Raw genomic sequence first — 57,671 nt, 5'->3', positions numbered from 1 at the left:
AGGCAAGAAACGCTAGTGCTATCAGCGGCCATCATTTGAGCCGCGTGATGATTCCATCCAGTAACCCATAGATCCACTCTTTGATGCGCTGGCCCCAGGGCCGCGCCGCCCAGGCCGCTGCATTCACCTCCTGACTGGCGGCGAAGTTACGTTTAAACAGCTCGCGTACTTCCGCCGCTAGCTGTGGGTCCATCGCTTCTTGGTTCGCTTCTAGGTTCCAGTGCAAATTCCAGTGGTCAAAGTTACACGAACCAATGCTTACCCACTCATCGGCAAGCACGAATTTGGCATGGATAAAGGTTGGCTGAAACTCATAAATACGCACGCCCGCTTTCAGCAACGAATGGTAGAAGCGTTGGCCGGCAAAGCGCACGCTGGGATGGTCATGCTTTGTCCCTGGCAGTAGCAGGCGCACGTCAATGCCCCGCCGGGCGGCCCGAACCAAGCGTCGACGAAGCGCGAAGGTCGGCACAAAATAGGGCGTACATAGCCACAGCTGTGTTTGTGCATGATTAACGCGCTCATGCAGTGAATGACGAATAGCTTGGTATCGATAGCCCCGCGCTGACATCGCCCGTCCTGGCATGCCGTCAGCATGGGCTCGAGGCTCACGCATTGCAGGCAGCGTGCCCGCGCTTTTATCGCCTTTCTCATTGCGGGTTAGCCGCGAGTTCCAAAGTCGCCGGAACAGCTGCTCCCAGTCAGCCACCACCGGCCCATCGATACGCAGCGCGATTTCATACCAGGCATTGAGAAACTCATCGACCGCACCAAAGCCACCGGTAAATGCAAGTTCGCCGTCAATAACGACTATTTTGCGGTGATCGCGGCTCAAGTTCAGCGCCAAGGAGTGGAAGCCTATCGGATTAAAAAAGCGCAGTTGAACACCGCCCTGCGTCAACCGTTGGCGATCATTGCTGGAGAGGCCCATCGAACCATACCCATCCAGCAGCAAACAGACGCTGACGCCGCGCTGGACAGCATCAAGAAGCACGTCACTCACTTGGTCAACAAGCTCCCCCGACTCCATTAAATAGAGTTCTACCAACACATAGTGGCGGGCGCTATATACTGCTTCAAACATAGCCGGCAGAAAGCGTGTGGCCTCCGGCAGCAGCGTAAATCGATTACCTTCTCGCCACGCGTTTTGCATGAATGCTCCTTGCTTTGCCACGGATAAGTAATCTGACGAACTACCGTGCTAATGACCGATGGACATACAGATCGTAGCGACTGGTTTTACCCTCAAGGGTGTGCTGCGGCGCTGGGCCATCGATAGGCAGTGCTTTACGGGGGCGCTTTACCACCACGCGATGAGTCGCCACATCTAGCGCTGCTTCAAGCAGGCGCGGAGCGTCGTCGTCATCGCCAGCTAACTCACGAAACAGGCGCATCTCTTTTTTCACCAGCGCCGATTTCTCACGATGGGGAAACATCGGATCCAGGTGTATCACTTGGGGTGAAAAGTGTGCACTCGCTACGAGTTCAGCCAGGGATTGAGCAGCATCGCCATAGCGCAGCGTCATGCGGGCAGCGATATCCGCCGTATCGCTATGCCTGGCGGCGCGTTTTAGGCCATCTTCCAGCAGCGCCGCAATCGCCGCTACTCGCTCAATTAACAACACCTGGGCGCCTAAACTAGCCAATACAAACGCATCGCGGCCTAGTCCTGCCGTTGCATCGATAATGCTGGGTGACACGCCCCTGGCTAAACCACAGGCCTTTGCCACTAGCTGGCCCCGCCCACCGCCAAAGCGACGCCGATGGGCCGCTTTGCCCGCCACAAAATCGACGCTGAGCGGCTTGCCGTAGCGTTTTTCATCACCGACCAGCGCTAATCCGTCCTCCCCCTGTACCAAACGCAGCCCGTCAGGTAGAGCAATGTTCTCAAGATCGCTCTTCACAAAGCTCATGCGGGCTTTTTCCAGGCAACGTCGTTGCGCAGATACACCGGCTGAACCAAGTGCGCGGCCTGCCCCAGCCCAGCGGCAAAATCACGCGCCGCCAGCCACGCCATCTCTTCGGCGCGGGGCTCTAAGTCATCCAAATGCTGGGGCATGCTTAGCTGTAAATCGACGGTGAAGCGCTCCCACAGCGTAAAGCCGCTGCCTACGCCCACCCAATCGGTTTCATCGCCGGGCAAGCGCAGTGCTTCTGGGGCCAGCACGGCCTCGGTGCTCATCGGCGTAATCGTGTCTTTCAGGCAGTGCCAGGTCGCGGCGTACACTTCGCCCATGCGGGCATCTAACGCCGTTACCACGTGGCGAAGGTGGTAACGGCGGTGAGCCTGAAGCGCCAGCGCTTCCAGCGTTGAGATACCCAATAGCGGGCAATCGAGGCCAAACGCTAGCCCTTGGGCAGCACCTGCGGCGATACGCAGCCCGGTAAACGAACCCGGCCCACGGCCAAACGCTACGGCATCAAGCTGGGAAGGCGTTACCTGCGCTTCGGCAAGCACTTCATCCACCATTGGCAGCAACCGGCGAGTATGGGCACGGGGCGTCATCTCAAAGCGCGCCAGGCAAGTAGCCCCCGTCTCGTCTTGGCGCAATAGGGCTGCAGAACACGCGCTAGAGGAGGCGTCCAGGGCAAGCAGATGTAACGGCATAGCAAGTGGCCACTCGAAAGAAAGATGGCAGCATTATACCTTTGTCACGCCATCACGACGATGGCCCGCCGAAGCGGGCCATCGTTGGCAGGTAATAACGATGCGATTAAACAATAGCGTTTATTAACTTAGCGCTTCTTTCACCTGACGGGTGATGTCGGTCACGCTGCCTACGCCTTCAATGCGGTGATATTGAGGAGCGCTCTGCGGATCCTGCGCGGCCCACTGCTGATAATAATTAACCAGCGGGGCGGTTTGATCGTGATAAACCGACAGACGATTGCGCACCGTGGACTCCTGGTCATCCTCACGCTGAATCAGCGTTTCGCCAGTGACATCATCTTTGCCCGGCTCTTTCGGCGGGTTGTGATCAACGTGATAGACCCGCCCCGAGGCCTGGTGAACACGGCGACCCGCCAAGCGGCTAACGATTTCTTCATCGGGCACGGCAATTTCCACCACGTGATCCAGCTTAACGCCGCCCTCTTTCATGGCATCGGCCTGGGGAATCGTGCGCGGGAAGCCATCGAACAGAAAGCCATTTTCACAGTCTGGCTGGCTGATACGCTCTTTGACCAGATCGATGATGATGTCGTCAGATACCAAGCCACCGCTGTTCATGATCTCTTTTACTTTCAAGCCCAGCTCAGTGCCATCTTTAATGGCCGTGCGCAGCATATCCCCGGTGGAAATCTGCGGAATCTTAAATTGCTCGCAAATAAACTGAGCTTGAGTCCCCTTGCCCGCGCCGGGGGCACCCAACAGGATTAAACGCATGGCTCTGCTCCTTGAAATTCTTAGTATGAAGAATGAGTATGAAAATGAGTATGGAAAATCTGTTAACCGACAATAACCGCGCCTCTCAGGCGACACAACTCCCCAAAAGCCTGAGAGACCCGCTTTTATTTCAATTTTTTTAAATTAAAACAGCCAAATGCCGTAAAACTACCACTTTGGTCGCCCTGCTAACCATTTAGCAAACACAAGCGGCGCCCCGAGGGGCGCCGCTTTTAAGACTCTATCGCTACCAATTACAGCAGTAAACGACGGATATCGGTCAACACATCTGCCAGGAAGGCGGTGAAGCGGGCTGCGTCAGCGCCATTGATGGCACGGTGATCATAAGAGAGTGACAGCGGCATCATTAAGCGCGGTTGGAAGGCACTGCCATCCCATACCGGCTTCATCTGCGCTTTAGACACACCCAAAATAGCCACTTCCGGCGCGTTGACGATTGGCGTGAACGCCGTGCCACCGATCGAGCCGAGGCTCGAAATAGTGAAACAGCCACCGGTCATCTCGTCACGCTTGAGCTTTTTGGTTTGTGCTTTCTTACCCAGATCCGCCATTTCCTTGGCAATCTCCACCAAGGATTTTTTATCGGCGTCGCGCACCACCGGCACCATCAGGCCATCGGGGGTGTCAACCGCGATACCGATATGGACGTAGTTCTTCCATACCAGCGTTTCGCCATCGCCCTTCAGGCTGACGTTGAACTGCGGAAACTTACGCAGCGCAAACGCACAGGCTTTGACCATAAACGGCAGCGGCGTCAGCTTGGCGCCTTGGGCTTCCACTTCGGCTTTCATCGCCTTACGGAAAGCTTCCAGCTCGGTAATGTCCGCTTCGTCGAATTGCGTGACGTGGGGAACATTGAGCCAGCTACGATGCAGGTTAGTCGCGCCCATTTTGAGCAGGCGACCCATCGGCTTCTCTTCCACTTCACCAAACTGGCTGAAGTCGACTTCCGGAATAGGCGGAATACCCGCACCACCGGAGGCCGCAGCTGTGCCGGGCTGCGCTTTGCCTTGATTTGCAATGGCTTGCTTCACGTAGGACTGTACGTCCTCTTTAAGCACACGATCTTTCGGGCCGCTCGGCTTTACCAGTTCCAGGTCGACGCCCAGCTCACGGGCCAGCATACGTACGGCGGGGCCAGCGTGAACCAATTTGCCGTCACGCGGCTTGTGGGCCGCCATCTGCGCTTCTGGGCTGGGGGTGCCCGCTGGCGACTCAGAAGGCTTGGCGCTAGCCTTGCTCTGCTGGGCCTTTTCGGGCGCCGTTTTCTCAGGGGCCGCCTTTTTCGGCGCGGCTTTTTTGCCACCGCCGCTGGCAGCCACTTCGATGTAGCCAATGACATCGCCTTCCGAGACGGTGTCGCCCTCTTTGACGGTTAGCTCAAGGAGCTTACCTTTGTAGGGGCTGGGCACATCCATAGAGGCCTTATCGGACTCTAAGGTGATCAGCGGGTCTTCTTCGTTGATCTCGTCACCGACCGCTACGCCGATTTCGATAATCGGTACGTCAGAGGCGCCAGAAATATCCGGTACGCGAATTTCTTTGCGCTCCGGTTCGCCACTAGCGGCTTCTTCCTGATCATCTTCTTCGGCGGGCTCTTCCGGTTCGCTGCGGGCTTGGCTAGCGGCTTGATCATCAGAAGCTTCTTCTGCGTCATCGCCGCCTTCGCCCGCAATCTCCATCTGGCCGATCACATCGCCTTCAGAAACTGTGTCGCCTTCTTTTACAGTGAAGCTGACGATTTTGCCGCTATGAGGGCTGGGCACGTCCATGGAGGCTTTATCAGACTCCAGGGTAATCAGCGTGTCTTCGGCTTCAACCTCATCGCCTTCACTCACCGCGACTTCGATGATTTCAACGTTATCCGAGCCACCCAAGTCGGGCACCTTGATATCAACGGTTTGCTTACCACCGGCTGATTTCTTGGCAGCAGGCTTCTCGGCCTGCGGCTTTTCTTCTTGGGGCTTTTGCTTTTCTTCTTTCGCTGGGGCTGCTTCTGGCTCAGCGTCTTCGCTACTGCTGTCGCCGCCGCCTTCCACTTCCAGCTCAACGATATCGTCACCTTCGGAGACGCTATCGCCTTCCTTGACCAGCACTTTAAGTACCTTGCCGCCTTTCGGGGCCGGTACATCCATGCTGGCTTTGTCAGATTCCAGAGTGATCAGGGTGTCTTCCGCTTCAATGACGTCGCCTTCTGACACCGCAATCTCGATGATTTCGACATCGGTATCGCCACCGATATCGGGAACTTTGATGATTTCGCTACTCAAGGTCGCGCTCCTTCCAAATCGGATCGAGCCGGTGAGCATTCGCCCACCGGGCAGCGGTTTAGCTAGTCAGCGGGTTAGGCTTATTAGCGTCAATGCCGTACTTCTTCAACGCTTCGCCGACAAGCTTGCGATCAATCTCACCGCGATCAGCCAGCGCACGCAGCGCGGCTACAGTGACGAAGTAGCGATCCACTTCGAAGAAGTAGCGAAGCTTCTCGCGGGTATCTGAACGGCCAAAGCCATCGGTACCCAGTACAGTGTAGTCACCCGGCACCCAGGCGCGCACTTGGTCCGCATACAGCTTCATATAATCAGTTGACGCGATCACCGGGCCATCGCGCCCTTCCAGGCACTTAGTCACGTGAGGCTTATTGGCCTCCGCATCTGGGCTTAGGAAGGCTTCACGGTCAAGCTGTAGCGCTTCACGACGCAGCTCGTTAAAGCTGGTCACGCTCCAGATGTCGGCGCCGATGCCCCAATCGTTCTCAAGCAGGGTGGCAGCTTCTTCGACTTCGCGCAGAATCGTGCCAGAACCCAGCAGTTGAACGCGGCCTTTGTCACCCTTGGTTTCGCGCAGCAGGTACATACCCTTGACGATATCGTCGGCCGGTACGTTCTCCAGTGCAGGATGCTCGTAGTTCTCGTTCATCACCGTCAGGTAGTAGAAGCAGTTCTCCTTATCGGTGAACATGCGCTTCAAGCCATCCTGCAGAATCACTGCCACTTCATGAGCGTAGGTGGGGTCATAGCTGCGGCAGTTGGGAATGGTGGAAGCCTGAATCAGGCTGTGACCATCCTGGTGCTGTAAACCTTCGCCGTTGAGCGTGGTGCGCCCCGCCGTGCCGCCGACCATAAAGCCGCGCGCCTGCAAATCGCCTGCTGCCCAGGCCAAATCGCCAATGCGCTGGAAGCCGAACATCGAGTAGTAGATGTAGAACGGCAGCAGCGTGACGTTGTTGTTGCTGTAAGAGGTCGCGGCAGCTATCCAGGCAGACATGGCGCCAGCTTCGGTAATACCCTCTTCAAGGATCTGACCTTTCTGATCCTCGCGGTAGAACATGATCTGGCCTTTATCCACCGGCTCGTACTTCTGGCCTTCCGAGGTGTAGATACCCAACTGACGGAACATACCTTCCATACCGAAGGTGCGTGCCTCGTCAGGGATAATCGGCACCACTTTTTTGCCAAGCGTCTTATCTTTCACCAGGCCATTCAGTACGCGCACGAACGCCATGGTGGTGGAGACTTCACGACCTTTCGAACCACCCATTTGCGAGGCAAAGGTTTTATCTTCGAGGCTGGGAATCTCCAGCGCCTCAAAGTCGCTCTGACGGCTGGGCAAGTAACCACCCAGGCGCTCGCGCTGCAGGTGCATGTACTTAAGCTCGGGAGAATCATCTTCCGGCTTGTAGTACGGCACTTCTTTGAGCTGCTCGTCGGTTAACGGAATACCGAAGCGATCGCGGAAGGTCTTGAGCGCTTCGTACTCCATGCTCTTGACCTGGTGCGCTTCGTTGGCCGCTTCACCATCGCCGCTACCCATGCCGTAACCTTTAACGGTATGGGCCAGAATAACCGTTGGCTTGCCGTTAGAGGTGTTAACCGCCTCGTGGTAGGCCGCATAAACCTTGAACGGATCGTGGCCACCGCGGTTGAGCTTCCAGATATCTTCGTCAGAGAGGTCTTTGACCATCGCTTCGGTTTCTGGGTATTTGCCAAAGAAGTGCTCACGAGTATAAGCACCGCCGTTGGCTTTGTAGTTCTGGTACTCGCCGTCGACCGCTTCGTCCATGCGCTTCTGAAGGATGCCTTTCTTGTCCTTCTCGAACAGCGGATCCCAGTGGCGGCCCCAGACGACCTTGATCACGTTCCAGCCAGCGCCACGGAAGACGCCTTCGAACTCGTCCATCACCCGCGAGTTACCGCGTACCGGGCCGTCAAGGCGCTGCAGGTTACAGTTGATGACGAAGATCAGATTGTCGAGGTTTTCACGGCCCGCCAGTGAAATGGCGCCCAAGGATTCCGGCTCGTCACACTCGCCGTCGCCCATGAAACACCAGATCTTACGGTCATACATATCTTTCAGCTCACGGTGATGCAGGTACTTCATCACGTGCGCTTGATAGATCGCTTGAATCGGGCCCAGGCCCATCGACACCGTGGGGAACTGCCAGTAGTCCGGCATCAACCACGGGTGCGGGTAGGAAGAGAGACCATCGCCATCGACTTCCTGACGGAACTTATCCATCTGCGCTTCGCTCAGGCGTCCTTCCAAATAGGAACGGGCGTAAATGCCTGGCGCCACATGCCCTTGGATATACACCAAGTCACCAGCAAAATCGCCTTGGGGCGCGCGAAAGAAGTGGTTAAAGCCTACATCGTACAACGTGGCAGACGACATGAAGCTGGCAATGTGCCCGCCCAGGCCCGGCTTGGCGCGGTTGTTACGAATCACCTGTGCGATGGCGTTATAACGGATCAAGGAGCGAATACGACGCTCCATGAACAGGTCGCCAGGCATCGGTGCTTCGCGGTGAACCGGGATCGTATTACGGTGCGGGGTTGTCACCGAGAAGGGCACCTTCATGCCGTCCCGGCGCAGGCGATCCGCCAGGCGGGTCATCAGGTAGCGGGCACGATCTTCGCCCTCACGATCCAATACCGACTCTAGGGAATCAATCCATTCCGTAGTTTCGATCGGATCGAGATCTTCTCTTGTCTCCAGACTCATAGAGGTCTCTCCGAATGACGATAAATGACAATTAGCCCCGCTACCCTAATGGGCCTGGGGCGGCGGTGTGGAAGTCCACCACGCGCCAACATTCAGCCGGTGAATAAACGCCGGATAGGGGTTTTAGCTCTACATTCAACAAGCTACGTACCGTTTTATGTAGTAAAGCTACACAAATGTCGTAAAAGTTAGCCTTTTGTATAGGGGAAGATACCGCAAAGTCGTCACGCTGCCAATTCTGTCGGGGCGGAAAAGCCTATCGAAAACAAACTATTGCACTGCAACATAAGCAAATTAAAGACCTCATTCTTCAGTATCAAATAAGCCAACAATTGTAATTAAACTACTGTTTTATTGCTTTGTTATTGAAGCACTTAGTTATTAAAACACCTAATCGCCCCCCTACTTCTCAGCCTGTGACGTTAACCGCTGCTGGAAATAAACCCAGTCAAATGCTGGGCCTGGATCTGTTTTGCGCAGCGGCGCGACATGGGCATGGCTGGTGATACGGCGGCTATTAAGCTGTGGATAGCGCGCGATTAGCCAAGTCGTTGCTTCTACCAAGGCGTTGTACTGGGCTTTGGTGTAGGGGGTAATGTCGTCCCCTTCAAGCTCAATGCCTACCGAGAAGTCGTTGAGCGCTGTTCGCCTTTTTAGCTGATATGCATCCCACCAGCAAGAGCGCCCGGCGTGCCATGCGCGCTGATCCGTATCAACAAATTGAACGCACTCTCCATCGCGACGTATTAGCAGGTGCGCAGAGACTCTCAGATGAGCTATTTCAGTGAAAAAGGGATGTTCATCTGCCACCAGCCGATTGGTAAACAGCGCCTCAATGGCATTACCGCTAAACACGCCTGGGGGCAGACTGATCGCATGCAGTAGCAGCAGCGAGACTTCGTCGCTTGGGCGAGCGTCGCAGTTGGGTGAGACCACGTGCCGAGCGCCTTCCCACCAGCCACTTAACGGTTGTTTCTCTTCCACGCGCACGCTCTCCTCTATATTAGCGCTCTCTTTCACTGCTCATTTTCACTATAATACTGGTCACACTTGACGACGTTCTGAGAACTCACTGCCATGCATTATCAATCCGCTCTTGCAGAAGAAATCCGCGCCAGCGCTGCTCGTCTGCTAGCCGAAGACGTGGGCCCAGGTGATATTACCGCGCAATTGATCCCTGAACACCAGTGGGCCAGCGCCGATGTGATTACCCGTGAAGCCGCGGTGCTGTGCGGTGCACCTTGGGTGGATGAGCTTTTTCGCCGCCTGGATAACCGAGTAAGCCTGAACTGGCACGCCGCTGATGGCGATAGACTTGAGGCTGGCCAGTGTTTTTTAACCCTGGAAGGCCCCGCCCGCATCCTGCTCACCGGCGAGCGTGCGGCGCTTAACGTGCTGCAAACGCTGTCTGCCACTGCGACCGCCACCCGTGCTTATGTCGACCTGATTGAAGGTACTGGCGTGCGCCTGCTCGATACCCGCAAAACGCTACCCGGCATGCGCTTGGCGCAAAAATATGCGGTCACCTGCGGTGGCGGCCATAACCACCGCATTGGTCTATGGGACGCGTTTTTGATCAAAGAGAACCACATTGCTGCCTGTGGGGGCATTCAAGCAGCCGTTGCACAAGCACGCAAGCTGGCCAGTGACCTCCCAGTGGAAGTGGAAGTAGAAACCTTTGAAGAGCTGGATCAGGCGTTGGCAGCGGGTGCCGATATTATTATGCTCGACAACTTCGCCATTGAAGACCTGCACGTTGCGGTAGAAATTAACGGCGGCAGAGCCACCCTGGAAGCATCAGGCAATGTGGACGACGCTACGCTACGGGCAATCGCCGATACCGGCGTTGACTGTATCTCTAGCGGTGCGCTAACCAAGGATATCGCCTCAATCGACCTATCGATGCGCATAACCCGCAGCTATAATGTGTAGCTAGACTTACGTTTCCACGGCGTTAAGTGCCTTGGAAAGTCGATACCGCTTGAGCGATTCACCACTGCGCTCCACCCACTGCTCGCCGTGGTTTTCCCAGCCGCGGCGCATTAGACGCTCGTAAAGCATCGAACTGGCCTCAATCTCCACCTTGCCTTTGCCCTGTTCGAGCAGCATACGCTCAGCGTGAACCAGTAGCGTGGTGCCAATGCCGCGACCAGCAAGAGAAGGCCAGACATAGAGCGTTTCAATCCGCCCGGCATCTAAATCTACTTCCAAAAACCCCACGCAGCGTCCATCACAGGTAGCAATTAACGTGGTATACAGCGCTTGCCGCACTGCCCAGGCACTGCCTTCACGGGGTAGCGCTTGCGCCCATGCCCGCCGCTCATCCAGCGTATAGTGGGTAGCAGCCCCTTGCATGACGGCGTGGTAAAACACTTCTGCCTGATCGGCGGCATCGCGTGCCAGTGCCGCGCGATACATAACCCGCGCACTCGTTGGCGCTTGCTGCTCATCGCTATTACTCATGCGTCACCTCTGCACTGTTCAGCTAACATTTGGTCAATGCCTATTCAAGCAAGACCTCTTCGATCACGCCGCTTTAGATCACACCCTATTGGGTCACGCTTAAGCCATCGGCTGCTTTATACTGTTTTATACTACGCCAATAAATCCTAGCAAAAGGCAGTGTGATGGACGATGCCCCTAACAGCGAGCACTTTACGCTATCGCCCATTGGCCACATGGTCAGCGACTACCCTGACAAATTCGGCATTCCGCGCCAACCAGGGCTCGCACCCGCGGCTAACGCCAAGCTTGTGCTCGCCGCCCCCTACAATGACCCTCTCGCCGTGCGTGGTTTAGAAGACTTCAGCCACCTGTGGTTAAGCTTTATATTTCATCAAAGCCCGCAACGCTGGTCGCCGCTGGTGAGGCCGCCACGGTTGGGCGGTAATAAAAAAGTGGGCGTTTTTGCCAGCCGTAGCACCCATCGCCCTAATCGTCTGGGGCTATCACTGGTAAGGCTAGTCGGTATCGACACTCAGCAAGGCGTCGTTTTGGCGTTACAGGGCTGCGACTTAGTGAGCGGCACGCCGGTGGTTGATATCAAACCCTACTTGCCCTGGGCTGAATCTCAGCCTGATGCAAAGGCTGGTTTTGCGCCGCAGACGCCGTCACTGTTGGCGGTGTCGTTTCACCCAGCGGCACTGGACACCCTCACCCAACGCTCAGACAGCGCCACGCTGCATGCATTAATTGAGCAAGTACTAAGCCAGGACCCACGGCCCGCCTATAAGCAAAAAGAGTTAGCGTCTAAACGACTTTACGGGGTACGCCTGCGCGATGTAGACGTTAAGTTTCGTCAGCGTCAACAAGGCGAAGCCACCACCTTAGAGGTGATGGCTATCGAACCTTACGACGAGCGATAAAACAATGATGACGTTTTAAGCGGGAAAGGTAATACCCAGGCGGCGACCAACTTCTTCATACGCCTCAATCACGCCGCCCAACCCCTGGCGGAAGCGATCCTTATCCAGCTTTTCACGGGTGTTAGCGTCCCAAAGGCGGCAACCATCCGGCGAGAACTCATCCCCTAATACCACCTCACCCTTGAAGACACCAAACTCAAGCTTGTAATCCACCAGCAGCATATCGCCCTCGGCAAACAGCGCTTTGAGGATATGGTTAACCTTGAAGGTCAATGCTTTCATTTTGGCGAGCTGCTCGGGCGTTGCCCAACCGAAGGTCTCCGCCAACGACTCGTTAATCATCGGGTCGCCCTTCTCGTCGTTCTTCAAGAACAGCTCGAAGGTAGGCGGTGTTAGTGCAATACCCTCTTCCACACCTAACCGTTTTACCAAACCACCGGCGGCGATATTGCGCACTACGCACTCCACCGGGATCATCTGCATTTTTTTGACCAGACTCTCCGTACTGGAGAGCTGTTTTTCAAAGTGAGTGGGAATGCCCGCTTCCTGCAGCCGCTCCATAATGAAGGCGTTAAAGATGTTATTGACCATTCCCTTACGGGCCAGCGACTCCACTTTTTTGCCATCGAAGGCGCTGGTGTCATCACGAAAGTTAAGCACCAACAAATCCGGATCGTCGGTGGTATACACAGATTTCGCCTTACCGGCGTAGAGTTCTTGGCGCTTTTCCATGGGGGCTCCGTAAGGGATCAAGGGTCAATAAATTAACGTAAATAACCGGAGACACGCTCAAGCAGCTCGCGCTGATCATCGGCGCTGAATGCCCGTTCGCTGGCGTTGATGGCACGCAGGATCGTCTTGTCGCCATCAGGCTGTAGGGCAAGGCGGATCTCTTGGGACATCTTGCGTACGTCCGCGCTGAATACCATTTGCAGCGGGTTACGATTGCGCTCGGTTTCGGTCATATATTCAACCAGGAACTCGTGGCTACTGGGGTCAGAGGCAAGCAAGTCGCGCTGTCCTTCCTGAGCAAAATCCAGTTCAAGGTAGTGGTTCAGTTCAGCCCATACGCGGTCCACCGGCTGCGGAATAACCACTTCCCACTCTTCACCCTGCTGGCGAACTTGTAACGTTTGCTCATCGGTAAGGCGCTGAGCGGTCCAGGAAGATGACACGCTGGCAGAAGCGCTGCGTGCACTTAGATGGCTTTCCAGTGCGTCCAGACAGCTAGTCATGGTTTGCCCACCGCTTTCACAGCGAACTTCGCTACTGCCTGCGCGCAGCGCACTCTGCAGGCGTATTTCCCCCTGGGACGTCACGATAACGCCCTGGGACGCGCTGCTCTGCAGCACATTCAGCTGTCGGCTGCGTACAAACTCTTCCAACTGCGGCCACACCGTACCGGTGTCGGCGGCCACCACTAGCCAGGTTTGATCACCGACTTCGCGGCGCTCAACGTACTCAGGCTCTAAGCCACTGCCAATAGCCAGTGATTGGGGCGGACGAATTTCTGCCGCTTCGTCAAGCCGTGTCCCTTGGGTGGCGGCTTGAGGAACCGGCAGCGCATCGCGGTAACGTTGGGTATTACGGGTCTCTGGCAACACCAACGGAGGCGCCGGAGCAGCCTCGGTGTAGTCCAGGTTACGGTCGTGGTAAAAACCATCCCGTGCGCAACCAGAGAGCGCGACAGCCGCTGCGAGTGCCAGCGGAACCCATTTAAGCGCACGTATTTCAAGCACAGAGCTCATCAAGCCACCTTAAGTCAACAAATCAGGTACCCAGCTCAACTTATCGCTGAGCTGGGTAGCAAAGGGTATTGCGCCAGGTTACTCCTCTACGACGCCTGCCATCTGCAGCGCTTCGCTCACCGTGGCGTGGTACTTTTCAGACAGCCAGGTTAGCGGTAAACGAAGGCCTGCGTCCGCATAACCCATGCGATTAAGCGCCCACTTCACGGGAATAGGATTCGACTCTATGCCCAAATTGGTGTGTAGCGGCATCAGACGGGTATTAATCTGGTGGGCTTTATCAGCATCACCGGCCACGGCAGCGGTGCACAGATCATGCATCGCCCGTGGGGCAACATTCGCCGTCACGGAGATATCGCCATGGCCACCCATCAACATAAAGTCACAGGCGGTCGCATCGTCGCCGGAGTAGAGCATAAAGCCACTGCCCTTTAGACGTGAGATTAGATCTTCCGCACGCTCCAGGTTCCCTGTTGCGTCTTTCAAACCAATAATATTATCGACATCGGCCAAGCGTAAGACGGTCTCGTTGTAGAGGTCAGAGCAGGTACGGCCCGGCACGTTATACAGAATCACCGGCAGTTTGCTGCCTTCCGCGACCGCTTTAAAGTGCTGATACAGGCCTTCCTGGGTGGGCTTATTGTAGTAAGGGCACACTGACAAGCAGTAATCGGCCCCAACTTCCCCGGCGTAACACGCCAGCTCAACCGCCTCAGAAGTGGCGTTAGCCCCAGTCCCTGCGATAACCGGAATACGACCATTGACCTCTTCGACAACGCTGCGAATCACGTCAAAGTGCTCCGCGAAGGACATGGTAGTGGGTTCGCCCGTCGTGCCAGCAGCCACAATGCCATCGGTGCCATTTTCGAGATGGAAGTTCACCAGACGACGAAGCGCCTCCCAGTCGATGTCGCCATTGACCTTCATAGGCGTCGCCAGGGCGACAATGCTGCCTGTGATCATCCGTTTATTCCTCACCAGCCAAAGTGTGATATCAACTATCTGTGTTTTAAGTGCTATGTATTTTACGTGCTATGTCTTTAGCAAACTGGGCGCCATCGCGATACTTTGTATAAGGCGCTGGCGTTCCACAGAGAGCAAATGGTACTCAGGCGATTCGAGCCTGTACAGCGTAAAGCGGTGCAAGTTTGTCACCGGCCTGATTTGAGCTTTGACAACTGCCCCTGGCTTACGTGTAATCGCGCGTGACTACTAATCTTAACACCCACCCTCAAAAGGACGCCTTATGTCTGTTGAAATTGGTCAACCCGTTGCTGACTTTTCCGCTACTGCAACTGGTGATTCCACCGTGACGCTGGCGGAGCTGCGCGGCAAACAAGTGGTTATTTATTTCTACCCCAAAGCCAGCACCCCAGGCTGCACCACCGAGGGGGGTGACTTTCGCGACCGTAAATCCGCCTTCGATGCTGCCAATACGGTCATCCTCGGCGTCTCTCGCGACGGCCTACGTGCGCAGGAGAACTTTAAAGCCAAACAGGATTTTAATTTTGATCTTATCTCTGACAAGGACGAAAACGTCTGCACGCTGTTTGACGTTATCAAGCTCAAGAAAATGTACGGCAAGGAGCATCTCGGCATAGAGCGCAGCACCTTCTTGATTGATAAAGAGGGCAAGCTCGCCAACGAATGGCGTGGTGTTAAGGTGCCTGGTCATGTTGATGAGGTACTCGCCGCGGCTGAACAACTTAACGCTGCCAGTTAACCCCTATGCCCGCGCTGAGGATACCCAGCGCGGGCCGTGTTTAAGCGCTACGCTTACTCTTTTGCTGGGGCTTGCAAGCTACGACGCTCCTCTCGCTCCTGCATACTACGCGGGCAAGCGTAGATCAGCGCTTTCAGCAGCGTCGCTAATGGAATAGCAAAGAAAATACCCCAGAACCCCCAAATCCCGCCGAAGAACAACACCGCCACAATGATAGAAACCGGATGGATATTGTTAGTTTCAGAAAATAATACCGGGGCTAATACGTTGCCATCCAGCGCTTGAATCACTCCATAAGCTACTAGCACATACACAAACTCCTCGCTGAGCCCGAAGTGAAACCCAGCGACCGCAGCCACCGGCAGTGTTGCCACCGCCGCCCCGATATACGGCACCAATACAGAAAACCCCACCAGAACGGCTAACAACGCGGTATAAGGCAATCCAAAGAAGGCAAAGGTAAAGAACGTTACGGTGCCTACGATAATGATTTCAATGAACTTGCCGCGGATATAGTTGGCAATTTGATCATCCATCTCACGCCAAATACGCGATAACAGCGTGCGTTTTTGGGGCAGCAGTGAAAGCATAAAGCCAACCAATACGTCGCGATCCTTGAGCATGAAGAAGACCAGAATCGGCACCAGTACCAGATAGATAATCAGCGACATAATGTTGCCTAGCGATGCCAGCGAAAGCGTTAAGGCACGCTGCCCTAACTGGCTGATCTCGCGGCTCGCCACGCCTATCCAGTTCTGCATCTGGTCCGGCGTAATAATGTTGGGGTAGCGCGCTTGCAGCTCATCCAGCCAGCCTTGACCACTGGCGAACATCCTCGGTGTTTCTTGTACCAACCCCACTAACTGATTCCAAATCAGCGGCATTAAAATAAACGCCAGGGTTAACAAGACACTAATAAACGCCAGGAATACCATGATCACCGCCAGCAAATGCGGCAACCCACGGCGGGTAAGTGCGCTCACCACGCCTTGCAGTAGAAAAGCAATTACCAGTGCAGTGAAAAACGGTGCCAGCATACGGCCAAACCAAATGATCGCCGCAAAACCTGCCACCAATACTACCAGCAGAATCAGCGCCTCTTCGTCGGAGAAGTAGCGCTCAACCCAGCTTTTTAAAATCGTACGCAGGGTCATGAGTGACCATCCCCGGCTTTACGAATCCAGTACACATAAACATCGTCACGCTGTTCACGGCCTTCCAGGGTATGCGCACTTTGATCGGTAAACGACGCGATATCCCGCCACGAACCGGCGTCCGTTGAACGCACCTCCAGCAACTGACCTGCTGCCAAGGTAGCTAAGGCTTGCTTAGCTTTCAGTAGTGGCAATGGGCAATGCAGCCCACAAGCGTCAAGCACCGTATCGGGTTGAAAGCCCCCGGTTTGCTCAGACATACACTCTCCCTCAAAATGACCTGCCTATTCACGGCATAGATTTGTAAATGTTGCTGCATAGACATTGTGTAATAGACGCCGCCGCATAAACTGTCTTGTTAGCGATTGATTTCACTAGGTCGTCGATTTAACGGCACTTCCCCGTCTTTATCAATGTCATAGTATTAATCGATGTCATACCCTGACTGTAGCGTTTAACCATCACCCATGAGGATGCCATGCCGACCTTTCGTACCGCTTACCCAGGCTGGATATGTGCGTTCGCTTGCGCCTGTGGCAGTTTACTTTTTAGCCCCCCAAGCGTTGCCATCAACGATTACGACCTGCCGAGCCTGGGGGCGGCGTCTACCTCGGTCAGCAATGAAGAGTACCGCCTGGGCCGCGCGTGGTTACGACAGTTTCGTGCTCAAGCCCCCCAGTGGCAAGATCCTATTACCAGCGACTACCTGGAAAGCCTGATTGCCCGGCTCGCCCCCCATAGCAAGATTAATGGTCTACGCACTATTACCGTGATGGTGGATAACGAATCGCTTAACGCCTTTGCCGTGCCTGGCGGGGTGGTAGGCATCAATTCAGGGCTGTTCGCCTTTGCCGAAGATGAAGGTGCCTTCGTTTCGGTACTGGCGCATGAGTTGGGCCATCTCTCTCAACGCCACTATGCGAGGGGAAACGCACGGGCAGCACAAACCCAACTGCCCGCCATGGCGGCCATGCTAGCAGGCATGCTAATTGCTGCGAGTGGCGGCGGTGATGCGGGCATGGCCGCCGCCATGGGCTCCCAGGCAGCGCTCATACAGGATCAGCTCAGCTATTCACGTTTATTTGAACAAGAAGCCGACAACCTAGGCCTCCAGGCGATGGCCGACGCGGGCTACGACCCAGAGGCCATGGTGCGCATGTTCGCCGCTATGCAGCGCATGGCCCGTCTGCAGGGCGATACACCGCCGGAGTTCCTGCTTAGCCACCCGGTCACCGATAGCCGCTTAACCGCTGCCCAGGATCGCGCTGCCCAGCTCAATGTCGCCGATGCCTATACCAGCGACACCCTTTACGACATGATGCGCGCCCGCGCCCTGTTGAGCATTTATGCCAACACGCCTGAGCAAGCGGCTTCGCGCCTTGCCCAAGAAGGCGCTGACGAGACTGCCCAGGGCTATCTGGACGCCTTGATCGCTGCCCGTAACGGCCAGACTGATAATGCCTTACAACGCCTTGATCAACTTGCCAATCAGCAGCCTGACTTTGCCATGCTCCCCGCCTCTGCCGCGAGCGTCGCCTTAGAGGCCGGTCAGTACGATGAGGCCATCCAGCGCAGCCAGCGATTGCTGCGCTTTATGCCTAACTACCTACCGGCTCAACTGATATTGGCCGAAGCACAGCTACAGCGTGATCCTCAATCGGCTTATAACGTGTTACGGGACATGGCCGATCAGCACCCAGAAAATCCACAAGTCTTCAATCTATTAGCTGAAGCCGCCGGACGCAGTGGGCATGATGGCTGGGGACATTTGGCCCGCGCTGAGCACCTGCAATTGACGGGCCGAGTAGACCGCGGCATTCGCCAGCTCTCCATCGCTCGCGATGCGGCGGAACGTGAAGATGATCAGCAGGTAGTAGCCAGGATTGAACAGCGCCGCGAGGCCTTTATTGAGTATCGCGAAGCGCTGGAAGATTTCAACTAAATCTAGGTCAATTAAATCTAGGTCAACTAAACCTATGTCATTGCGATGAGCGCAGCAACGCGGCAATCTTCACCAGAGGTGGCAGTAACACCGAGGTTGCTTCACTTCGTTCGCAATGACACTTCTACGTTCGCAATGACATTCGGTTAATCTTTTCTCGCTAGGCGTTGAAATTAAGCATCCGCTCGAGCGGCATCAATGCCTTCAAACGCATCGGCTCATCGACCTGGATCTCACCACTTCCCTCGCGCAACGCACCCGCCAGGTTATCCAGCGCGTTCATGGCCATCCAGGGGCAATGCGCGCAGCTGCGACAGGTAGCACCATTACCGGCGGTGGGCGCTTCAAACAAGGTTTTATGGGGCACCGCCTGCTGCATCTTGAAGAAGATACCTCGGTCCGTCGCCACAATCAGCTTATCGTTAGGTAGCTCTTTAGCGGCCTTGATCAACTGCGAAGTGGAACCAGCTACGTCGGCCAGCTTCACCACCGGCTCAGGCGACTCGGGGTGCACCAAAACGGCGGCATCAGGGTAAATGCGCTTAAGGTCTTCAACGCCTTTAGCTTTGAACTCTTCATGGACGATACAGGCGCCGTCCCACATCAACATATCGGCGCCGGTTTTCTTCTGAATATAGCCGCCCAAATGCTTATCAGGCGCCCAGAGAATTTTCTCGCCTTTGGCCTGCAGGTGCTCAATCACCTCTACCGCAATCGATGAAGTCACCACCCAATCCGCTCGCGCCTTAACCGCCGCGGAGGTATTGGCATACACCACCACAGTGCGATCAGGGTGCGCATCGCAAAAAGCGCTGAATTCATCAGCAGGACAGCCAATATCCAGAGAACAGGTTGCTTCAAGGGTAGGCATGAGCACGCGCTTTTCCGGCGACAGTATCTTGGCGGTTTCGCCCATAAAGCGAACCCCGGCAACCACCAGCGTGGTCGCGTCGTGGCGAGCACCAAAGCGTGCCATTTCTAGCGAATCGGCGACGCAGCCGCCGGTCTCTTCGGCGAGCTGCTGAATAGCATCATCGGTGTAGTAATGCGCGACCAAAACAGCGTTATGCGTTTTCAATAGCTGCTTGATTTCTTCGACCCTTGCCAAATCTTCCGCCGGAATCCGGGTCGGACAGTATGCAACGGGCAACGGAGCACTCAGCTCTGCTTGAGTAGTCATAATAGTCATCGTGTCTACCACTGTGACGAACAGGGAATCCCCCTGCTAAACACTGGGTCACGGCACAGGCGCGTTTCGCTCTACTCCCGCACCGCTCGCGTGCGATCGGCCGCTACGTCTCTCGTGGTGGCCTATCGTCTGAATATCTATTCTAGCCCATTCTGATCGGAAATAGCTGCCCGCTGCAAACAGATTGTCACGTAGAGGCATTACCCAAAAGTACCTCTCACCCGCATAGCAAAACGCCCCTGGCAGCTATGCTGCCAGGGGCGTTGAATTTGGTGGGTCGTGCAGGATTCGAACCTGCGACCAATTGATTAAAAGTCAACTGCTCTACCAACTGAGCTAACGACCCAAATTTGCCTTGCTATTGAACTTCAATTTTTCAAGCTTCATTTTTTTGAAACTTTAATGTTCACACTTACCGTGTCTAGTTCCCGTCCCGAAAGAATAGCTGCCAAGCTGGTGGATAAAAACTTCCTGCCAAAACAGCGGCTAAATGGTGGGTCGTGCAGGATTCGAACCTGCGACCAATTGATTAAAAGTCAACTGCTCTACCAACTGAGCTAACGACCCGCCTGAACGGATGCATATCCTACGCTTACACCCTTTTGATAGCAAGTGTTTTTTAGCGTGAGATAACAGAAATGGACCATAAAACGCGCCTGACTGGTCAATACAAACCGGTTCAGGCACGTTCGCGCACCTACTTAACGGGCTTTGTTAACGGGCTTTGCTTTTCGGCTTACGCATCACTTGAACCGGCTTACGCTTGTGCTTATCGCGGTTCCAGCGGTTCTTTTCATCGGGCGTCAGCGCAGGCACTTTACGGGTTTCTAAGTTAGCCAATGTCGCTAAGTCATCCACCTCATCCTGGTTAAGTTCAACCCATTCACCGGCTTTAGCGCGCTTATCGAGGAAGATGTTGCCGTAACGCACTCGTTTTAGGCGACTCACCGTTAGGGCTTGCGACTCCCAAAGGCGCCGCACTTCGCGGTTACGACCTTCCAAAATCACCACATGGAACCAGGTATTAATGCCTTCGCCGCCAAACTCCTGTACATCCGTGAAGCGCGCCGGGCCATCTTCCAGCATCACGCCATCGACCATCGCCAGGATATGTTCGCGCTTCACTTCACCCATGACCCGAACGGCGTATTCACGCTCCACCTGGGTAGAGGGATGCATCAAACGGTTGGCCAGCTCGCCATCCGTGGTAAACAGCAGCAAACCGCTGGTGTTGATATCCAGGCGACCAATCGCAATCCAGCGCTCGCCTTTCAAGCGCGGCAAGCGTTCAAATACGGTGCGCCGACCTTCCGGGTCTTTGCGTGTGCACAGCTCGCCTTCCGGCTTGTTGTACATGATCACCCGGCGCGGCACTTCTTCTTCCGGACGCAGCAATACCGGGCGGTCGTCAAAGCTGACTTTATCCCGCGCTTCAACACGGTCACCCAGCTTGGCCACCTGGCTATTCACCTTTACACGGCCATCGGAAATTGCCGTTTCCATCTCACGCCGTGAGCCAAGGCCTGCGCGGGCCAGGACTTTTTGCAGCTTTTCACTGATAGGGGGCGTGGTGCTATTACTCTGACTCATGGTCGTCTGACCTCACATCGGTAGTCTGCGTGCGCTCGCGCTCTTCTTCGTTCGCGCGCTGCGCACGTGCCGCCAGCCGTGCCTGTAAATCGGCAAAGCTCAGCGGCTGGGTTAACGCCGTCTCGGCGTGCGTATCGGCTGTTTCAGCCGACGTTATGTCTTCTTTCTGGGGTGGCGCATCCTGCACCGTTTTGATCGTTTCGTCTAGTGCTTCGTGGTCTGAACCGGTGTCTTGTTCTTCCTGAATGGCAGCATCATTGGTCATCCCTGTGTCTTCAGGTAGTTCGCTCTCGTCCCAGTTCGCCAGGGTGTGCATCGGCGGCAGCGCATCAAGCGTTTTTAATCCAAAGTCATCTAAAAAACTCCGCGTGGTGGCATATACTGCCGGGCGCCCCGGCACATCCCGGTGGCCCACTACGCGAATCCAACCGCGCTCCGCCAGGGTGCGCATGATTGAACTGCTTACACTGACCCCACGCACCTCTTCGATATCGCCACGAGTAACCGGCTGGCGGTAGGCGATCAGCGCCAGCGTTTCCAGCAAGGCCCGTGAGTAGCGCTGGGGGCGCTCGTCCCATAACCGCGACACCCATTGCGACAGACGCGGGCGAATGCGTAGCTGATAGCCTGAGACCGTTTCCAACAACTCTAGCGCCCCAGCTGAATGGCGCAGCTGCAAGCGCTCAAGGACATCGCGAAACTCCTTGCGAGTCGGGCATTCGCCTTCAAGAAAAAGCGTTTCTAGGCGTTCAAGGGGTAACGGTTCACCAGCGGCCAGGAGCGCTGCTTCAATAATGTCATCTAACGCGTTGGCGGCGTTACTCATGGCGTCTCTTCTCCAGTTTCAAAGGCGGACTCACCATAGGCATCGTCTTCTATCTCGTTCTCCTCAAAAGCGCCCTCTTCGTCGTCGGCCAGGGCGGCACGCCGAGCACGTACGTGAATCGGGGAAAGCGGTGCATTCTGAACAATTTCAATCATGGCTTCTTTGGCCAGCTCTAGAATTGCCATAAAGGTCACGACCACGCCAGCCCGCCCTTCCTCTAAGGTGAACAGCGCTTCAAAGGGGGTATAACGTTGATGCGCATCATCGTGGCTGAGTAACTCCATAATCTTGAGCATGCGCTCGCGGGTAGATAGCACCTCGCGACTGATCTGGTGGGCCTGCACCAGCTCGGCGCGTTTGAGAATATCGGAGAGCGCGCTGAGCAATTCATCCAATTCCACCTCAGGGTGAATCACACGAGATTCCAGCGGAGGTAAGCCCGCCTGCACGCTGAACCAGTCACGCCCCATGCGCGGTAGCGTATCCAGTGTCTCGGCTGCCTCCTTGAGGCGTTCGTACTCCTGGAGGCGTCGGATAAGCTCTGCGCGAGGATCCTCCTCATCGTCGCCCTCGGCCTTCGGCGGGCGGGGTAACAAGGTCCGCGACTTGATCTCAGCGAGCATAGCAGCCATCAGCAGGTATTCACCCGCCAACTCAATCTCCATGGCCTTCATCAGTTCCACGTACTCGATGTACTGGTGGGTGATAGTGGCCACATTGATGGTCAGGATATCCAGGTTCTGACGCCGAATCAGGTAGAGCAGTAAATCCAGCGGGCCTTCAAAGGTCTCCAGAAAGACGCGTAGTGCCTCGGGAGGAATATACAAATCCTCCGGCATTTCCGTAATCTGCTCATTGAACAGACGCCCAAACGAAACCGCCACTGGGTCAGTGGTCGCAGCGTCAGGATTTTCTAACTCTGTCGTATCGCTTGGCGTCTCGCTCACGCGGGTCGGCTCTCCTGGTAAAAGGGGATCAATACAATCGCACAGTTTAGCAAAGTCGGCACCCTTGGCGACGCCCAAGTCGCGGGTAATGAAAGCGCATCATCCGGCCTCCACCGCTTTACGATAGCGTCCTTCGTAATCAAACAGCTTGTCGCGGATTTGGAAATGCCGGCCCACTTTACGGCCTACGACAAAATCAGGATGGCGCAGGCGGCGCTGCTCGGCGACTACCTCATCAGCGCTCAACGGCTGCCATTTGCCGCCAGGTGCGCGCAGGTGATAACGCAGAAACGCGGCATAGAAGGCGCGCCGTTGAGCAGACGTCTCTAGCGCGAACCACTCGGATAGATGCGTGCCATCTTCATCGTGATAAGTGACTTTTAAGCGCGGTAGGCCACGACCATTGGTCGTCGCTTCCAGTTGCATACCACTTACTCGCAATACCTTGGCATCTTTAAGCTTTAGGGCATCTTTTAGCTTGTCATCCGCGTCCACCAATAGCTTGTCGCAGCCGTGGCAGCGCCGGGCAGCGATATCATTTTCGGCACCGCACTCATCGCAAACTTTAAAGCGAAACCGGAAGTCGCATTGCTTTTTACAGGCGCCCGAAACCGCGCCACGCTGGCCGCTTGCTACTTTAGAATTTCGATCAGGGTCATCGACTAACCCCTGGCAGCGGCGGCCAAAGTGTTCAATGACGATGTCACCATCTCGCTTGCCCCAGTATAGATTGGCATGGCCACAGGCGGGACACTCGACTTGAACCGGCTCGCTGTCGCTATCTGGTTTCGGCTCGCCCACTTCCGGCGCGAAGATATCCCAGGGGTTACCGGCATAGTCCAAAATCAGGCAGTCGCTTTTGCCCGGCGACAAACGCAGTCCTCTACCCACCATCTGTTGATAAAGGCTAACCGACTCTGTGGGGCGTAAAATAGCGATCAAATCCACGTGAGGCGCATCGAAACCGGTGGTCAGCACCGCGACGTTAACCAGGTACTTCAGCCCGCGCGCTTTGAAGGCATCAATTAGCGCCGTACGTTCTCGGGAGGGGGTCGCACCGGTGATGAGCGCCGCTTCGGCTCGCGGCAAATAGCCGATAATTTCTTCAGCGTGGGCCACGGTGGCGGCAAAGATCATTATCCCTTGGCGATCAGCCGCGCGTTCGACGATTTGTCCGATAATACCCGGCGTTGCCCGGTTACCCGCCACTACGCGATTGAGCTCCTCCTCCTGGAAAAAACCACTTGAAGAGGGCTTGAGGGCAGAAAAGTCATAGCCCTCAATGGCCATATCCAGGCGTTTGGGTGCCGCCAGATAGCCCTGTTTCACCATCAGCCTCAGCGGCTGTTCAAAGACACAGTCGCGAAAAAAGCTCTCCTCGCTGCCCCTGACCATGCCGTGGTGATGGCGATAATAGATAAACCCCTGCCCCAAACGGTAAGGCGTAGCGGTGAGTCCGAGTATTTTAAGCTGAGCATTATGCTGTCGCAGGTGTTCAATCACCTGGCGGTAGCTGGCGTCCTCGTTAAGCGATACGCGGTGACTCTCATCGATGACCAGCAAGGTAAAGTTTGCGTCATTAAAGCGATCTAAATTGCGCACCACCGACTGCACCGAGCCAAACACCACTTGTCGGTTCGCCTCTTTACGCTTTAGGCCCGCGCTAAAAATATCGGCCTCAAGCCCATAAGCCTGATACTTGGCATGGTTCTGCTCCACTAGCTCGCGTACGTGGGCCAGCACTAACACTCGCCCCCGCGCCAGGCGCGCTAACTCAGCAATGACCAAGGATTTACCGCTGCCGGTAGGCAGCACCACCAACGCCGGCTCACTGGAAGCACGAAAATGCACGACCACCCGTTTTACCGCCTCCTGTTGATAGGGGCGCAATTGGGGCGTCTGGGCTATGGATGAGAAAGGCGGCCCAGAGGCCGCCTTGTCATGTTGCGTCATCATTCACCTATGAGGGTGTCTCCGTTAACCCAACCAAACGCGAGCATTGCGGAATAGGCGCAGCCAGGCACCGTCTTCAACCCACTCCGCCGGACGCCAGGAGTTGGTGACCGCTCTAGCGACACGTTCAGGGTGCGGCATCATGATAGTCACCCGGCCATCGGGTGTGGTTAGCCCCGTAATACCCGACGGTGAGCCGTTAGGGTTCGCCGGATAGCGGGTCGTTACCTGGCCGTAGTTGTCGATGTAGCGCAGCGCTATTTGGCTGCTCGTCTGCATGCTACGCAGATGAGCGCTGTCACGAAACGCCGCCTGCCCCTCACCATGAGCAACCGCAATGGGCAGCTTGGAGCCTTCCATGCCGGCAAGCAGAATCGAAGGGCTCTTCTCAACCCGCACCATGGAGACCCGCGCTTCAAACTGCTCAGACTCATTGCGTACAAACGTCGGCCAATTTTCAGCGCCAGGAATCAACGATTTCAGCTGCGAGAGCATCTGGCAGCCGTTGCAGACACCCAGTGAGAAGCTATCTTCTCGGGCGAAAAACGCCGCAAACTGCTCCTGGGCGCGCTCGTTAAACAGCACTGATTTTGCCCAGCCGCCCCCGGCGCCAAGCACGTCACCGTAAGAGAAGCCGCCACAGGCGACCAGCCCTTTAAACTCATCAAGCGAGACGCGCCCTTCTAGAATATCGCTCATGTGCACATCGACCGCCTCAAACCCGGCTTTATCGAAGGCCCAAGCCATCTCCACTTGACCGTTAACCCCCTGCTCGCGCAGCACGGCCATGGCAGGTTTGGCGATATTAACAAACGGTGCACTGATGTCGTCATTGATATCAAAAGTGGGCGTGGCGGAGAGCCCGGGATCACGACTATCGAGCAGATTATCGAACTCATTCTTGGCGCACTCAGGGTTATCCCTCAGCGCCTGCATGCGATAACTGGTTTCAGCCCAGGTGCGCTGAGTAAGCAGACGCGTGGTTTCCAGTAGCGGTTCTTCAAACAGCGTAACGCGAACTTGGTCGTCGTAACGGGGGCGAGCGATCACGCCGCACGTTTCGATACCGGCAACGGCAAACTGCGCCAGCACTTCTTCAGTATGTTGACGATTGACCTGAATGACCGCCCCCAGCTCTTCGGAGAACAGTGCATTCAATGCCTCGACCGGCTCGTCGATCATCCAGTCGAGCTTGATCTCAAGCCCGGCGTGGGCGGCGAAAGCCATTTCCAGCAGAGTGATCAACAGGCCGCCATCGCTGCGATCGTGGTAGGCCAGCAAAATACCGTCTCGGTTAAGCCCCTGAATCACTTCAAAAAAGGCTTTAATATCTTCCGGGTCATCCACATCGGGGCAATCGTTGCCCACTTGGCCGTAGACCTGCGCAAGAGCAGAGCCACCCAAGCGATTTTGGCCGCTGCCCAGATCAATCAGAATGAGATCCGACTCGTCTTGTTCCAGGTTGATCTGCGGCGTTAGCGTGGCCATTGCATTGGTAACGGGCGCAAAACCGGTCACTACCAAAGAAAGCGGCGACGTTACGCTCTTGTCTTCACTTTCACCTTGGTCATCCTCATCGACCCAGGCGGTGCGCATTGACATCGAATCCTTGCCCACCGGAATCGCAATGCCCAATGCCGGGCACATTTCCATGCCCACGGCGTAAACAGCATCATAAAGCGCCTGATTTTCACCGGGGTGATCAGCCGCGCTCATCCAGTTAGCGGAGAGCTTTATATCGCTCAACTTAGCAATCGGTGCCGCCGCCAGGTTGGTAATCGCTTCAGCAACGGCCAAGCGGGCGCTAGCGGCGGGGTTGATCAACGCCACCGGCGGACGCTCGCCCAACGCCATGGCTTCACCGGCCTGGGTATCATAGCTTGCCGTGGTGACCGCCACATCGGCTACCGGCACCTGCCAGGGGCCGACCATTTGATCACGGGCCACTTGGCCAGTAATCGAGCGATCGCCAATGGTGATCAGGAAGCTTTTGGAGGCGACTGTCGGCAGGCGCAGCACCCGATCCAGCGCTTCGCGAAGGTCAAGATTATCGAGCATCATGCCGGAAAGCTCGGGATCGTGGCGTTCAAACTCACGCTGCATTTTGGGTGCTTTGCCGAATAGCACGCTCATCGGCAAATCGACCGGCTTGCTGCTGAAATGGCCATCGCACACTTCCAAATGGTGCGCTTCCATCGCCTCACCAACCACGGCATAAGGGCAACGTTCGCGCTTACACAGCGCGTCAAAGGTGTCCAGGTCTTCGGGCGCGACCGCGAGCACATAGCGTTCCTGCGCTTCGTTGCACCAAATTTCCAGCGGGCTCATGCCCGGCTCTGCGTTGGGAACCGCGCGCAAGTCAAAACGGCCACCACGGTTGCCGTCTTTGACAAGCTCCGGCAAAGCGTTGGAAAGCCCGCCTGCGCCCACATCGTGAATAAAGCGGATGGGGTTGTGATCGCCCAGCGCCCAGCAGCGGTCTATAACTTCTTGAGCGCGACGCTCGATTTCCGGGTTTTCACGCTGTACCGAGGCGAAATCCAAATCGGCGCTGGAGGTACCGGACGCCATGCTGGAGGCAGCACCGCCGCCCAGACCAATCAGCATCGCCGGGCCACCCATCACAATCAGCTTGCCGCCGACCGGGATATCGCCCTTCTGGACGTGATGTGCACGAATATTGCCGTAACCGCCCGCGAGCATAATCGGCTTATGGAAACCGCGCCGCTCGATACCGCCCTCGTTCAGTGACTCCTGCTCGTAAGTACGGAAGTAGCCGGTTAAATTGGGGCGACCAAACTCATTGTTAAACGCCGCACCGCCTATCGGTCCATCGAGCATAATGTTGAGCGCCGACTCCATCCGTCCTGGCTTGCCGTAATCGAAGGCTTCCCAAGGCTGTACGAACTCAGGAATGCGCAGATTGGAGACGGTAAAACCTGACAGGCCGGCTTTGGGCTTGCCACCGATACCCGTAGCGCCCTCATCACGAATTTCACCACCCGAGCCCGTTGCGGCACCGGGAAACGGGGCAATCGCGGTGGGGTGATTGTGTGTTTCTACTTTCATCAGGATATGAATAGGCTCCTGATGGGTGTCGTAAAGCGCCCGCTCTTCTTCAGCCCCGGTTAGCGGCTTAGCAAAAAAGCGCCCTGCCTGACTGCCCTTAATGACGGCAGCATTATCGCTGTAAGCGGAGAGCACATTATCCGGTGACGACGCAAAGGTGTTCTTGATCATCTTAAACAGTGAGTGGTTTTGCGGCTCACCGTCGATCACCCAGTCGGCGTTAAAAATTTTGTGGCGACAGTGCTCAGAGTTGGCTTGGGCGAACATCATCAGTTCAACGTCGCTGGGGTTACGCCCCAGCTCATTGAACGCATCGACAAGATAGTCGATTTCATCTTCTGCCAGCGCCAACCCTAGCGCCTGATTGGCCGTTGCCAGTGCATCCCTACCGCCCTCTAGGATATCCACACTGCCCAGCGGTGCCGGCTCGTGGTGGGCAAACAGCTTGGCAGCGTCTGAAGCATCGGATAGCACGGTTTCAGTCATACGGTCGTGCAGCAGTGACGCCAGCGCGCTCAGGCTCTCTTCGTTCGGCATAGCGGTGAAGCTGACCCGGTAATCGATACCGCGCTCGATGCGGTTAATTTGGTGCAAGCCGCAATTGTGGGCGATATCGGTCGCTTTTGACGACCAGGGTGACTGAGTGCCCAAGCGTGGCACGACTAAAAAACGCTGGGCTCGCTCAGGCACTTCCACGCTCGATTGAGTGCCATCGCCCGTCACATAGTCAAGTAACTGCACCAAACGCTCATGGGCAGCGTCATCCAATTCCTCATGACGGTCATGGGAATTAAGATCGATAAAATGAACATAGTGGGCAGACAGCGCTTCCACCTCGGGAGCACGTTCACGCAGCACCGTTAACAGCCGAGCATGACGGAAGGCAGAAAGGGCGGGCGCGCCTCGCAGTTCGAGCATATCCTGAAGCCTCTAGAGCAGGGAAATTCGAGCAGGGAAATCACCGGGCCGCTAGGCGGCCGTGCTTTTATGATAGCGAAAAACGCCTATGATACTGGAAACCAGCCACCACACGAAATCAACAAGGTGACAGCGTGACCCGGGCTGGGTATCGTGGCAGCTTGTTTCATGCCGACAAGACGCCATGCTGACGTTGATTTGCCGACATTTTATTGCCCGTGCCAGCGCTTATTATGCGTTAACTGCCGTTACGCTTTTGACCATGGTGCCCACTCTCTCTCTTGTTCCCCCAGGCGAGCATTTAACGCATATCGGTACAAAAGACTTTATTACCGTTCACACCCGCAACACCCCCACGACCTATTACGAAGGCCGCCAAGGCCCTACCGGCTTTGAATACGAGCTGATGCACCGTTTTGCCGATTACTTGGGAGTGAGCCTTAACCTTGACGCCAGCCACCACCCAGAAAGCGTCTTGCCGGCGGTGCGTGAAAAAGGCGACCTGGGCGCGGCAGCGCTGCCATTACTGCCTGACAGCCCTGGCATCCACTACACACGCCCAATCATTCAAATGCAGCCGCTGGTGGTTTACCGCCGCGGCCTGAATGGCATTAAAGAGCCGAGTGACCTTGTCGGCTTAGAACTTGGCACACTCAGCGAAGCCGGTACCGATGAAGCGCTGCGCGACCTTCAGCGGCGTCATCCTACCTTGAGCTGGAAAGAGTCTCACGAGCTTGAAGTCGCCGAACTGCTGGCACGCGTTGAGGACGGCACCCTGGACGCCGCGGTCATTTTCGAGCATCAGTTTCGTTTAAATCGGCTTTTTTTCCCCAACGTAGAACGTGGTTTCATACTCGGGGACCCACTTTCCATGGCATGGGCGGTGCCTAGCGGTCGCGGCTTAGGATTGCTTGAAGCCGCCAATCGCTTCCTACAAGACCTTCAGGAAAGCGGCACGCTTGATCGGCTGGTAAGCCGCTACTTCGGCCATGACGACTATTTAGAGTATGTCGGCACGCGCACCTTTCTTGATCACCTTGATGCACGCTTGCCCCGTTACACGGAACTGTTCCAGCAGGCTGCCCGCGAAACAGAGTTTGACTGGAAGTTATTAGCGGCAGTGGGGTATCAGGAATCCCACTGGGACCCAGACGCCGTCTCGCCAACGGGCGTGCGTGGCTTGATGATGCTGACCAACCCCACGGCGGGTGAAATGGGCGTGACGGACCGCACAGACCCCGCCCAGAGCATTGACGGCGGTGCCCGCTATTTACGCAGTATTAAAGACCGCTTACCGGAAGGCATCACCGGCGATGATCGCCTGTTTATGGCCATGGCGGCCTACAACGTGGGTCTTGGCCACCTTTATGACGCGCGTAAGATTGCGGAAATGCGCGGCGGCGACCCCGACAGCTGGCAAGATGTGCGCGCGGCGCTACCGCTATTACAGCAGCGTGAATGGCATAGCCAAACGCGTCACGGCTACGCCCGTGGCGGTGAGCCGGTGATATACGTACGCAACATCCGTCGTTATTACGAAATGATTCAATATGTGGAACGTAGTCGTCAGCAATTTTTTCAACTAGAACAAACATCTGTCAACGATGACCCGCTGTTATTGTTTGAACTTGTCCCGCCGCTTGATTAACAGCGCCGTGGCATTTCCAATTCAGTATTACTGATTCAATTCCTCGCGCCGGGCGGCGAAAAATCGCTTCAGCAGCTTTTGCGAGGCTGCGGCCAATACCCCACCGGTCACCGCGATCTGATGATTAAACCACGGCTGTGCCAACAGGTTAGCCTTTGATTCGACCATGCCCGCACGGGGCTCGGCGGCACCGTAGACTAAGCGGGCCAGGCGAGCATGAATCATCGTACCCGCACACATCATGCAGGGCTCCAGGGTGACAAACAGCGTGCAGCCTTCAAGGCGATAGTTGCCCTGGTGCTTGCCCGCCTCGCGTAGGGCACGAACTTCCGCATGGCCGCTAGGGTCGCAGCTGGCCATTGGCGCGTTGCACCCGACGCCAATAATGTTCCCCTGCGCATCAACTACCACCGCTCCTACGGGCACCTCGCCCGCCGCCGCGGCCAGGTGGGCTTGGTCGAGCGCCCGGTGCATGTAAAATTCATCGCTGCGCATAAACGTAAACTCCGCTAAGGTAGCTAAACGACCGTATGAAAGGGGTGCCCGGCGCCGTGGCAGCATATTACTTTTACCGATAGCATTCTTTCACCGACCGCATTCAATAGAGACAGCCGCAAGGATACCGAGAATGACAGATGCGCTGAACAAATTGGTAGCGTTACTAGAGCTAGAAACGCTGGAAGAGACGCTATTTCGTGGTCAGAGCCAGGATCTAGGCTTTCCTCAGCTTTACGGTGGCCAGGTTCTTGGCCAAGCGCTGGCGGCCGCCGCGCGCACCGTGCCAGACGAGCGTCGCCCGCACTCTCAACATGGCTACTTTCTGCGCCCCGGCGACCCCCATCGCCCCGTTGTCTATCAAGTGGATACCATTCGCGACGGCGGCAGCTTTACCACCCGCCGCGTTACTGCCATTCAAAAAGGTCGGCCGATCTTTTTCTGCAGCGCCTCTTTTCAGAGCGAGGAAGCAAGCTTTAGCCATCAGCGCGACATGCCGAATGTCGCCACCCCCGAGGCGCTGCTAGAGAGCGGCGATGCCAAACATGACCGCTTTCCCGGCCACCCCATTGAGTTTTTGCATCTCACGGGCAACCCCGGCAACGGCACGCCTACAGGCCAGTGTTTGTGGTTTCGCCTTTCAGGCACACTGCCAGACGACCCGGCCCTGCATCGCCACCTACTCTCGTACGCCTCTGACTTCAACCTGCTGACCACCAGCCTGATTCCCCACGGCATCGAGTACCGCGACCCCAAACTGCGCATCGCCAGCCTAGACCATGCCTTATGGCTGCACCAGGACACACGCCTGGACGACTGGCTGCTGTACGTTATCGACTCACCCTGGGCAGGCGGCGCTCGCGGGCTGGCGCGGGGGCATATTTATAGTCGCGACGGTCGATTAGTGGCCTCTACCGCTCAAGAAGGGCTAACGCGTTATTCACAAGACTAACTAGACACTCTCTCAAACATTTACGCCCGCTTATTAGCGGGCGTAAATAGTTACCAGAGTGCTGCGGTTTATTAGCCGCCGTAAACGTCGTTGATAGACGTTAGCGGATAGTGCGCAGGGAATGGTTTGCGCGCCACGCCAGAATCAACCGCGGCTTGAGCAACCGCCGAGGTGACTCTAGCCAACAGGCGGATATCAACAGGCGTGGGAATAATGTACTCGCGACCAAAGCTCATCTCGGTACGCTCGTAGGCGTTCAGCACTTCCTGAGGAACCGGCTCACGGGCCAGGTCTTTCAGTGCGTGCACGGCCGCCAGTTTCATCTCTTCGTTAATACGTGTAGCACGAACATCCAGCGCACCACGGAAAATAAACGGGAAGCCCAGCACGTTGTTAACCTGGTTCGGGAAATCCGAACGGCCAGTGGCCATGATCACATCCGGGCGCGCTTCGCGGGCAACGTCAGGATGAATTTCCGGATCCGGATTAGTGCAGGCAAAAATCACCGGGTCTGGCGCCATTTTCTTCACCTGTTCAGCGGAGAGCAGGCCCGGGCCGGAAAGGCCGATAAATACGTCAGCGTTGTCGATGGCATCATCCAAGGTGCGCATCTCGGTATCGCGGGCGAATTCAGCCTTGTATTCGTTAATGCCTTCGCGGTCCGTGTGAATGACACCACGGCGGTCAAGCATCACAAGATTGTCTTTACTAGCGCCACAGGAAACCAGCAGGCGCATGCAGGCAATCGCCGCCGCCCCTGCACCCATGCAAACAATCTTAACGTCTTCGATGCGTTTACCAGCGATCTCCAGCGCATTGAGCATGCCTGCCGCCGTGACAATCGCGGTGCCGTGCTGGTCATCGTGGAAGACTGGAATACTGCAGCGCTCAATCAGGGCTTTTTCAATTTCAAAGCACTCCGGCGCCTTGATATCTTCAAGGTTGATGCCACCCCAGGTATCGGCAATGCGCGCGACGGTATCGATAAACGCCTGCGGGCTTTCCGCATCCACCTCGATATCCACCGAGTTAATGCCAGCAAAGCACTTAAACAGCACGCCTTTGCCTTCCATGACTGGCTTACTCGCCAGTGGGCCCAGATTACCTAAGCCAAGAATAGCGCTGCCGTCGGTGATAACGGCAACCAGATTACCCTTGCCGGTATAGCGGTAGGCATTTTCCGCATCCCTGGCGATTTCAAGCACTGGCTCAGCCACGCCTGGGCTATACGCCAGCGCCAAATCCCGTGCAGTCGCAGTGGGTTTGGTCAACTCCACCGACAGCTTACCGGGAATCGGTTTCGCGTGATAATCCAAAGCAGCCTGCTTATTTGCATCCGTCATGGTCAGAGTCCAGTTAACATAAAATAGATAAGTCGTTTGAGAATATAGAAAAAACCTATGCGCCTCAAGCGTGCCGTCAACTCATATCAAAACGCCCGTTTAACTGAATTTTACCTTCATATTCGCCACATTTCGCAGATATTTGCTGAAACTTATGCAAAACGGCGTTAGCCATAACGCTTTGCTTATTGCTGTACCGCAACATCAGCACGGCATTTGTGAAAATTTTTTCCACAAAAATAGCCAGTTTTTAGCGAGACAACAAAAAACCCACGCTTTGGCGTGGGTTTTGCGCAAGCAATACCTGTACTTGCGATGTGGCTATCCGAGGTGGATTAGCCGCGCTTAACAGCAGCGCCGAAACGCTTGTTGAAGCGCTCTACGCGGCCACCAGTGGTCGCTTGCTTCTGCTTACCAGTGTAGAACGGGTGGCAGTTGGAGCACACATCCAGAGAGAAGTCCTGACCTGAAGTAGAACCTACCTGGAAATTAGCACCGCAAGAACAGTTGGCGGTGACCGTGTTGTAATTCGGGTGGATACCTTGTCTCATCTCGAACCTCACGAAGCTATATGCCGCCACCTGATCTCGTGCCAGGCACCGCATACGGGTTTGGAAAAACTACTAACCGGTTGGCCGCTCTTTCGTTACGATAAGATCGCTAAGATTGAGCGGTCGCATATTCTAGCAAAACTAACGCCGGAGGCCAATTGCCTGATTCTGTTTCTTCGCGGGTACCGCCTCAAGTGCTTAACCAAATACTTAAAATAGCGCTGCCCTCACCGCTGCGGCGCCTGTTCGACTACTTGCCGTCTAACGTGACGCCAGCCTGCGGTTGGCAGCCGGGGTTGAGGGTGCGGGTGCCTTTTGGGCGCCGCGAAGTCGTCGGTGTGGTCGTGGAACTTACCGACCACAGCGAGCTACCGCGCAGCCAATTGCGCGCGGTCAGCGAGACGCTGGACGACGCGCCGCTGCCAGCAGATTGGCTCTGGTTATGCCGCTTTGCCGCCCGCTACTATCAGCACAGCCTGGGCGACACCCTGCACCACGCCATGCCCGCGCGGCTACGCCAGGGACACGCAATGGCCGGTCGCACACAAACACTTTGGATGGCCCAAGGTGACGGCGCGCAGGAAACCCTCAGCCGAGCGCCTAAGCAAGCAGAGCTGCATGCGCTTTTACGCCAGCACCCCCATGGCCTACCCGGTCGTGCGGTTAGCGCCCATGGCTTTGCTCGCGACCAGCTATTAGCGCTAGAGAAGAAAGGCTTGGCCACTAGCCAGGAACATATTCTCACCGCGCCTACTCCCCCCAGCGGAAACTTACTCGCGACTCCCGCGTTACCCCTAAACCGTGAACAGGCCACGGCGCTGGCCGCGCTGCATGAAAAGCTAGAGGGTTATCACCCCTGCTTGCTCGAAGGCGTCACCGGCAGTGGGAAAACGGAAGTCTATCTGCAGCTGATTGAAGCAGTGGCCGCCAAAGGTAAGCAGTCGCTGGTGCTGGTGCCGGAAATTGGCTTAACGCCGCAAACGCTGGCCCGCTTTAGAAGCCGTTTTCGCGTGCCCGTGGTGGCGCTGCATTCGGGCCTTACCGACCCTGAGCGCTTAGATGTATGGGAAGCCGCCGCTAGCGGCCGGGCACTGATTATTATCGGCACCCGCTCGGCCATTTTCACGCCATTGGCTAACCCCGGTGCGATTATTGTCGATGAGGAACATGATGGCTCCTACAAGCAGCACGACGGTTTGCGCTATCACGCTCGCGATCTTGCGGTTGCACGCGCGCATTACCATAAAATCCCGCTGCTGATGGGCAGTGCCACGCCGTCCTTAGAGAGCCTGCATCAGGCGCTTAGCGGCGCCTATCGCCACCTACGCCTGACCCAGCGCCCCAGCCAGCACCCCCCAGCCAAGCTGGAGCTGATTGACCTGCGCCACCAGCGCCGCCAGGGCGGCCTGCTACCCGGTGCCATCAAAGCGATTAAAAGCACCTTGAGCGCTGGCAAGCAGGTGCTAATTTTTATCAACCGGCGCGGCTTTGCACCGACCCTTGCCTGCCACGCTTGCGGCTGGATGGCCGAGTGTAGCCAGTGTGATGCACGCATGACGCTGCACCGCCAGCCCGCCCTACTGGCCTGTCACCACTGCGATAGCCGCCGCGCTCTGCCGGATGCCTGCCCCGAATGTGGTAGCGGCGACCTGCGCGCATTGGGTAGCGGCACTGAACGCACGGAAGAGACATTACAGACCCTGTTTCCCAAGACCACCATCCACCGCATTGACCGCGATAGCACACGGCGCAAGGATAGCTTCGAGCAAGTGTTAAAAGAGATCCATCGCGGTGAACCGTGCGTATTAGTCGGTACTCAAATGCTCGCCAAAGGGCACCACCTGCCCCACGTTACCTTGGTGGTCGTCGTTAATGCCGACGGCGGGCTGTACGCCGCTGATTTTCGCGCGCTGGAACACAGCGCTCAATTGCTTGAGCAGGTGGCGGGCCGAGCGGGGCGGGCCGCTCATCCAGGTCGAGTACTGGTGCAAACACTGCACCCCGACGATCCGCATCTGGGCCAGTTGGCTGAACACGGTTATGGAGCGCTCGCACGCAACATGCTGGAAGAGCGGCGTATCGCTCAACTGCCCCCGTTCTGCTTTATGGCGCTACTTCGGATTGAAAGCCCCAAGGAGGAGGCCGCCTTGGCCATGGCGCAACAGGCCGCTCAAGCTCTACGTCAGTGGCTCAAAGAGTCCAACGTGGCGACACGCTGCCTGGGCCCTGTGCCCGCACCCATGGAAAGACGTCAAAACCGTTACCATTTACATGTCATGCTGGCGGCCAATAGGCGTAGCCAACTTCACCCTGCTGCCAGTTGGCTCGTGCAGTGGTTGGAAGCGAATCGCGAGGCGCGCAAGGTGCGCTGGTCGATTGATATCGACCCACAAACGCTCTCCTAGAATGGGCTCACCATCACGCGGCTTTGAAACTGCGGCTCAATTGCTGATAATAGCCGCTTGATCGACGCACCTTTACAGCTGCGCGTTAGCACACGCCGCCACCGACGACACCCGGATACCTACATGAAAGACACCATAGTTTCTCTGCTCGAAGGCGCGGTTACCGCGCTCAAGCACCAAGGCGTGCTGCCGAACGACCTTCAACCCACGATCAAAGTCGACCCCACAAAAGACAAAGCCCACGGCGATTACGCCACTAATCTAGCGCTGATGCTGGCCAAACCGGCAGGCAAAAATCCGCGTGAATTAGCCACTATGCTGGTGGCCGCGCTCCCCGAAAGCGACGCGATCCAGAATACTGAGATCGCGGGCCCCGGTTTTATTAACTTTTTCGCTGCCGCCGATGCCGCGGCGCAAATCGTTGCCCAAGTGCTCGACTGCGGCGATACCTTTGGCCGCAGCTTGATCGGCAAAGGCGAAAAAGTGCAGGTAGAGTTCGTTTCCGCCAATCCCACTGGCCCCCTCCACGTTGGTCACGGCCGGGGCGCGGCGATTGGTGACTGTTTATGCCGCCTGCTCGAAGCCACCGGCTATGACGTGACCCGTGAGTTCTACTACAACGACGCAGGTGCCCAGATCGCCAACCTCGCCCGCTCGGTACAAGCGCGGGTAAAAGGCTTGGGCCCTGACGACGCCAGCTGGCCTGAAGACGGCTATCGCGGTGAGTATATCGTCGATGTCGCCAACGATTACCTGGCAGGTAAAACGGTCAGCGCCGATGACCGCGAAGTCACCGCCAAAAAAGATCCTGACGACTTAGACGCCATTCAAGAGTTTGCCGTCGCGTGGCTGCGCCGTGAGCAGGATCTCGACTTAAAAGCCTTTGGTGTAGAGTTCGATGTCTATTTCTTAGAGTCGTCGCTCTACGAAGATGGCAAGGTGGATGCCACCGTTGAAAAGCTGGTGAACGCTGGGCACACCTATGAAGAAGATGGCGCCATGTGGCTGCGCACCACTGATTTTGGTGATGACAAAGACCGCGTGATGCGCAAACAGGACGGTGGCTACACCTACTTCCTACCCGATGTGGCCTACCATCTGGACAAGTGGCAACGCGGCTTCAAAACCGTGATTAATGAGCAGGGTGCCGATCACCACTCCACCGTTACCCGTGTGCGCGCTGGTTTACAGGCGCTGGAAGTGGGCATTCCCCAAGGCTGGCCCGACTACGTGCTCCACCAGATGGTGATGGTCACCCGCTCCGGCGTCGAGGTAAAACTCTCCAAGCGCGCCGGTAGCTATGTCACCGTGCGCGACTTGATCGACGAAGTCGGCCGCGATGCCACACGCTTTTTCCTCGCCGCCCGCCGCGCTGACTCCCAGCTCACCTTTGATATCGACCTGGCGCGCTCGCAGTCGAACGACAACCCGGTTTATTACATTCAGTACGCGCATGCTCGGGTCTGCAGCATGCTGCGCAAAGCACAGGATGCCGGCCAGCCGTTTGATCATGCATTAGCCATTGCCAATCTAGCCCTACTGGACAGCGACCAGGAAAAAGCCGTTCTTAACCGCTTGGCGCGCTTCCCTGAAGTGGTGGAAACCGCCGCTAGAAACCGCGAACCACAGCAGGTTGCCCAGTATTTGCTCGATCTTTCCGGCGACTTCCACACCTGCTATAACGCCGTCAAGGTAATGGTTGAGGACGACACCCTACGCAACACGCGCTTGGCACTCGGCCTCGCTACCCGTCAAGTGCTGCGCAATGGGCTTGATTTAATGGGGGTTAGCGCCCCAGAGGAGATGTAATCAATGGCTAGCCCGCGTAAAAAGCCCGCCTCCCGCCGCGGAGCCACTTCGCAGCGCAAATCCCCCCGTAGCTCTGGTGGCGGCTTTCGCCTTCCTGGTTGGCTATGGGGCTTGGTCGGCATGGCGGCAGGTTTTTTCTTGGCTCAACACCAGCACGGCACCGCGCCTTGGCAAGAGCAGAGCGAAGCGCCTCAGGCCACGGTTCTGCCCAAGCCCGCGGGTAGTGAGGAGCGCGCTGCGGCTCGGGAAACCGAAGAGGCCGCTGAGCCATCAATGCCGACCTTTGAGTTTTATACCCTACTACCGGAAACCGAGGTCATTGCCCCTGGCGTCACGCTGCAGTCAAGCGTTGTGCGCCCGGAAGTTCCCGAGCAAGAGGCCGAGAGCGATACCGCCTCTGGCGCGGCCAGCGACGACCCCATCGCCCAGGTCATTGCCGCTAACACCCGTCCTGAAGACCAGATTTCAGCAGCCAAGGAGAGTGAAGCGGCTACCAACACTCCCGGGCGTTATATGCTTCAGGCCGCCTCATTTCGTGAAGCAAGTGACGCCGAACAGCTGCGCGGCCGACTGCGCAACTTAAGCCTGTTGGCGGAAGTTAGCGAAGTCCAGGCGGATGGTAATACCTGGCACCGTGTTCAAGTGGGGCCTTACGAGGATACCCGCGAGCTGAACCGCGCTCAGGATTTAATGAACACCCAGGGTATCGAACCACTACTTATCCAGCTGCAGAACTAATAATCCCATCTTGAATACCCTGCGGGCGGTTGATTTTTTATCAGCCGCCCGCATTTTGTTGTGAACGCTTACACAATGGTCGCTTCCAGAAGCAGTATGTTAAAGAGCAAGTGACCTGCCAGTCATCGGGAGCGCGCCTCCCACCAAGGAGTTATCTCCATGACCACTATTGTCTCCGTTCGTCGTGGTAACCAGGTCGCCCTCGCTGGCGACGGTCAAGTTTCGCTGGGCAATACCGTAATGAAGGGTAACGCCAGCAAAGTACGCCGCCTCTACCGCGGCAAAGTACTAGCCGGGTTTGCCGGTGGCACCGCGGATGCGTTCACGCTATTTGAGCGCTTTGAAGCGCAGTTGGAAAAATACCAAGGTCATCTCACCAAAGCAGCGGTCGAGCTCGCCAAAGACTGGCGCACCGACCGAGCGTTGCGCCGTTTAGAAGCACTGCTGGCCGTGGCTGACCATAGCGCCTCGCTGATCATTACCGGTAACGGTGATGTGGTCGAGCCTGAGCGCGGCATTATTGCGATTGGCTCTGGTGGCAATTTTGCCCAGGCCAGCGCCCGAGCGCTGTTAGAAAATACCGAGCTTTCGGCGCGTGAAATTACTGAGAAATCGCTGGCGATCGCTGGTGATATCTGTGTGTTTACCAATCATCACGTGACGCTCGAAGAGCTGTCGATTGACGATCGCTAATCACTTTACGCGACTCGCAAACGCCGCTCATTGCCCACAAAGGTTACTTATATGACTCAGATGACACCCCGCGAAATTGTTCACGCTCTAGACCAGTACATTATTGGCCAGCAAGATGCTAAACGCGCCGTTGCAATCGCCCTGCGTAACCGCTGGCGCCGCATGCAGCTTGATGATGACTTGCGCCCAGAGGTCACGCCTAAAAACATTCTGATGATTGGCCCCACCGGTGTGGGTAAAACCGAGATTGCCCGCCGTTTGGCCAAGCTGGCCAAAGCACCGTTTATTAAAGTTGAAGCGACCAAGTTCACTGAAGTCGGCTATGTTGGCCGTGACGTTGAGTCGATTATTCGCGACTTGATGGAAGCCGCGATTAAGATGGTGCGCGAACAGGCGAAAGAAGAAGTTGGCAACCGTGCCGCGGATGCCGCCGAAGATCGGGTTCTAGATGCCCTTCTTCCGCCTCCCCGTGGCCAGGAAGATAAGCCACGTGAAGAAGGCAGCACTCGCCAGTCCTTCCGTAAAAAATTGCGTGAAGGCCAGCTGGACGATAAAGAGATCGATATTGAAATATCCTCTCACGGCCAAGGCATCGATATCATGACCCCGCCGGGCATGGAAGAGATGACCAGCCAACTGCAGAGCATGTTCTCCAACATGGGTCAGCAGAAGCGTGAGAATCGCCGCGTAACGGTCAAAGAAGCGCTGGTTCTGCTGCGTGATGAAGAAGCGGGCAAGCTGGTCAACGAGGAAGAGATCAAGGCGCGCGCGGTCTACTCGGTAGAGCAGCACGGCATCGTCTTCCTGGATGAGATCGACAAGGTGGCCAAGGGCAGCGGCCAGTCTAGCGGCGGCGAAGTATCTCGCGAAGGCGTTCAACGCGACCTGTTACCGCTGATTGAAGGCTCCACCGTGTCCACCAAGTACGGCATGGTCAAAACCGATCACATTCTGTTTATCGCTTCTGGCGCCTTCCACCTATCGCGCCCGTCGGACCTTATTCCTGAGTTACAGGGCCGTCTGCCGATCCGTGTAGAGCTTGATGCACTGACGCCCAACGACTTCAAACGCATCCTCACCGAGCCCTCTGCCTCACTGACCAAGCAGTATCAAGCGCTGCTGGCGACAGAAGGTCTTGATGTGGAGTTTACTCCCGACGGTATCGAGCGCATCGCGCAGATCTCTTGGCAGGTCAATGAAGGCACTGAAAACATCGGCGCCCGCCGCCTGCACACGGTAATGGAGCGGTTGTTAGAAGAAGCCTCCTTCAAAGGCGGCGATATGGAGAGCCCGCTGGTCATCGACGCTGATTACGTCAATGCCCAGCTTGGCGAACTGGCGGTCGACGAAGACCTGTCGCGGTATATTTTGTAAGCTGCGCCTGCGGTTATTATCAGCGCTGGCATCGTCAGCAACAGCAAGCCCGCTCTTCGCGGGCTTGCTGCTATGACATTTAGCCATGGACACTTAGCCATGAGGTCTCATCATGAACGCCCCTACCCCCACTCGTGTTCACTACCATAAGCAGTCCCGTGAGCTGGAACTTGGCTACGCCACTGGTGAGAGTTTTCGCCTCCCGGTTGAGTTTTTACGCGTCTACTCGCCGTCTGCCGAAGTGCGCGGCCACGGTGGCGACACCGCCGTTCTCCAGGTAGGTAAAAAAGATGTCGGCCTGCAGAATATTACCCAGGCAGGCAACTACGCGCTGAAGCTTCACTTTGACGACGGTCATGACAGTGGGCTGTTTAGCTGGAACTACTTATACGATCTGGCTACTCACCAGGAAGCTTACTGGAACAATTACTTACAGCGCTTAGAAGACGCCGGTGCCTCGCGCGAGCCGGCCAGCATTCAATTCAAGCAACTGTGATGGCATGACTCACACCCCTGCAACAAACTAGGCAGGGACGCTAGGCAGACAAGCCAGGGCGGACAAGGCTACAATGACGCTAACTTTTTAATCGCGTCGGCCCTCAGTCAAAAGACCAAAGGTCGATCTGCCATCGCCTAAAATTCGGGAGCTACCGCCCAATGAGCCCCACAGAAAAACGCACGACTCATTTTGGTTACCAGGAAGTACCGGTTGATGAGAAAGCGTCACGAGTAGCTGACGTATTCCACTCGGTAGCCGCCCGCTACGACGTAATGAACGACTTGATGTCGATGGGTATCCATCGGGTTTGGAAACGCATGACTATTGAGCGCGCTGGTGTGCGCCCTGGCCACCACGTGCTTGATATCGCTGGCGGTACGGGCGACTTAACCCTCAAGTTTTCCCGCCTGGTTGGCCCGCGTGGCAAGGTAGTGCTGGCGGATATCAACGCCTCGATGCTCAAAGTCGGCCGCGACAAGCTGATGGATAACGGCGTCGGCGGCAACGTAGAGTACGTTCAAGCCAATGCCGAAAACCTGCCGTTTCCCGATAATAGCTTCGACTGCATTACGATCGCTTTTGGGCTGCGCAATGTCACCGACAAAGACGCTGCGCTGCGCTCTATGGCGCGCGTTCTTAAACCTGGTGGGCGCCTGTTGGTATTAGAGTTCTCCAAACCCAACAATCCTTTGCTGTCTAAGGCTTACGACGAGTACTCCTTCCGCCTGCTGCCCAAAATGGGCGAACTGGTGGCGGGGGACGGCGAAAGTTACCGCTATTTGGCGGAGTCGATTCGGATGCACCCCGACCAGGAAACGCTCAAAGCCATGATGGAAGCTGCCGGGCTAGAGCGGGTCGAGTACACCAATCTGACGGGCGGTATCGTTGCACTACACCGCGGCATTAAGCTATGAGACTTCAGACGCTACAGACCCAGAGGCCAGCATGCTGGTAACCCCGACCCTGCTGTTGGCCGGATGTGAACGCACGCTCAATGCCCTACTCGCCCGCGACCCGGCAGCCCCCGCACGGCTGGCAGCGCTGGTGGGCAGCCGTTTGCTTATACGCCTGGAGCAGCCACATCTTGAGCTTGTGATCCACTATCACCACGCAGGCTTAGACCTGATGCGTGGCGAAGGTGTTGATGAAACCGAGGTAGATGCGGTCGTCGAGCTAACTCCGGAAACATTTTCAGAGTGGATCAGCGGCGCCTCGATTGAGCGGCTAATGTTCGATGGCAAACTGGCCGTGCGTGGGCGCATCCATCTGCTTGAAGCGACCCGCGAGCTGCTTTTCGATTTAGACATTGATTGGGAAAGCGAGCTGGCCCGCTGGCTTGGCGATATGCCCGCTCACTCGCTGGCCGAAGGATTGCGTCGCGCCGCGCGTTGGGGGCTGCGTGCCAAAGATGAACTGATGCAGGATGTTTCTGAATATGTCTTTGAAGAAGCCCGCCTGCTACCCGGACAGCAACAGCGCAACGTGCTACGCGATCACTTAACCGAACTGGAAATCGCCACCGATCGACTGGAAGCGCGCTTTAACCGCTTGCAGCGCAAGCTGACGCAACCGTCACAGAGCGCCTCTCAGGAGCCACGCCCATGAGCCTGCGCCTGCTACGGATCAGCTGGGTAATCACGCGCCACCGGCTAGACACGCTGCTGCCGCTGGAGCGCCTGCCCTGGTGGCTGCGGACGCTGCTGTGGTTTTCACCGTTACGCTTGGTGCCGATCGGCAAGCGATCACGGGGCGAACGCCTGCGCTTGGCGTTAGAGGCGCTAGGGCCAATTTTCATTAAATTCGGACAGATGCTCTCGACCCGCCGCGACCTGCTACCGGCAGATATCGCCGATGAGCTAAAGCGCCTTCAGGATCAGGTGCCGCCTTTTCCCGGTGATCTTGCCGCTGCCCGCGTCGAGAAAGAGCTGGAAATGACACTGGAAGTGGCCTTTGCTGAGTTTGACCGTGTGCCATTAGCCTCTGCATCGATTGCCCAGGTACACGCGGCAAGGCTGCACGGCGGTGAAGACGTAGTGGTAAAAATTATTCGCCCCGGCATTGATCGCGTGATGCGCCAGGACATGGCGCTGATGTACCAAGTTGCCAAAGTGTTCTCCAAAATCCCCGAAGCGCGACGTTTGCGCCCGGTGGAAGTCATTCGCGACTACGAAGCCACGCTGTTTGACGAATTGGATCTCTATAAAGAAGCCGCCAACACCTCGCAGCTTAAACGTAACTTCAAAGACTCACCGCTGCTATTTGTACCTACCATCTATTGGCCCTTCACCCGCCGCCACGTGTTGGTTCAAGAGCGCATTCGCGGCATTCCAGTCGCCGATTTAGACACGCTAATTGCTCGTGGCACGAACCTGAAAAAGCTTGCAGAACGCGGCGTTGAGCTTTTCTTTACTCAGGTATTTCGTGACAACTTCTTCCACGCCGACATGCACCCCGGCAATATCTTTGTTAACTGCGACAACCCCGAAGACCCGCAGTACATCGCTATCGACTGCGGCATCGTGGGCAGCCTGACCCGAGAAGATCAGGACTATTTGGCGCGCAACTTATTGGCCTTTTTCCACCAGGACTATTACGAAGTCGCCGCACTGCATATTGAGTCCGGCTGGGTGGGTGAAAATACTCGTGCCAATGAGTTCGCGGCAGCTATTCGGACCGTCTGCGAGCCTATTTTAGAGAAACCGCTGAAAGACATCTCCTTTGGCCAAGTGCTCCTGGGTCTGTTTCAAACCGCGCGACGTTTTAATATGGAAGTGCAGCCGCAGTTGGTTCTATTACAGAAAACGCTGCTCAATATTGAAGGCTTAGGGCGCCAGCTCTATCCTGACCTGGACCTTTGGAGCACCGCCAAGCCGTATTTAGAGCAGTGGATGAAAGAGCGTGCGGGTGTCAGCGGTTTATGGGAATCACTCAAGCGACAGGCACCGGAGCTTTCACACCAGCTACCTGAATTGCCTGTACTGGCGCACCAAGCGCTCAGCCGCATGGAGCATGAGCATCGTCAACGTCATCAGCAGGTGGACTCCATCAACGCCATGCGCGCACAGATGGTGCGGCAGGGCAAGCGGCTTTACCGCCTGCGGCTGGGTCTGACTCTGCTGGCACTGGCACTGGCTTGGCAGCCATTAAGCGGCTGGATTGAGCTCCAGGAATGGCCAATACTGGCTGCCGCTGCGATTGGCCTCTTACTGCTGGTATGGCAATAACGTAGGGCATTAAACGTTTATAAGGATTCCCATGGACAGCAACTCATTATCGCCTGACAATTTACCAACCAACACTTTTTCGACAAATACTGCGTCTGTGCTGGATACTCTCAATGAGGTACTAAAGCAGCGGCGACACGCAGCAGCAGAAGATTCTTATGTTGCCTCCTTGCATTATAAGGGTTTGAACAAGATACTCGAAAAGATTGGCGAAGAAGCGACTGAAACAGTGCTTGCGGCAAAAGATGCGGAGCACGGTGGTGAGGCTGAACGTCAGGCGGTTATTTCTGAAACGGCCGACCTGTGGTTTCATAGCCTGGTGATGCTCTCGCACCTGGGGATGGATCATCAGGCTGTTTTAGACGAACTGGCGCGACGCGTTGGCATTTCCGGGCACGAAGAAAAAGCGTCTCGTCAGCCATAGCGGTCACAGAAACTGTCGTATAGTGATAACCAAGCTGGAAAAAAGATAGTCAACCTGCTCCCATGAGGAAACGCATATGTTAGGTGGTATTAGTATTTGGCAGTTGCTGATTGTACTGGGCATCATCATCCTGGTTTTCGGCACCAAAAAACTGCGTAATGTGGGCACCGACCTAGGCGGGGCGGTCAAGGGCTTCAAGAAAGCCATGCACGATGAAGAGAAAAATAAAGAGACGGATAAAGAAGACGCTGACCAACCGCATGCCAAAGTGAGCCATGAAGAACCTGGCAACACTTATGACGTTCAAGCCGAAGAGAAACAGGCCGCCAACGAACGTAACGAAGAGCGCAAATAAACCATGCTGGATATCGGCTTTCTTGAACTAATGCTCATTGGCATCGTCGGGCTGTTGGTGCTTGGCCCGGAGCGGCTGCCTAGGGCCGCCCGCACGACGGGTATGTGGATTGGCAAAATCAAGCGCACGGTATCCGGCATGCAGCGTGAAATTAGCGCTCAGCTTGAAGCAGAAGAGTTACGCCAAAAGCTTAACGAACAGCAGAAGAAGCTCGACGATAGCTTGAAAAAAGCCAAGCTGGACGTAGAGAGTATTGCTGACTCCCCTTCTGCTTCGGGTACTGCACCGGCAACCAGCGCGGCCCAGCGTGATACGGAACAACGGGTTGCCAAGGCCAGCGCTCGCTTGGATGACGCGCTTCAAACAGTGCGTGAAGAGCCGCCCGCCTCAACGTCGGCGGCTAATCATGAGGCGGAAACTGACGTGGCTGCACCTGAAAAGGCTGAATTAAATAAGGATCGTAATCACCAATGAGTATGTCTGGCGATTCAAAAGAGCCGCGTGAAGATCAGAGCCAAGCCCCTCTCATTGAGCACCTAATCGAATTACGTTCACGGCTTATGCGTGCCGTGATCGTGATTTTGGTGATCTTTCTGGGCTTATATGCTTTTGCCAATGATATTTATACCTTTGTGGCCGATCCATTAATGGACCTGCTGCCTGAAGGCTCGCAGATGATTGCCACGGAAGTGGCCTCACCATTTTTGGCGCCGTTTAAGCTCACCTTGGTCGTAGCGGTATTTATCGCTATTCCCTTTGTGTTGCATCAGGCATGGGCCTTTATCGCACCAGGTCTTTATGACAATGAAAAAGCGCTGGCGATCCCGATACTGGTCTCAAGCATTGCGCTGTTCTATGGCGGTGCGGCGTTTGCCTATTACGTGGTTTTTCCGCTGCTGTTTGAGTTTTTCACCCAAACGGGGCCTGAAAACGTCGCCGTAATGACCGACATTAACCAGTATTTGAACTTCGTTCTTAAGCTGTTTTTTGCTTTCGGTGTGGCGTTTGAAATTCCTATTGCGACCTTCTTGCTTATCCTCTCTGGCGCTACGACGGTGGAAAGCCTTTCTAAAAAACGCCCCTATATTCTTTTAGGCTGCTTTGTCATCGGTATGCTGCTAACCCCGCCGGATGTGATTTCCCAAAGCCTGCTGGCGATCCCCATGTACCTGCTCTACGAAGTAGGGCTACTGTTTGGCCGTTTGGTGCGCAAACGCAAAGAAGAGAAAGAGGCTGATGAAGAGCAAGAAGCCGATCTCTAAGCGGATCAGCGCAGCACGCAGATACTGAAAAAGCCGTCGCCATTAACCATGGCGACGGCTTTCTTATCTGCAATACGATGTTCTAAAATGCAACGGCGTACTTAATCCATCATTTCAGCAATACGATCTACCAATTTAAAGATACCGGTGGCCGCTTCACTAATGCGCTTTGCCAGCATATAGGCAGGTGTGGTCACCACGCGGTGCTCAAGGTCGACGACAATATCTTCTACTGCACAGCTGCGGTGCAACCCGCCCATGGCACTAATCGCCCCGGAAACCGCCGGATCATTACCCACGGTCACTGCAATACCGTCACCCAATAGACGGGGCACCAGTACGGGGGAAATACACATCAAGCCAATGGGTTTGGCCTCTTGACGAAAACCAAACAGCGACTCTTTTAGTGCTTCCAGCACCTGCATATTGTCGCTGGCACTGGCGAAATCCGACAGATTTTTGGCGACACCGAAACCACCGGGCACAATTACTGCATCGAAGTTATCAGCGTCTAGCTCACTCAATGGGCGGATGTTTCCACGCGCCAAGCGGGCAGACTCCTGCAGCACATTACGCTGTTCACCTTCCGCCACCTCTTGCGTGAGGTGATTGATAACGTGATGCTGTTCTATATCCGGGGCAAAACAGTGGTAACCAATACCCAACTGATCCAAGCGCAACAGCGTTAACGTCGTCTCATATATCTCTGAACCATCATAAACGCCGCAGCCAGCTAAAATCACCGCCACCTGTTTGGTCATGCCTATCTCCTTATCCCAGGGTCTGCCGATCGCAATACAGCAAAGCAATTGCTCACTTTAGTCAGTCTACCTTGTTGTCACAAGACGGCTTTCGCCGCAGGGCATGGCTGATATACTCCATTCAGACCTTCGGGCACACTCATTTGCGTTCCTTAATGGAGACACCCCTTGAGCATACCTACCCCCCGTCACTTCCCCGCCACACGCATGCGTCGAATGCGCCGCGATGATTTTTCACGCCGCTTGATGCAGGAGAACAGCCTTAGCCCGTCAGATTTGATCCTGCCGGTGTTTGTACTGGAAGGCGACAACCAGCGTGAAGCGGTGGCCTCAATGCCCGGTGTGGAGCGGCTCTCGATCGACCTACTGATTGAGCAAGCCCGCGAAGCTTATCAACTGGGCATCCCTGCGTTGGCGCTTTTTCCAGTTGTCGGCCCTGAGCACAAAACTGAGTTAGCCGAAGAGGCCTATAGCGCCAGCGGCTTAGTACAGCGTAGCGTGCGCGCCCTTAAAGCAGCCCTGCCCGAACTCGGCATTATCACCGACGTGGCGCTCGACCCGTATACCAGCCACGGCCAGGACGGCATTCTTGATGAACACGGCTACGTGCAGAATGACCGCACGGTGGATACGCTGCTTAAACAGGCACTCTCCCATGCCGAAGCGGGCGCTGACGTGGTGGCGCCTTCCGACATGATGGATGGGCGTATCGGCGCGATCCGCCAAGTGTTGGAACAGGAACATCTCCACAACGTGCGGATTATGGCTTATAGCGCCAAGTATGCCTCCCACTACTATGGGCCCTTCCGCGATGCCGTTGGCTCAGCCACCAACTTGGGCAAAGCCGACAAACGCACCTATCAAATGGACCCTGCCAACAGCGATGAAGCATTGCATGAAGTAGCCATGGACATCGCCGAAGGCGCCGACATGGTGATGGTCAAGCCGGGTATGCCTTACCTGGATGTCGTTCGCCGTGTAAAAGCTGAGCTAAAAGTGCCGACTTTCGCTTATCAAGTCAGCGGTGAGTACGCCATGCATCGCGCCGCCTTCGACAATGGCTGGCTGGAAGCGGAACCGGTGATTTTGGAATCATTGATGTGCTTCAAACGAGCAGGTGCCGATGGAATTTTGACCTATTTCGCTCTCGACGCAGCGCGTTTATTACAGCGCCACTAAACTACTGCGACAAAGATGACAACAAGGTGACACTTGTTTGTCATCTTCTCCCCGCATACTGCCTTCCTATACAAGTATCAGGCTATGATACCTTCGAGCCATCAACGCGGGGAGATCCACCATGGACGAGCAAGCGACAGATTCTTTACCATTATCGTCTACTGATCAAACCAGCAGCGACGGCGATATGCCGCTACGAATTAACCGCACACCCACTGGGGTTCAAGCGCGTGACACGTTGCCTGAAACCGACCTTGACGACACTCAGCTTTACTTCAATCGCGAGCTGTCGCATCTACAGTTCAATATCCGCGTGCTGGAACAAGCGCTAGACGATGCCCACCCGTTGCTCAACCGCTTGATGTTCTTGCTGATTTTCTCATCCAATATGGATGAGTTTTTCGAAATCCGCGTAGCGGGATTAAAGCACCAGATCGCCCTTGGCGACGACACCACCGCGGCCGATGGCCGACTGCCTAAAGCCGTATTGGCCGAGATTTCTCAGATCGCCCATACGCAAATTGATCGCCAGTATCAAATACTCAACGATACCTTGTTGCCCGCCCTGGAGACTCATGGGTTGCGCTTTCGCCGTCGCGATCAGTGGACTGATCAACAAAAGGCCTGGACGCGAGCGTTTTTCGATAACGAAATTATGCCGGTTATTAGCCCAATCGGTCTCGACCCTTCGCATCCCTTCCCGCGTCTGGTCAATAAAAGTCTTAACTTTATTGTTGAGCTGGAAGGCAAAGATGCCTTTGGCCGCGCCGGAGGTATGGCTATTCTACCAGCACCACGCTCGCTGCCTCGCTTAATGGCGCTACCGAAGGAGTTATGCGAAGAGGGTTTCTCCGAGTATGTGTTCCTGTCCTCGATGATTCATGCCCATGCCGATGAGCTATTTCCCGGCATGCGCGTGCGCGGCTGTTACCAGTTCCGTTTGACCCGCAATGCGGATATGAGCGTTGACCCTGAGGAAGTCTCAGACCTTGCTTCCGCGCTGCGTGGCGAACTACTGGCACGCCGTTATGGCAGCGGTGTGCGGCTGGAAGTGGCGGACAGCTGCCCCGATGACTTAACTAATTTTCTGCTGCGTCAATTTGAGCTTGAGAGCGACGATTTATATCGGGTCAAAGGGCCGGTGAATTTAACCCGCATGATGTCAGTTCTGGGTGATGTGGACCGTCCAGAACTGCTCTATCGCCCGTTTACTCCCAGCATTCCGAAAGCGCTCAAAGCGGGCAGCTTGTTCGATGCTATTGCTAAGAGTGACATTCTGCTCCATCACCCTTTTCAATCATTTACTCCGATTGAAGACCTGCTGCGCGAAGCCGCCCGCGACCCGCATGTACTGGCTATAAAGCAGACGCTATACCGTACGGGCTCAGACTCGCCTATCGTTAGCGCGCTGGTAGAAGCGGCTAGCCAGGGCAAAGAAGTCACCGTGGTCATTGAACTACGTGCGCGTTTTGATGAAGCCGATAATCTACAGCTGGCTTCTCGTTTGCAGGAAGCGGGGGCAATCGTTGTCTACGGCATTATGGCCTACAAGACTCACGCCAAGATGCTGCATATAGTACGCCGCGAAAAAGGCGAGCTGTGCTACTACGCGCACCTCGGCACCGGTAATTACCACTCAAAAACCGCCAAACTGTATACCGACTACAGCCTACTGACTGCCAATAAAGCGCTGTGCGCCGATGTGCATAAAGTGTTTCAGCAGCTGTCGGGGATGGGCCGCGCACGCAAAATTGACACGCTGTTGCATGCGCCGTTTACGCTGCACGAGCGGCTAGTGGAAATGATTGACCGTGAAGCGCAGATAGCGCGCAAGGGTAAACGCGCCCATATCATCATTAAATGCAATTCGTTAACCGAGCCCAAACTTATCAAAGCGCTCTACCGTGCCTCCCAGGCGGGGGTTGAGTGCGATTTAATTATTCGCGGTATGTGCTGTTTGAAGCCAGGCGTGCCGGGGGTTTCCGAGAATATTCGTGTGCGCTCCATTATCGGCCGCCTGCTTGAACACACCCGCGTATTCCACTTTCACAATGATGGCAAGTCGGAAACTTGGTGCTCAAGCGCCGACTTTATGTCGCGCAATATGTTTCACCGTGTTGAAACCTGCTTCCCGCTGCTGGATAAGAAGCTCGCCACCCGTGTGCGCAAGGATCTCGAAACCTACATGGTGGATAACTGCCAGAGCTGGCTGCTACAGACCGACGGCAGCTACCAGCTTCAGGATCCAGGTAAAAGCGATGCCATCAGCGCCCAGGAAACCCTGCTCTACGCCTATGCTTCGAAAAGCTAAGTGTCGACAAGCTAGTTTTTAAGCCAAACCCCGCTTTTTAGCGGGGTTGATTCTGACCAGAAAGGCTTAATCAAAGTATTTACAACCGTTTACGCACAGCGTTGGCGCAGTACTTTGGCAGCTTCGACCATATTAGCCAGCGCTGGCTCTACTTCCGCCCAGCCGCGCGTTTTCAGGCCACAATCCGGGTTTACCCACAACCGTTCGGCAGGGATTTTTTCTAGCGCTTTCTCCATCAAATCAACCATCCAGCTCACCTCGGGAATATTCGGGGTGTGGATATCGTAAACCCCTGGGCCGATTTCGTTGGGATAAGCGAAGTCCTGAAAGGCGTCCAGCAGGTGCATATCCGAGCGCGATGTTTCGATGGTGATCACATCCGCATCCAGGGCGGCGATCGCACCGATGATGTCGTTGAACTCCGAGTAACACATATGGGTGTGAATCTGGGTGGTGTTGGCAACGCCTGCGGCACTTAGCTGAAAGCTCTCGACTGCCCAATCCAGGTATGCCTGCCACTCATGTTGGCGCAGTGGCAGCCCTTCGCGAAGCGCCGGTTCATCGATTTGAATCACATTGATCCCGGCTTTTTCCAGATCCAATACCTCATCGCGCAACGCCAAGGCAATCTGGCGGCAGGTGGTTTCCCGCGGTTGGTCATCGCGGACAAACGACCACTGCAGAATCGTCACCGGCCCCGTTAACATCCCCTTCATTGGCTTGCTGGTCAGGGTTTGCGCATACTGGCTCCAGCGAACGGTCATGGGCGCAGGGCGTGAAACGTCGCCGAAAATAACCGGCGGCTTAACACAGCGTGAACCGTAGCTCTGCACCCAGCCAAAGCGGGTAAAGGCAAACCCTTCAAGCTGTTCGCCAAAATACTCCACCATGTCGTTACGCTCGGCTTCGCCGTGCACTGGCACATCGATATCCAGCGCTTCCTGACGCTCAACCGCGTAAGCAATTTCATCCTGCATGCGGGCTTCGTAGTCAGCTGATGACAACTCGCCGGCTTTAAACGCGCGCCGTGCAGCACGGATCTCATCGGTTTGCGGAAAAGAGCCAATTGTCGTCGTCGGGAACAACGGTAGCTTAAGCGCTCGCCGTTGTGCGTCAGCACGCACGCTGTAGGGCGCCTGTCGTTGGCTATCGGCAGGGCTAATCGCGGCCAGCCGCTCACTAACCGCTGCCTGGTGGATACGCGTTGATTCACGCCGGGCATCCAACGCTCGGGTTGCTTCATCCAAACGCTGCTCATCCTCAGGCATGGTACGGTTATCAATCAACCGCGCCAGGGTGACCACTTCCGCCAGCTTTTGCTGCGCAAAAGCCAGCCAACTCACGAGCTCCTCACCGAGCTCTGTTTCCTGCGCAAGATCTACCGGCACATGCAACAACGAGCAGCTCGGCGCCAACCAAAGCCGCTGCCCGAGGCGCACTTTTAACGGCAACAAGCGTTCGCGCAATGCCGCTAAGTCGGCTCGCCAGATATTGCGACCATCGACAAAACCGACTGATAGCACCTGATGCGGACCAAGACGATCAATGACACTCTCGACTTGTTGCGGCGCGCGCACGGCGTCAATGTGCAACCCAGCGACGGGCAAACGGGTGGCTAATGAAAGATTGTCGCCCAGGCCTCCGAAGTAAGTGGCTAACAGCAGCTTTAGCGGTGCTGACTGAAGACGATGATAGGCACGCTCATACGCCTGCTGCCAGTTAAGCGGTAGATCCTGCACTAGCGCGGGCTCGTCCAGCTGCACCCACTCAATGCCTTGGGTAGCGAGCCGCGCTAATATTTCGCCATACACGTTGAGTACGCTGTCTAGTAGCGTCAGGCGATCAAAATCACCGCCCTTGGTTTTTCCCAGCCATAGCCACGTTAGCGGCCCGGTTAGCGTTACTTTCGGAGTAAAACCCGCGCGTAACGCTTCATCCACCTCGTCGAACAGGCGGTTCGAAGCCAGGTTAAAGGTTTGCCCTTCGTGTAGTTCGGGGACGAGGTAATGGTAGTTGGTATCGAAGTATTTGGTCATTTCACAGGCGGCGGCGGGTTCACCGCTGGGCGCGCGGCCCCGGGCCATGCGAAAGGTGGTGTCGAGGTCGATATCGCCACCAGCCACTTCATGCTGGGCATTAAAACGGGCAGGTACGGCACCCAGCACCACTGAAACATTAAGCACTTGATCGTAAAAAGCAAAATCACCAACACTAACAAAATCTAGCCCAGCATCCTGCTGCACCTGCCAGTGGCGCAAGCGAAGCTCGCGACCAGTGCTTTCAAGTTCGCTACGAGTGCATTCGCCCTTCCAGTATGCCTCAGTGGCCTTTTTGAGTTCGCGCTGAGCACCGATACGGGGATAGCCGAGAATATGAGAAACTGTCATGATGAACCCTACCAACGTGAATGAATTCACACAGTCTGGGCACCACGTCTTAGTGAATCAAACTAAAGTTTCTAATAGTAAAGATGAAAAATACTCACAATGATTGAACTGCGACATCTACGCACCCTGCTGGCTCTGCGCGAAACCGGCTCTTTGGTCGATGCTGCCGATCGCGTGCATTTAACCCAATCTGCGCTTTCTCACCAGCTGAAAGACTTGGAGAGCCGCGTGGATAGCCCGCTATTCGTGCGCAAAACCCGCCCGGTGGAATTTACCCGCGCAGGCTTACGGCTGCTCGCCTTAGCCGATCAAGTATTGCCCGAGGTACGCAAAGCGGAGCGGGATTTGGCGCGCTTGGCAGGCACCGAGCAGGGGCGTTTGCATATGGCCATTGAGTGTCACAGTTGCTTTCAGTGGCTAATGCCGACGGTGGATTACTTTCGCGATCACTGGCCCGAGGTGGAAATCGATATTCCCGGTGGCCACCACTTCGACCCGCTTCCAGCGCTTGCTCGCGAGCAATTGGATCTAGTGATCACCGCCGACCCCCAACCGCTTGACGGCATTCACTACGCCCCGCTGTTTCGCTATGAGGGATTATTAGCCGTCGCCCGCCAGCACGCTTTTGCAGGCCAGGGCTTTATAGAGCCCCAGGCGCTGGCGGATGAAACCTTGATCACGTATCCCGTTGAGCAATCACGGTTGGATATTTTCACTCAGTTTTTGCAGCCGGCGAATGTACGCCCTCGGGAGATCCGCACCGCCGAATTGACGATTATGATGATGCAGTTAGTCGCCAGTGGGCGAGGTGTATGTGCGCTGCCCAACTGGGCGCTCACCGAGTATTTAGAACGCGATTACGTCAGCGCGGTAAAGCTGGGCGAGCATGGGGTATGGAGCACGCTGTATGCGGCGATTCGCGAAGAGACCCGAGAAGCGCCGTGGATGCAGGATTTTTTGCGCACCGCGCGGGAAACCTCCTTTGCGGTGCTAACGGGGGTTAAGCCAGCGGATCGCGACGGGGAACCAGCAGCGTAAAGCGCGCACCACACAGGGTGGGGCTGGTGTCGATGGTCACACTGCCGCCGTGCCCGGCCATGATTTTCTGCACAATCGAAAGCCCTAACCCGTAGCCGCCGGAACTGCGAGCGCGGCTGTCATCCAGCCGGGCGAACGGTTTAAAGATATCCGCCCGCGCTTCAGGCGGAATGCCGGGGCCGTCATCTTCGACATCGATACGCACCAAGTTGGGCTCGTCCCACAGCTGGATCACCACCTGAGACTTGGCATGCCGACAGGCATTACCGACTAAATTCTGCAGGGCGCGCTGAAGATAGCGTGGCTCCGCCAACAGCTCAATTTCAGGGCCGGCCGCCAGCGTTAACGTTAACTCTTTATGCAGCGGTGAAAGAGTATCAATCACGCGTTCCGCCATGGCACGGCACTCAACCAGTGACGTTTCAAGTTCAGCGCCATTGACCGTTTCACCGCCTAAGCGTGCATAGGTGAGTATTTCATCGACTAATTCATCAAGTTCGGCAATATCCGCATCAATGCCCTGCAGTTGACGGCGAATAGCGGGCTGGTCGGTCATATCTTCGACCATTTGCACGGCAAAGCGAATACGGGCGACCGGGGTACGCAACTCGTGGGAGACCGCGCGAATCATCTCTTGCTGACCACGCAGCAGGCTCTGCACTTGATTGGCCATGCCATTAAACGCCATGCCTAACCGCCCTAAAAAGTCACCGCTTTCCACTTTTACCCGCGTTTCCAAACGGCCACTGGCGATCCTCGTCGCGGCCAGCTCTAGCCGCGCCATACGGGCCTCAATACTGCGCATAATTAAATAGATGATCAGGCTGAGCACGATCATCAGCCCCACCAGAAGCGGCAGGTGCAAGTTAGGTGGCAGTGTATCGCCGCGCGAGATAGGTCCCGCTTGCAGCCACTGGGATTCGCCTGGCAGTTGATAAATCAGTGTGATGGAGAGCTTATCAGAGACTAACTGAGTGATGACGCCGCCACTCGCCAGCTGGGCCTGCTGCTGGGGCGATAGCTCGGCTGGCAAAGTAGACAATAGCTGAAGCGGCCAACTGCCTTGGCGCAACTGGGCGATGCGGTTTTCTCGCTCATTTTCGGGCGCAGCCGCGAGCCAGTCCCCCAACAGAGCAATGCTGCCGTGCCACTGATGCTCACTCCACTCTTCAAGCCTAGCTTGCAGTAACCATGTATCGCCCGGTAAGCGTTGCTGTAATAACCACGGCCTCTCGGCGACCAGTATCTTGCCCTGCTCTAGACGTGATCGCTCAAAATAGCCAAGATCAGCTTCGTTGATAGGCTGCAGGGTCAACTGCAACTCAAGTTGCTCGGAAAAACGCGCAAGCAAAGCGTTTCGCTGGCCTGCAGGCTGGTCGGCTAATTGTTGCGTCATCAGCGACATAGGTAACGCAGCTAGCTGCTCGCGGTAATCTTCGCGGCGCACCTGCTCGATAAACGAACGCCCTGCTAACGCAATCACAAACACCACCAACAACGCTACGCCCAGCAACAAATAGAAGCGTAAAAACGAGCCGTTACTGAGCACCCGCCGCATGATGCCTTCCCTATGCATGATCAACTGTCTTTAACGAAGAGATAACCTTTACTGCGCACGGTTTTAATTCGGTGAGGCTGATTAGGATCATCGCCAATTTTAGGCCGGATACGCGACACACGAACATCAATAGAGCGGTCCTGGCCGTCGTACTTAATTCCCCGTAAGTCACTGAATATCTCTTCACGGGTAAGCACTCGACCGGCATTACGGCCCAACAGCCACAGCAGGTCAAACTCAGCGCTGGTTAGGTCGATACGCTCCCCAGAGAGCCAAGCTTCGCGGGTCGCGTTATCGATCTCTAGGTTTTCAAAGCGCAACCGCATTTCACCGTCCGGTGCAGGCCCGTCAGCGCGGCGTAGCAGTGCTCGCATACGCGCCAGCAGTACCCGCGGCTGAACGGGTTTCGGCACATAATCATCAGCGCCCATCTCAAGCCCCAAGACTTGATCCAGATCGTCGGTGCGCGCGGTCAGCATCATGATCGGGCCAGCAAAGTTAGGTCTAACGCGACGACAAATAGCCAAACCATCTTCACCTGGCAGCATTAGATCTAAAATGACTAAATCGGGCTGCAGGGTTAAAATACGGTCAACCCCTTTCGCCCCATCAGCTTCCAGCGTTACTTGAAAGCCATTCGCTTCCAAGTAATCGCGGGTAAGTTCCGCCAGGCGCTGATCATCTTCAATGATCAGGACATGATCTTGATCGGGATAGTCAGGCATGACAGGTTCTTGCGACTCAAGCGCCTGAAACTGCTGTTCCAAATGATCTACCATCCTCTTTTTGCACTCCGCTTAGGCTGTTTATTTTTTCACCCGCTCACCCAGTAATAACGCAGGTGTCCTATTGTTGGCTCTCAGGATAACTCAAAACCATCAAAACACCCGCCTCTGTCGTTACCATTGCGCTTATTGATGGATACGGAAGGCCTGACACTTGATTCTCACAGCAACGGAAGCTAATGTAGAAACGCTAACTGTCGACAATTTGACAGAGGAACCTGCCATGGGAAGTAGCAAAACGAAAAGTGTTATTAAACGTGTTTACATTCCAACCCAAGTGCGCGACCTGCCCAACGGGGAAAAGTTAAAAATACCCGGGCATTATAAAGCACCACCCGGTGAAGGAAACGACACAATTGAGTAATGCTCTCTTGAGTAGTCCTTTATTCAGTGAGTAAGCCTCAAATTAACAAAAAGGCAGGCCATCACAGGCCTGCCTTTTTCATTTGATCGCACTCAGCTAGGCTGCTATCCCTTCGGACCAAACAAGAACCACGCAATCAAACCGATCAATGGGAAGAACAGCAATACTAGAATCCAGATCAGTTTAGCAAAACCACCTGCATCGCTTTTGGCCACTTTGACGATGGCCCAAATAACGATAACAAGCCAAATTAGTCCTAACAATCCACCTACTTCAATGCCCATAGCAACTCCTTAGCGTGTTGGCACTCTGTTTCTGAAACCTAGCTGTTTAACTCTTGCTATTAACTCCACCTTCACCAGTTGAACTCACTACTCTGGAAGGCTCAGCACCATCTCACCTGCCTGTATTTCAATCGACAAGAGGTTCAAAAAACTCATGCCGAGCAGGACGGTGTCGCGATCCATGCCAGGGCTAATAGACCCCTGTACATTTTGCACTTTTAACCCGCCCAGGGAAACCTCATCCAGTTCGGTTAAGGTACCTTCTACTCGGCCATTGGCGGTATTAAACCAAGCACTGCGCCCCGGCGCCAAGCCCAGCTCATCGGCCAAAGCGGCCGATACCGCTACATAAGTGGCGCCCGTGTCGAGCAAAAAGGTGACGGGCTCACCATTAATTCGGC

Annotated in this window: 51 protein-coding genes and 2 tRNA genes (2 of these 53 cut by a window edge); 23 read left to right on the top strand and 30 right to left on the bottom strand. The window is 55.7% G+C overall.

Annotated features, from left to right (window positions below; all coding sequences use genetic code 11):
• A protein-coding gene (locus tag KO116_RS05370; RefSeq protein WP_035562185.1) for a YecA/YgfB family protein crosses the window boundary here: on the top strand, positions 1-16 show its end. It extends 644 nt beyond the left edge of the window; only the last 16 of its 660 coding nucleotides appear in the window; its start codon lies off the left edge, out of view; the stop codon is at positions 14-16.
• A gap of 15 nt (positions 17-31) precedes the next feature.
• Here the strand turns inward: KO116_RS05370 and KO116_RS05365 are convergent, their stop codons facing one another.
• The 7 genes from KO116_RS05365 to ampD form a co-directional block, all read right to left on the bottom strand.
• On the bottom strand, positions 32-1,153 hold the full coding sequence (locus KO116_RS05365; RefSeq protein WP_035562183.1) for a phospholipase D-like domain-containing protein: 1,122 nt from the start codon (positions 1,151-1,153) through the stop codon (positions 32-34).
• A gap of 40 nt (positions 1,154-1,193) precedes the next feature.
• Positions 1,194-1,913 carry a class I SAM-dependent methyltransferase gene (locus KO116_RS05360; RefSeq protein ID WP_035562180.1) on the bottom strand — a complete coding sequence of 240 codons (720 nt, stop codon included), beginning with the start codon at positions 1,911-1,913 and terminating at the stop codon, positions 1,194-1,196.
• A complete protein-coding gene (tsaB, locus tag KO116_RS05355) occupies positions 1,910-2,608 on the bottom strand; it encodes a tRNA (adenosine(37)-N6)-threonylcarbamoyltransferase complex dimerization subunit type 1 TsaB (RefSeq protein WP_035562177.1) in 699 nt (232 codons plus the stop codon). The genes KO116_RS05360 and tsaB overlap by 4 nt, the downstream gene beginning before the upstream one ends.
• Before the next feature lie 123 nt (positions 2,609-2,731).
• The gene (gene adk / locus KO116_RS05350) at positions 2,732-3,385 is read right to left on the bottom strand and encodes an adenylate kinase (protein WP_035562174.1); all 654 of its coding nucleotides are present in this window, start codon (positions 3,383-3,385) and stop codon (positions 2,732-2,734) included.
• A 254-nt stretch (positions 3,386-3,639) separates the two neighbouring features.
• Positions 3,640-5,676, bottom strand: a complete 2,037-nt coding sequence (gene aceF / locus KO116_RS05345; protein ID WP_035562171.1) for a pyruvate dehydrogenase complex dihydrolipoyllysine-residue acetyltransferase — start codon at positions 5,674-5,676, stop codon at positions 3,640-3,642.
• A gap of 58 nt (positions 5,677-5,734) precedes the next feature.
• On the bottom strand, positions 5,735-8,407 hold the full coding sequence (gene aceE, locus KO116_RS05340; RefSeq protein ID WP_035562170.1) for a pyruvate dehydrogenase (acetyl-transferring), homodimeric type: 2,673 nt from the start codon (positions 8,405-8,407) through the stop codon (positions 5,735-5,737).
• Positions 8,408-8,809: 402 nt separating this feature from the next.
• The gene (ampD, locus tag KO116_RS05335; RefSeq protein WP_035562168.1) at positions 8,810-9,391 is read right to left on the bottom strand and encodes a 1,6-anhydro-N-acetylmuramyl-L-alanine amidase AmpD; all 582 of its coding nucleotides are present in this window, start codon (positions 9,389-9,391) and stop codon (positions 8,810-8,812) included.
• A gap of 93 nt (positions 9,392-9,484) precedes the next feature.
• On the opposite strand from ampD, the gene nadC reads away from it, so the two are divergent.
• Positions 9,485-10,339 carry a carboxylating nicotinate-nucleotide diphosphorylase gene (gene nadC, locus KO116_RS05330; protein WP_035562164.1) on the top strand — a complete coding sequence of 285 codons (855 nt, stop codon included), beginning with the start codon at positions 9,485-9,487 and terminating at the stop codon, positions 10,337-10,339.
• Between the two features lie 6 nt (positions 10,340-10,345).
• Here the strand turns inward: nadC and KO116_RS05325 are convergent, their stop codons facing one another.
• Positions 10,346-10,870 (bottom strand): GNAT family N-acetyltransferase, encoded by a 525-nt coding sequence (locus KO116_RS05325; RefSeq protein ID WP_008955953.1) that lies wholly within the window; start codon positions 10,868-10,870, stop codon positions 10,346-10,348.
• Positions 10,871-11,034: 164 nt separating this feature from the next.
• Here KO116_RS05325 and tsaA point away from each other — a divergent pair, with 164 nt between their 5' ends.
• On the top strand, positions 11,035-11,772 hold the full coding sequence (gene tsaA / locus KO116_RS05320) for a tRNA (N6-threonylcarbamoyladenosine(37)-N6)-methyltransferase TrmO (protein ID WP_035562158.1): 738 nt from the start codon (positions 11,035-11,037) through the stop codon (positions 11,770-11,772).
• Between the two features lie 15 nt (positions 11,773-11,787).
• Here the strand turns inward: tsaA and purC are convergent, their stop codons facing one another.
• The 3 genes from purC to dapA form a co-directional block, all read right to left on the bottom strand.
• Positions 11,788-12,504, bottom strand: coding sequence for a phosphoribosylaminoimidazolesuccinocarboxamide synthase (gene purC / locus KO116_RS05315; protein ID WP_035562154.1), 717 nt, complete (start codon positions 12,502-12,504; stop codon positions 11,788-11,790).
• Between the two features lie 32 nt (positions 12,505-12,536).
• Entirely contained in the window at positions 12,537-13,520 is a 984-nt protein-coding gene (gene bamC / locus KO116_RS05310) for an outer membrane protein assembly factor BamC (protein ID WP_035562150.1), read from the bottom strand.
• Positions 13,521-13,598: 78 nt separating this feature from the next.
• On the bottom strand, positions 13,599-14,483 hold the full coding sequence (gene dapA, locus KO116_RS05305) for a 4-hydroxy-tetrahydrodipicolinate synthase (protein WP_035562146.1): 885 nt from the start codon (positions 14,481-14,483) through the stop codon (positions 13,599-13,601).
• Between the two features lie 283 nt (positions 14,484-14,766).
• Between dapA and KO116_RS05300 the strand changes: the two genes are divergently transcribed.
• Positions 14,767-15,243 carry a peroxiredoxin gene (locus KO116_RS05300; protein ID WP_035562142.1) on the top strand — a complete coding sequence of 159 codons (477 nt, stop codon included), beginning with the start codon at positions 14,767-14,769 and terminating at the stop codon, positions 15,241-15,243.
• Positions 15,244-15,296: 53 nt separating this feature from the next.
• Here the strand turns inward: KO116_RS05300 and KO116_RS05295 are convergent, their stop codons facing one another.
• Together KO116_RS05295 and KO116_RS05290 are read right to left on the bottom strand one after the other, a co-directional pair.
• Positions 15,297-16,397: an AI-2E family transporter gene (locus tag KO116_RS05295; protein WP_035562139.1), complete on the bottom strand. Its 1,101-nt coding sequence runs from the start codon at positions 16,395-16,397 to the stop codon at positions 15,297-15,299.
• Positions 16,394-16,657: a sulfurtransferase TusA family protein gene (locus KO116_RS05290; RefSeq protein WP_035562136.1), complete on the bottom strand. Its 264-nt coding sequence runs from the start codon at positions 16,655-16,657 to the stop codon at positions 16,394-16,396. Before KO116_RS05290 ends, KO116_RS05295 begins: the two co-directional genes overlap by 4 nt.
• 218 nt (positions 16,658-16,875) lie before the next feature.
• On the opposite strand from KO116_RS05290, the gene KO116_RS05285 reads away from it, so the two are divergent.
• A complete protein-coding gene (locus tag KO116_RS05285) occupies positions 16,876-18,339 on the top strand; it encodes a M48 family metalloprotease (protein ID WP_035562133.1) in 1,464 nt (487 codons plus the stop codon).
• A 160-nt stretch (positions 18,340-18,499) separates the two neighbouring features.
• On the opposite strand, the gene nadA is transcribed toward KO116_RS05285, so the two are convergent.
• The 8 genes from nadA to purL all read right to left on the bottom strand — a co-directional run bounded on the left by nadA (position 18,500) and on the right by purL (position 28,831).
• Positions 18,500-19,528, bottom strand: coding sequence for a quinolinate synthase NadA (gene nadA / locus KO116_RS05280; RefSeq protein ID WP_035562128.1), 1,029 nt, complete (start codon positions 19,526-19,528; stop codon positions 18,500-18,502).
• A 270-nt stretch (positions 19,529-19,798) separates the two neighbouring features.
• Positions 19,799-19,874 (bottom strand) — tRNA-Lys (locus tag KO116_RS05275).
• Positions 19,875-20,019: 145 nt separating this feature from the next.
• Positions 20,020-20,095: transfer RNA gene (locus tag KO116_RS05270), tRNA-Lys, on the bottom strand.
• A gap of 147 nt (positions 20,096-20,242) precedes the next feature.
• The gene (gene rluB, locus KO116_RS05265) at positions 20,243-21,118 is read right to left on the bottom strand and encodes a 23S rRNA pseudouridine(2605) synthase RluB (RefSeq protein WP_035562125.1); all 876 of its coding nucleotides are present in this window, start codon (positions 21,116-21,118) and stop codon (positions 20,243-20,245) included.
• On the bottom strand, positions 21,105-21,944 hold the full coding sequence (scpB, locus tag KO116_RS05260; protein ID WP_035562123.1) for an SMC-Scp complex subunit ScpB: 840 nt from the start codon (positions 21,942-21,944) through the stop codon (positions 21,105-21,107). The genes rluB and scpB overlap by 14 nt, the downstream gene beginning before the upstream one ends.
• Positions 21,941-22,891: a segregation and condensation protein A gene (locus KO116_RS05255; protein WP_035562120.1), complete on the bottom strand. Its 951-nt coding sequence runs from the start codon at positions 22,889-22,891 to the stop codon at positions 21,941-21,943. The genes scpB and KO116_RS05255 overlap by 4 nt, the downstream gene beginning before the upstream one ends.
• 99 nt (positions 22,892-22,990) lie before the next feature.
• A complete protein-coding gene (locus KO116_RS05250; RefSeq protein ID WP_045812077.1) occupies positions 22,991-24,847 on the bottom strand; it encodes a DEAD/DEAH box helicase in 1,857 nt (618 codons plus the stop codon).
• 21 nt (positions 24,848-24,868) lie between these two features.
• Positions 24,869-28,831 (bottom strand): phosphoribosylformylglycinamidine synthase, encoded by a 3,963-nt coding sequence (gene purL / locus KO116_RS05245; protein WP_035562117.1) that lies wholly within the window; start codon positions 28,829-28,831, stop codon positions 24,869-24,871.
• 184 nt (positions 28,832-29,015) lie between these two features.
• Here purL and mltF point away from each other — a divergent pair, with 184 nt between their 5' ends.
• Positions 29,016-30,479: a membrane-bound lytic murein transglycosylase MltF gene (gene mltF, locus KO116_RS05240; protein WP_035562114.1), complete on the top strand. Its 1,464-nt coding sequence runs from the start codon at positions 29,016-29,018 to the stop codon at positions 30,477-30,479.
• 27 nt (positions 30,480-30,506) lie between these two features.
• Here the strand turns inward: mltF and tadA are convergent, their stop codons facing one another.
• On the bottom strand, positions 30,507-30,974 hold the full coding sequence (gene tadA, locus KO116_RS05235; RefSeq protein ID WP_035562110.1) for a tRNA adenosine(34) deaminase TadA: 468 nt from the start codon (positions 30,972-30,974) through the stop codon (positions 30,507-30,509).
• Positions 30,975-31,107: 133 nt separating this feature from the next.
• Between tadA and KO116_RS05230 the strand changes: the two genes are divergently transcribed.
• Complete coding sequence (locus tag KO116_RS05230) at positions 31,108-31,926, top strand: acyl-CoA thioesterase (protein ID WP_035562109.1); 819 nt, start codon at positions 31,108-31,110, stop codon at positions 31,924-31,926.
• Between the two features lie 71 nt (positions 31,927-31,997).
• On the opposite strand, the gene KO116_RS05225 is transcribed toward KO116_RS05230, so the two are convergent.
• Positions 31,998-33,269: a malic enzyme-like NAD(P)-binding protein gene (locus KO116_RS05225; protein ID WP_035562105.1), complete on the bottom strand. Its 1,272-nt coding sequence runs from the start codon at positions 33,267-33,269 to the stop codon at positions 31,998-32,000.
• 335 nt (positions 33,270-33,604) lie between these two features.
• The gene (rpmE, locus tag KO116_RS05220; protein ID WP_035562478.1) at positions 33,605-33,820 is read right to left on the bottom strand and encodes a 50S ribosomal protein L31; all 216 of its coding nucleotides are present in this window, start codon (positions 33,818-33,820) and stop codon (positions 33,605-33,607) included.
• A 158-nt stretch (positions 33,821-33,978) separates the two neighbouring features.
• Here rpmE and KO116_RS05215 point away from each other — a divergent pair, with 158 nt between their 5' ends.
• The 13 genes from KO116_RS05215 (at position 33,979) to tatC (ending at position 46,603) form a co-directional block, all read left to right on the top strand.
• Entirely contained in the window at positions 33,979-36,225 is a 2,247-nt protein-coding gene (locus tag KO116_RS05215; RefSeq protein WP_035562102.1) for a primosomal protein N', read from the top strand.
• Between the two features lie 123 nt (positions 36,226-36,348).
• Positions 36,349-38,034, top strand: coding sequence for an arginine--tRNA ligase (argS, locus tag KO116_RS05210; RefSeq protein ID WP_035562099.1), 1,686 nt, complete (start codon positions 36,349-36,351; stop codon positions 38,032-38,034).
• 3 nt (positions 38,035-38,037) lie between these two features.
• Positions 38,038-38,772, top strand: coding sequence for an SPOR domain-containing protein (locus KO116_RS05205; RefSeq protein ID WP_035562096.1), 735 nt, complete (start codon positions 38,038-38,040; stop codon positions 38,770-38,772).
• 159 nt (positions 38,773-38,931) lie between these two features.
• Entirely contained in the window at positions 38,932-39,465 is a 534-nt protein-coding gene (gene hslV, locus KO116_RS05200) for an ATP-dependent protease subunit HslV (protein ID WP_035562093.1), read from the top strand.
• Between the two features lie 51 nt (positions 39,466-39,516).
• Positions 39,517-40,839 carry an ATP-dependent protease ATPase subunit HslU gene (gene hslU, locus KO116_RS05195; RefSeq protein ID WP_035562091.1) on the top strand — a complete coding sequence of 441 codons (1,323 nt, stop codon included), beginning with the start codon at positions 39,517-39,519 and terminating at the stop codon, positions 40,837-40,839.
• Positions 40,840-40,951: 112 nt separating this feature from the next.
• Positions 40,952-41,335, top strand: coding sequence for a gamma-butyrobetaine hydroxylase-like domain-containing protein (locus KO116_RS05190; protein ID WP_035562088.1), 384 nt, complete (start codon positions 40,952-40,954; stop codon positions 41,333-41,335).
• A 161-nt stretch (positions 41,336-41,496) separates the two neighbouring features.
• Complete coding sequence (gene ubiE / locus KO116_RS05185; RefSeq protein WP_035562085.1) at positions 41,497-42,252, top strand: bifunctional demethylmenaquinone methyltransferase/2-methoxy-6-polyprenyl-1,4-benzoquinol methylase UbiE; 756 nt, start codon at positions 41,497-41,499, stop codon at positions 42,250-42,252.
• 31 nt (positions 42,253-42,283) lie between these two features.
• Positions 42,284-42,943, top strand: a complete 660-nt coding sequence (locus KO116_RS05180; protein WP_035562082.1) for a ubiquinone biosynthesis accessory factor UbiJ — start codon at positions 42,284-42,286, stop codon at positions 42,941-42,943.
• Positions 42,940-44,562: a ubiquinone biosynthesis regulatory protein kinase UbiB gene (ubiB, locus tag KO116_RS05175; RefSeq protein ID WP_035562079.1), complete on the top strand. Its 1,623-nt coding sequence runs from the start codon at positions 42,940-42,942 to the stop codon at positions 44,560-44,562. Before KO116_RS05180 ends, ubiB begins: the two co-directional genes overlap by 4 nt.
• 31 nt (positions 44,563-44,593) lie before the next feature.
• On the top strand, positions 44,594-44,986 hold the full coding sequence (locus KO116_RS05170; protein ID WP_035562077.1) for a phosphoribosyl-ATP diphosphatase: 393 nt from the start codon (positions 44,594-44,596) through the stop codon (positions 44,984-44,986).
• A 76-nt stretch (positions 44,987-45,062) separates the two neighbouring features.
• Positions 45,063-45,341 carry a Sec-independent protein translocase subunit TatA gene (gene tatA / locus KO116_RS05165; RefSeq protein ID WP_035562075.1) on the top strand — a complete coding sequence of 93 codons (279 nt, stop codon included), beginning with the start codon at positions 45,063-45,065 and terminating at the stop codon, positions 45,339-45,341.
• A gap of 3 nt (positions 45,342-45,344) precedes the next feature.
• Entirely contained in the window at positions 45,345-45,815 is a 471-nt protein-coding gene (gene tatB, locus KO116_RS05160) for a Sec-independent protein translocase protein TatB (protein WP_035562072.1), read from the top strand.
• Entirely contained in the window at positions 45,812-46,603 is a 792-nt protein-coding gene (tatC, locus tag KO116_RS05155) for a twin-arginine translocase subunit TatC (RefSeq protein ID WP_035562070.1), read from the top strand. The genes tatB and tatC overlap by 4 nt, the downstream gene beginning before the upstream one ends.
• 101 nt (positions 46,604-46,704) lie before the next feature.
• Here tatC and elbB read toward each other — a convergent pair whose 3' ends face one another.
• Complete coding sequence (elbB, locus tag KO116_RS05150) at positions 46,705-47,364, bottom strand: isoprenoid biosynthesis glyoxalase ElbB (RefSeq protein WP_035562066.1); 660 nt, start codon at positions 47,362-47,364, stop codon at positions 46,705-46,707.
• 168 nt (positions 47,365-47,532) lie between these two features.
• Here elbB and hemB point away from each other — a divergent pair, with 168 nt between their 5' ends.
• Positions 47,533-48,543, top strand: coding sequence for a porphobilinogen synthase (gene hemB / locus KO116_RS05145; protein WP_035562063.1), 1,011 nt, complete (start codon positions 47,533-47,535; stop codon positions 48,541-48,543).
• 121 nt (positions 48,544-48,664) lie between these two features.
• Positions 48,665-50,854, top strand: a complete 2,190-nt coding sequence (ppk1, locus tag KO116_RS05140) for a polyphosphate kinase 1 (RefSeq protein WP_035562061.1) — start codon at positions 48,665-48,667, stop codon at positions 50,852-50,854.
• A gap of 89 nt (positions 50,855-50,943) precedes the next feature.
• Here ppk1 and metE read toward each other — a convergent pair whose 3' ends face one another.
• Entirely contained in the window at positions 50,944-53,241 is a 2,298-nt protein-coding gene (gene metE / locus KO116_RS05135; protein ID WP_035562058.1) for a 5-methyltetrahydropteroyltriglutamate--homocysteine S-methyltransferase, read from the bottom strand.
• 99 nt (positions 53,242-53,340) lie between these two features.
• Between metE and KO116_RS05130 the strand changes: the two genes are divergently transcribed.
• The gene (locus KO116_RS05130) at positions 53,341-54,279 is read left to right on the top strand and encodes a LysR family transcriptional regulator (protein ID WP_035562055.1); all 939 of its coding nucleotides are present in this window, start codon (positions 53,341-53,343) and stop codon (positions 54,277-54,279) included.
• On the opposite strand, the gene KO116_RS05125 is transcribed toward KO116_RS05130, so the two are convergent.
• From KO116_RS05125 to KO116_RS05110, 4 genes are all read right to left on the bottom strand, one after another.
• Positions 54,242-55,837, bottom strand: coding sequence for an ATP-binding protein (locus KO116_RS05125; protein ID WP_035562052.1), 1,596 nt, complete (start codon positions 55,835-55,837; stop codon positions 54,242-54,244). The two genes, KO116_RS05130 and KO116_RS05125, sit on opposite strands and share 38 nt — an antisense overlap.
• Before the next feature lie 20 nt (positions 55,838-55,857).
• Positions 55,858-56,616: a response regulator gene (locus tag KO116_RS05120; protein ID WP_008957562.1), complete on the bottom strand. Its 759-nt coding sequence runs from the start codon at positions 56,614-56,616 to the stop codon at positions 55,858-55,860.
• Positions 56,617-57,090: 474 nt separating this feature from the next.
• Positions 57,091-57,270, bottom strand: a complete 180-nt coding sequence (locus KO116_RS05115) for a PLDc N-terminal domain-containing protein (RefSeq protein WP_008957563.1) — start codon at positions 57,268-57,270, stop codon at positions 57,091-57,093.
• Positions 57,271-57,357: 87 nt separating this feature from the next.
• A protein-coding gene (locus tag KO116_RS05110) for a retropepsin-like aspartic protease family protein (protein ID WP_035562048.1) crosses the window boundary here: on the bottom strand, positions 57,358-57,671 show its 3' portion. It continues 211 nt past the right edge of the window; the window shows 314 of its 525 coding nt (coding positions 212-525); its start codon lies off the right edge, out of view; the stop codon is at positions 57,358-57,360.

It is taken from the genome of Halomonas sp. KO116 (assembly GCF_000734975.2).
Lineage (GTDB): Bacteria > Pseudomonadota > Gammaproteobacteria > Pseudomonadales > Halomonadaceae > Vreelandella > Vreelandella glaciei.
This window is presented reverse-complemented; position numbering and strand designations above follow the sequence as displayed.

Bases quoted from the DNA above. Each gene is read 5' to 3' on its own strand.
- tatA (WP_035562075.1), top strand. From the start codon at position 45,063: ATGTTAGGTGGTATTAGTATTTGGCAGTTGCTGATTGTACTGGGCATC.
- purL (WP_035562117.1), bottom strand. From the start codon at position 28,831: ATGCTCGAACTGCGAGGCGCGCCCGCCCTTTCTGCCTTCCGTCATGCT.
- hslU (WP_035562091.1), top strand. From the start codon at position 39,517: ATGACTCAGATGACACCCCGCGAAATTGTTCACGCTCTAGACCAGTAC.
- tatB (WP_035562072.1), top strand. From the start codon at position 45,345: ATGCTGGATATCGGCTTTCTTGAACTAATGCTCATTGGCATCGTCGGG.
- hslV (WP_035562093.1), top strand. From the start codon at position 38,932: ATGACCACTATTGTCTCCGTTCGTCGTGGTAACCAGGTCGCCCTCGCT.
- tsaB (WP_035562177.1), bottom strand. From the start codon at position 2,608: ATGCCGTTACATCTGCTTGCCCTGGACGCCTCCTCTAGCGCGTGTTCT.
- nadA (WP_035562128.1), bottom strand. From the start codon at position 19,528: ATGACTATTATGACTACTCAAGCAGAGCTGAGTGCTCCGTTGCCCGTT.
- elbB (WP_035562066.1), bottom strand. From the start codon at position 47,364: ATGACCAAACAGGTGGCGGTGATTTTAGCTGGCTGCGGCGTTTATGAT.
- purC (WP_035562154.1), bottom strand. From the start codon at position 12,504: ATGGAAAAGCGCCAAGAACTCTACGCCGGTAAGGCGAAATCTGTGTAT.
- KO116_RS05130 (WP_035562055.1), top strand. From the start codon at position 53,341: ATGATTGAACTGCGACATCTACGCACCCTGCTGGCTCTGCGCGAAACC.
- KO116_RS05285 (WP_035562133.1), top strand. From the start codon at position 16,876: ATGCCGACCTTTCGTACCGCTTACCCAGGCTGGATATGTGCGTTCGCT.
- metE (WP_035562058.1), bottom strand. From the start codon at position 53,241: ATGACAGTTTCTCATATTCTCGGCTATCCCCGTATCGGTGCTCAGCGC.
- KO116_RS05230 (WP_035562109.1), top strand. From the start codon at position 31,108: ATGACAGATGCGCTGAACAAATTGGTAGCGTTACTAGAGCTAGAAACG.
- ubiE (WP_035562085.1), top strand. From the start codon at position 41,497: ATGAGCCCCACAGAAAAACGCACGACTCATTTTGGTTACCAGGAAGTA.
- tsaA (WP_035562158.1), top strand. From the start codon at position 11,035: ATGGACGATGCCCCTAACAGCGAGCACTTTACGCTATCGCCCATTGGC.
- KO116_RS05170 (WP_035562077.1), top strand. From the start codon at position 44,594: ATGGACAGCAACTCATTATCGCCTGACAATTTACCAACCAACACTTTT.
- argS (WP_035562099.1), top strand. From the start codon at position 36,349: ATGAAAGACACCATAGTTTCTCTGCTCGAAGGCGCGGTTACCGCGCTC.
- KO116_RS05250 (WP_045812077.1), bottom strand. From the start codon at position 24,847: ATGATGACGCAACATGACAAGGCGGCCTCTGGGCCGCCTTTCTCATCC.
- KO116_RS05120 (WP_008957562.1), bottom strand. From the start codon at position 56,616: ATGGTAGATCATTTGGAACAGCAGTTTCAGGCGCTTGAGTCGCAAGAA.
- KO116_RS05300 (WP_035562142.1), top strand. From the start codon at position 14,767: ATGTCTGTTGAAATTGGTCAACCCGTTGCTGACTTTTCCGCTACTGCA.
- KO116_RS05180 (WP_035562082.1), top strand. From the start codon at position 42,284: ATGCTGGTAACCCCGACCCTGCTGTTGGCCGGATGTGAACGCACGCTC.
- scpB (WP_035562123.1), bottom strand. From the start codon at position 21,944: ATGAGTAACGCCGCCAACGCGTTAGATGACATTATTGAAGCAGCGCTC.
- nadC (WP_035562164.1), top strand. From the start codon at position 9,485: ATGCATTATCAATCCGCTCTTGCAGAAGAAATCCGCGCCAGCGCTGCT.
- ubiB (WP_035562079.1), top strand. From the start codon at position 42,940: ATGAGCCTGCGCCTGCTACGGATCAGCTGGGTAATCACGCGCCACCGG.
- KO116_RS05365 (WP_035562183.1), bottom strand. From the start codon at position 1,153: ATGCAAAACGCGTGGCGAGAAGGTAATCGATTTACGCTGCTGCCGGAG.
- rpmE (WP_035562478.1), bottom strand. From the start codon at position 33,820: ATGAGACAAGGTATCCACCCGAATTACAACACGGTCACCGCCAACTGT.
- aceE (WP_035562170.1), bottom strand. From the start codon at position 8,407: ATGAGTCTGGAGACAAGAGAAGATCTCGATCCGATCGAAACTACGGAA.
- KO116_RS05205 (WP_035562096.1), top strand. From the start codon at position 38,038: ATGGCTAGCCCGCGTAAAAAGCCCGCCTCCCGCCGCGGAGCCACTTCG.
- KO116_RS05125 (WP_035562052.1), bottom strand. From the start codon at position 55,837: ATGCGGCGGGTGCTCAGTAACGGCTCGTTTTTACGCTTCTATTTGTTG.
- mltF (WP_035562114.1), top strand. From the start codon at position 29,016: ATGCTGACGTTGATTTGCCGACATTTTATTGCCCGTGCCAGCGCTTAT.
- KO116_RS05115 (WP_008957563.1), bottom strand. From the start codon at position 57,270: ATGGGCATTGAAGTAGGTGGATTGTTAGGACTAATTTGGCTTGTTATC.
- KO116_RS05225 (WP_035562105.1), bottom strand. From the start codon at position 33,269: ATGACGGATGCAAATAAGCAGGCTGCTTTGGATTATCACGCGAAACCG.
- KO116_RS05295 (WP_035562139.1), bottom strand. From the start codon at position 16,397: ATGACCCTGCGTACGATTTTAAAAAGCTGGGTTGAGCGCTACTTCTCC.
- adk (WP_035562174.1), bottom strand. From the start codon at position 3,385: ATGCGTTTAATCCTGTTGGGTGCCCCCGGCGCGGGCAAGGGGACTCAA.
- dapA (WP_035562146.1), bottom strand. From the start codon at position 14,483: ATGATCACAGGCAGCATTGTCGCCCTGGCGACGCCTATGAAGGTCAAT.
- rluB (WP_035562125.1), bottom strand. From the start codon at position 21,118: ATGAGTCAGAGTAATAGCACCACGCCCCCTATCAGTGAAAAGCTGCAA.
- KO116_RS05360 (WP_035562180.1), bottom strand. From the start codon at position 1,913: ATGAGCTTTGTGAAGAGCGATCTTGAGAACATTGCTCTACCTGACGGG.
- KO116_RS05325 (WP_008955953.1), bottom strand. From the start codon at position 10,870: ATGAGTAATAGCGATGAGCAGCAAGCGCCAACGAGTGCGCGGGTTATG.
- tatC (WP_035562070.1), top strand. From the start codon at position 45,812: ATGAGTATGTCTGGCGATTCAAAAGAGCCGCGTGAAGATCAGAGCCAA.
- KO116_RS05190 (WP_035562088.1), top strand. From the start codon at position 40,952: ATGAACGCCCCTACCCCCACTCGTGTTCACTACCATAAGCAGTCCCGT.
- ppk1 (WP_035562061.1), top strand. From the start codon at position 48,665: ATGGACGAGCAAGCGACAGATTCTTTACCATTATCGTCTACTGATCAA.
- bamC (WP_035562150.1), bottom strand. From the start codon at position 13,520: ATGAGCTCTGTGCTTGAAATACGTGCGCTTAAATGGGTTCCGCTGGCA.
- tadA (WP_035562110.1), bottom strand. From the start codon at position 30,974: ATGCGCAGCGATGAATTTTACATGCACCGGGCGCTCGACCAAGCCCAC.
- KO116_RS05290 (WP_035562136.1), bottom strand. From the start codon at position 16,657: ATGTCTGAGCAAACCGGGGGCTTTCAACCCGATACGGTGCTTGACGCT.